General features: G+C 27.4%; 63 protein-coding genes and 2 riboswitches (1 of these 65 cut by a window edge). Of the genes, 56 read left to right on the forward strand and 7 right to left on the reverse strand.

Annotated elements, in window-relative coordinates:
• From BN7997_RS07895 to BN7997_RS08030, 28 genes are all read left to right on the forward strand, one after another.
• Nucleotides 1-527: sensor histidine kinase (locus BN7997_RS07895; RefSeq protein WP_143023231.1), on the forward strand; the 527-nt coding region annotated here is incomplete at its 5' end.
• A gap of 296 nt (nucleotides 528-823) precedes the next feature.
• Nucleotides 824-1,279 (forward strand): thioredoxin-dependent thiol peroxidase, encoded by a 456-nt coding sequence (bcp, locus tag BN7997_RS07900; RefSeq protein WP_071120278.1) that lies wholly within the window; start codon nucleotides 824-826, stop codon nucleotides 1,277-1,279.
• 186 nt (nucleotides 1,280-1,465) lie between these two features.
• Nucleotides 1,466-1,858: a GntR family transcriptional regulator gene (locus BN7997_RS07905; RefSeq protein ID WP_071120279.1), complete on the forward strand. Its 393-nt coding sequence runs from the start codon at nucleotides 1,466-1,468 to the stop codon at nucleotides 1,856-1,858.
• Nucleotides 1,859-1,872: 14 nt separating this feature from the next.
• Complete coding sequence (locus BN7997_RS07910) at nucleotides 1,873-3,264, forward strand: PH domain-containing protein (protein WP_071120280.1); 1,392 nt, start codon at nucleotides 1,873-1,875, stop codon at nucleotides 3,262-3,264.
• A gap of 30 nt (nucleotides 3,265-3,294) precedes the next feature.
• On the forward strand, nucleotides 3,295-3,732 hold the full coding sequence (locus BN7997_RS07915; RefSeq protein ID WP_074010965.1) for an MATE family efflux transporter: 438 nt from the start codon (nucleotides 3,295-3,297) through the stop codon (nucleotides 3,730-3,732).
• Nucleotides 3,733-3,955: 223 nt separating this feature from the next.
• Entirely contained in the window at nucleotides 3,956-4,924 is a 969-nt protein-coding gene (locus BN7997_RS07920) for a TIM barrel protein (RefSeq protein ID WP_071120282.1), read from the forward strand.
• 266 nt (nucleotides 4,925-5,190) lie between these two features.
• The gene (locus tag BN7997_RS07925; RefSeq protein WP_083335046.1) at nucleotides 5,191-6,618 is read left to right on the forward strand and encodes an MATE family efflux transporter; all 1,428 of its coding nucleotides are present in this window, start codon (nucleotides 5,191-5,193) and stop codon (nucleotides 6,616-6,618) included.
• A 71-nt stretch (nucleotides 6,619-6,689) separates the two neighbouring features.
• Nucleotides 6,690-8,108 carry a potassium/proton antiporter gene (locus BN7997_RS07930; RefSeq protein ID WP_071120283.1) on the forward strand — a complete coding sequence of 473 codons (1,419 nt, stop codon included), beginning with the start codon at nucleotides 6,690-6,692 and terminating at the stop codon, nucleotides 8,106-8,108.
• Nucleotides 8,109-8,244: 136 nt separating this feature from the next.
• A complete protein-coding gene (locus tag BN7997_RS07935; RefSeq protein ID WP_071120284.1) occupies nucleotides 8,245-9,153 on the forward strand; it encodes an SDR family oxidoreductase in 909 nt (302 codons plus the stop codon).
• Nucleotides 9,154-9,360: 207 nt separating this feature from the next.
• On the forward strand, nucleotides 9,361-9,801 hold the full coding sequence (locus BN7997_RS07940) for a MarR family winged helix-turn-helix transcriptional regulator (protein ID WP_242873401.1): 441 nt from the start codon (nucleotides 9,361-9,363) through the stop codon (nucleotides 9,799-9,801).
• 11 nt (nucleotides 9,802-9,812) lie between these two features.
• On the forward strand, nucleotides 9,813-10,895 hold the full coding sequence (locus BN7997_RS07945; protein ID WP_071120285.1) for an FUSC family protein: 1,083 nt from the start codon (nucleotides 9,813-9,815) through the stop codon (nucleotides 10,893-10,895).
• A 214-nt stretch (nucleotides 10,896-11,109) separates the two neighbouring features.
• Entirely contained in the window at nucleotides 11,110-12,084 is a 975-nt protein-coding gene (locus BN7997_RS07950; RefSeq protein ID WP_071119190.1) for an IS30 family transposase, read from the forward strand.
• 166 nt (nucleotides 12,085-12,250) lie between these two features.
• Entirely contained in the window at nucleotides 12,251-13,186 is a 936-nt protein-coding gene (locus tag BN7997_RS07955; RefSeq protein WP_071120286.1) for a M14 family zinc carboxypeptidase, read from the forward strand.
• Nucleotides 13,187-13,612: 426 nt separating this feature from the next.
• A complete protein-coding gene (locus tag BN7997_RS07960; protein WP_242873402.1) occupies nucleotides 13,613-15,247 on the forward strand; it encodes an ABC transporter substrate-binding protein in 1,635 nt (544 codons plus the stop codon).
• 79 nt (nucleotides 15,248-15,326) lie between these two features.
• Nucleotides 15,327-16,319: an ABC transporter permease gene (locus tag BN7997_RS07965; RefSeq protein WP_071120287.1), complete on the forward strand. Its 993-nt coding sequence runs from the start codon at nucleotides 15,327-15,329 to the stop codon at nucleotides 16,317-16,319.
• Entirely contained in the window at nucleotides 16,319-17,188 is an 870-nt protein-coding gene (locus BN7997_RS07970) for an ABC transporter permease (protein ID WP_071120288.1), read from the forward strand. Before BN7997_RS07965 ends, BN7997_RS07970 begins: the two co-directional genes overlap by 1 nt.
• Nucleotides 17,189-17,197: 9 nt before the next feature.
• On the forward strand, nucleotides 17,198-18,133 hold the full coding sequence (locus BN7997_RS07975) for an ABC transporter ATP-binding protein (protein WP_071120289.1): 936 nt from the start codon (nucleotides 17,198-17,200) through the stop codon (nucleotides 18,131-18,133).
• A complete protein-coding gene (locus BN7997_RS07980; protein ID WP_071120290.1) occupies nucleotides 18,123-18,695 on the forward strand; it encodes an ABC transporter ATP-binding protein in 573 nt (190 codons plus the stop codon). Before BN7997_RS07975 ends, BN7997_RS07980 begins: the two co-directional genes overlap by 11 nt.
• 64 nt (nucleotides 18,696-18,759) lie before the next feature.
• On the forward strand, nucleotides 18,760-19,695 hold the full coding sequence (locus BN7997_RS07985) for an ABC transporter ATP-binding protein (RefSeq protein ID WP_071120289.1): 936 nt from the start codon (nucleotides 18,760-18,762) through the stop codon (nucleotides 19,693-19,695).
• Nucleotides 19,685-20,311, forward strand: coding sequence for an ABC transporter ATP-binding protein (locus BN7997_RS07990; RefSeq protein ID WP_071120291.1), 627 nt, complete (start codon nucleotides 19,685-19,687; stop codon nucleotides 20,309-20,311). The genes BN7997_RS07985 and BN7997_RS07990 overlap by 11 nt, the downstream gene beginning before the upstream one ends.
• Nucleotides 20,312-20,527: 216 nt before the next feature.
• Nucleotides 20,528-21,238 carry an oligopeptide/dipeptide ABC transporter ATP-binding protein gene (locus tag BN7997_RS07995; protein ID WP_278335265.1) on the forward strand — a complete coding sequence of 237 codons (711 nt, stop codon included), beginning with the start codon at nucleotides 20,528-20,530 and terminating at the stop codon, nucleotides 21,236-21,238.
• Nucleotides 21,228-21,854, forward strand: coding sequence for an ABC transporter ATP-binding protein (locus tag BN7997_RS08000; RefSeq protein ID WP_071120291.1), 627 nt, complete (start codon nucleotides 21,228-21,230; stop codon nucleotides 21,852-21,854). Before BN7997_RS07995 ends, BN7997_RS08000 begins: the two co-directional genes overlap by 11 nt.
• 288 nt (nucleotides 21,855-22,142) lie before the next feature.
• Nucleotides 22,143-22,385, forward strand: coding sequence for a hypothetical protein (locus BN7997_RS08005; protein ID WP_071120292.1), 243 nt, complete (start codon nucleotides 22,143-22,145; stop codon nucleotides 22,383-22,385).
• Nucleotides 22,386-22,434: 49 nt separating this feature from the next.
• Entirely contained in the window at nucleotides 22,435-22,878 is a 444-nt protein-coding gene (locus tag BN7997_RS08010) for a hypothetical protein (protein ID WP_071120293.1), read from the forward strand.
• A 163-nt stretch (nucleotides 22,879-23,041) separates the two neighbouring features.
• Nucleotides 23,042-23,338, forward strand: coding sequence for a cupin domain-containing protein (locus tag BN7997_RS08015; protein WP_071120294.1), 297 nt, complete (start codon nucleotides 23,042-23,044; stop codon nucleotides 23,336-23,338).
• Between the two features lie 204 nt (nucleotides 23,339-23,542).
• Nucleotides 23,543-25,216, forward strand: a complete 1,674-nt coding sequence (gene hcp, locus BN7997_RS08020) for a hydroxylamine reductase (protein ID WP_195906807.1) — start codon at nucleotides 23,543-23,545, stop codon at nucleotides 25,214-25,216.
• Between the two features lie 367 nt (nucleotides 25,217-25,583).
• Nucleotides 25,584-27,101, forward strand: a complete 1,518-nt coding sequence (locus BN7997_RS08025) for a hypothetical protein (RefSeq protein WP_071120295.1) — start codon at nucleotides 25,584-25,586, stop codon at nucleotides 27,099-27,101.
• A 3-nt stretch (nucleotides 27,102-27,104) separates the two neighbouring features.
• Nucleotides 27,105-27,836 carry an OmpA/MotB family protein gene (locus BN7997_RS08030; RefSeq protein ID WP_071120296.1) on the forward strand — a complete coding sequence of 244 codons (732 nt, stop codon included), beginning with the start codon at nucleotides 27,105-27,107 and terminating at the stop codon, nucleotides 27,834-27,836.
• Nucleotides 27,837-27,965: 129 nt separating this feature from the next.
• Here BN7997_RS08030 and BN7997_RS08035 read toward each other — a convergent pair whose 3' ends face one another.
• Nucleotides 27,966-28,649: an MBL fold metallo-hydrolase gene (locus tag BN7997_RS08035; RefSeq protein ID WP_071120297.1), complete on the reverse strand. Its 684-nt coding sequence runs from the start codon at nucleotides 28,647-28,649 to the stop codon at nucleotides 27,966-27,968.
• 209 nt (nucleotides 28,650-28,858) lie between these two features.
• On the opposite strand from BN7997_RS08035, the gene BN7997_RS08040 reads away from it, so the two are divergent.
• Nucleotides 28,859-29,998, forward strand: a complete 1,140-nt coding sequence (locus tag BN7997_RS08040) for an AI-2E family transporter (protein WP_071120298.1) — start codon at nucleotides 28,859-28,861, stop codon at nucleotides 29,996-29,998.
• A gap of 82 nt (nucleotides 29,999-30,080) precedes the next feature.
• The gene (locus BN7997_RS08045; protein WP_071120299.1) at nucleotides 30,081-30,446 is read left to right on the forward strand and encodes a hypothetical protein; all 366 of its coding nucleotides are present in this window, start codon (nucleotides 30,081-30,083) and stop codon (nucleotides 30,444-30,446) included.
• Between the two features lie 143 nt (nucleotides 30,447-30,589).
• On the opposite strand, the gene BN7997_RS08050 is transcribed toward BN7997_RS08045, so the two are convergent.
• Nucleotides 30,590-31,594, reverse strand: coding sequence for a permease (locus BN7997_RS08050; protein WP_320632049.1), 1,005 nt, complete (start codon nucleotides 31,592-31,594; stop codon nucleotides 30,590-30,592).
• Nucleotides 31,595-31,740: 146 nt separating this feature from the next.
• The gene (locus BN7997_RS08055) at nucleotides 31,741-32,013 is read right to left on the reverse strand and encodes an ArsR/SmtB family transcription factor (RefSeq protein ID WP_083335048.1); all 273 of its coding nucleotides are present in this window, start codon (nucleotides 32,011-32,013) and stop codon (nucleotides 31,741-31,743) included.
• A 240-nt stretch (nucleotides 32,014-32,253) separates the two neighbouring features.
• Here BN7997_RS08055 and BN7997_RS08060 point away from each other — a divergent pair, with 240 nt between their 5' ends.
• The 11 genes from BN7997_RS08060 to BN7997_RS08105 all read left to right on the forward strand — a co-directional run bounded on the left by BN7997_RS08060 (nucleotide 32,254) and on the right by BN7997_RS08105 (nucleotide 42,335).
• Nucleotides 32,254-32,649 (forward strand): ArsR/SmtB family transcription factor, encoded by a 396-nt coding sequence (locus tag BN7997_RS08060; protein WP_071120302.1) that lies wholly within the window; start codon nucleotides 32,254-32,256, stop codon nucleotides 32,647-32,649.
• 12 nt (nucleotides 32,650-32,661) lie between these two features.
• Nucleotides 32,662-33,369, forward strand: a complete 708-nt coding sequence (locus BN7997_RS08065) for a metallophosphoesterase family protein (RefSeq protein WP_071120303.1) — start codon at nucleotides 32,662-32,664, stop codon at nucleotides 33,367-33,369.
• A 46-nt stretch (nucleotides 33,370-33,415) separates the two neighbouring features.
• The gene (locus tag BN7997_RS16435) at nucleotides 33,416-34,081 is read left to right on the forward strand and encodes an arsenic resistance protein (RefSeq protein ID WP_330385872.1); all 666 of its coding nucleotides are present in this window, start codon (nucleotides 33,416-33,418) and stop codon (nucleotides 34,079-34,081) included.
• A 206-nt stretch (nucleotides 34,082-34,287) separates the two neighbouring features.
• Nucleotides 34,288-34,458: a hypothetical protein gene (locus tag BN7997_RS16440; protein ID WP_330385873.1), complete on the forward strand. Its 171-nt coding sequence runs from the start codon at nucleotides 34,288-34,290 to the stop codon at nucleotides 34,456-34,458.
• A gap of 119 nt (nucleotides 34,459-34,577) precedes the next feature.
• Nucleotides 34,578-34,673, forward strand: a riboswitch (TPP riboswitch).
• Between the two features lie 86 nt (nucleotides 34,674-34,759).
• The gene (thiD, locus tag BN7997_RS08075; RefSeq protein WP_071120304.1) at nucleotides 34,760-35,557 is read left to right on the forward strand and encodes a bifunctional hydroxymethylpyrimidine kinase/phosphomethylpyrimidine kinase; all 798 of its coding nucleotides are present in this window, start codon (nucleotides 34,760-34,762) and stop codon (nucleotides 35,555-35,557) included.
• Between the two features lie 12 nt (nucleotides 35,558-35,569).
• Nucleotides 35,570-36,364, forward strand: coding sequence for a hydroxyethylthiazole kinase (thiM, locus tag BN7997_RS08080; RefSeq protein ID WP_071120305.1), 795 nt, complete (start codon nucleotides 35,570-35,572; stop codon nucleotides 36,362-36,364).
• A 19-nt stretch (nucleotides 36,365-36,383) separates the two neighbouring features.
• Nucleotides 36,384-37,016, forward strand: coding sequence for a thiamine phosphate synthase (gene thiE / locus BN7997_RS08085; protein WP_071120306.1), 633 nt, complete (start codon nucleotides 36,384-36,386; stop codon nucleotides 37,014-37,016).
• Between the two features lie 111 nt (nucleotides 37,017-37,127).
• Nucleotides 37,128-37,994: a methionyl aminopeptidase gene (locus BN7997_RS08090; protein ID WP_071120307.1), complete on the forward strand. Its 867-nt coding sequence runs from the start codon at nucleotides 37,128-37,130 to the stop codon at nucleotides 37,992-37,994.
• 191 nt (nucleotides 37,995-38,185) lie between these two features.
• Nucleotides 38,186-38,632, forward strand: a complete 447-nt coding sequence (locus BN7997_RS08095) for a MarR family winged helix-turn-helix transcriptional regulator (protein WP_195906808.1) — start codon at nucleotides 38,186-38,188, stop codon at nucleotides 38,630-38,632.
• An 87-nt stretch (nucleotides 38,633-38,719) separates the two neighbouring features.
• The gene (locus BN7997_RS08100; protein WP_071120308.1) at nucleotides 38,720-40,465 is read left to right on the forward strand and encodes an ABC transporter ATP-binding protein; all 1,746 of its coding nucleotides are present in this window, start codon (nucleotides 38,720-38,722) and stop codon (nucleotides 40,463-40,465) included.
• Nucleotides 40,449-42,335 carry an ABC transporter ATP-binding protein gene (locus BN7997_RS08105; protein WP_074010966.1) on the forward strand — a complete coding sequence of 629 codons (1,887 nt, stop codon included), beginning with the start codon at nucleotides 40,449-40,451 and terminating at the stop codon, nucleotides 42,333-42,335. The genes BN7997_RS08100 and BN7997_RS08105 overlap by 17 nt, the downstream gene beginning before the upstream one ends.
• A 213-nt stretch (nucleotides 42,336-42,548) precedes the next feature.
• Here BN7997_RS08105 and BN7997_RS15565 read toward each other — a convergent pair whose 3' ends face one another.
• The 4 genes from BN7997_RS15565 to BN7997_RS08120 form a co-directional block, all read right to left on the reverse strand.
• Nucleotides 42,549-42,719 (reverse strand): hypothetical protein, encoded by a 171-nt coding sequence (locus BN7997_RS15565; RefSeq protein WP_154665239.1) that lies wholly within the window; start codon nucleotides 42,717-42,719, stop codon nucleotides 42,549-42,551.
• A 51-nt stretch (nucleotides 42,720-42,770) separates the two neighbouring features.
• On the reverse strand, nucleotides 42,771-43,199 hold the full coding sequence (locus BN7997_RS08110) for a hypothetical protein (protein ID WP_071120310.1): 429 nt from the start codon (nucleotides 43,197-43,199) through the stop codon (nucleotides 42,771-42,773).
• 346 nt (nucleotides 43,200-43,545) lie between these two features.
• Nucleotides 43,546-44,049, reverse strand: a complete 504-nt coding sequence (locus BN7997_RS08115) for an ImmA/IrrE family metallo-endopeptidase (RefSeq protein WP_071120311.1) — start codon at nucleotides 44,047-44,049, stop codon at nucleotides 43,546-43,548.
• A 12-nt stretch (nucleotides 44,050-44,061) separates the two neighbouring features.
• Nucleotides 44,062-44,484 carry a helix-turn-helix domain-containing protein gene (locus BN7997_RS08120; RefSeq protein WP_071120312.1) on the reverse strand — a complete coding sequence of 141 codons (423 nt, stop codon included), beginning with the start codon at nucleotides 44,482-44,484 and terminating at the stop codon, nucleotides 44,062-44,064.
• Nucleotides 44,485-45,066: 582 nt separating this feature from the next.
• Between BN7997_RS08120 and BN7997_RS08125 the strand changes: the two genes are divergently transcribed.
• The 15 genes from BN7997_RS08125 to BN7997_RS08195 all read left to right on the forward strand — a co-directional run.
• Nucleotides 45,067-45,279, forward strand: coding sequence for a helix-turn-helix transcriptional regulator (locus BN7997_RS08125; protein WP_071120313.1), 213 nt, complete (start codon nucleotides 45,067-45,069; stop codon nucleotides 45,277-45,279).
• Nucleotides 45,280-45,340: 61 nt separating this feature from the next.
• A complete protein-coding gene (locus BN7997_RS08130; protein ID WP_071120314.1) occupies nucleotides 45,341-46,147 on the forward strand; it encodes a phage antirepressor KilAC domain-containing protein in 807 nt (268 codons plus the stop codon).
• A 42-nt stretch (nucleotides 46,148-46,189) separates the two neighbouring features.
• Nucleotides 46,190-46,612 (forward strand): hypothetical protein, encoded by a 423-nt coding sequence (locus BN7997_RS08135; protein WP_071120315.1) that lies wholly within the window; start codon nucleotides 46,190-46,192, stop codon nucleotides 46,610-46,612.
• Between the two features lie 9 nt (nucleotides 46,613-46,621).
• Entirely contained in the window at nucleotides 46,622-47,155 is a 534-nt protein-coding gene (locus BN7997_RS08140) for a hypothetical protein (RefSeq protein WP_071120316.1), read from the forward strand.
• Complete coding sequence (locus BN7997_RS08145; RefSeq protein WP_242873439.1) at nucleotides 47,121-47,831, forward strand: ATP-binding protein; 711 nt, start codon at nucleotides 47,121-47,123, stop codon at nucleotides 47,829-47,831. Before BN7997_RS08140 ends, BN7997_RS08145 begins: the two co-directional genes overlap by 35 nt.
• A gap of 330 nt (nucleotides 47,832-48,161) precedes the next feature.
• Nucleotides 48,162-48,336: riboswitch (cobalamin riboswitch) on the forward strand.
• A gap of 148 nt (nucleotides 48,337-48,484) precedes the next feature.
• A complete protein-coding gene (locus tag BN7997_RS08150; protein ID WP_071120317.1) occupies nucleotides 48,485-49,438 on the forward strand; it encodes a M14 family metallopeptidase in 954 nt (317 codons plus the stop codon).
• Between the two features lie 18 nt (nucleotides 49,439-49,456).
• Complete coding sequence (gene nikB, locus BN7997_RS08155) at nucleotides 49,457-50,395, forward strand: nickel ABC transporter permease (protein ID WP_071120318.1); 939 nt, start codon at nucleotides 49,457-49,459, stop codon at nucleotides 50,393-50,395.
• Nucleotides 50,396-50,397: 2 nt separating this feature from the next.
• On the forward strand, nucleotides 50,398-51,255 hold the full coding sequence (nikC, locus tag BN7997_RS08160; RefSeq protein ID WP_071120319.1) for a nickel transporter permease: 858 nt from the start codon (nucleotides 50,398-50,400) through the stop codon (nucleotides 51,253-51,255).
• 21 nt (nucleotides 51,256-51,276) lie between these two features.
• Entirely contained in the window at nucleotides 51,277-52,848 is a 1,572-nt protein-coding gene (locus BN7997_RS08165; protein WP_071120320.1) for an ABC transporter substrate-binding protein, read from the forward strand.
• 22 nt (nucleotides 52,849-52,870) lie between these two features.
• On the forward strand, nucleotides 52,871-53,656 hold the full coding sequence (locus BN7997_RS08170) for an ABC transporter ATP-binding protein (protein WP_071120321.1): 786 nt from the start codon (nucleotides 52,871-52,873) through the stop codon (nucleotides 53,654-53,656).
• Nucleotides 53,649-54,614 carry an ABC transporter ATP-binding protein gene (locus BN7997_RS08175; RefSeq protein WP_083335050.1) on the forward strand — a complete coding sequence of 322 codons (966 nt, stop codon included), beginning with the start codon at nucleotides 53,649-53,651 and terminating at the stop codon, nucleotides 54,612-54,614. Before BN7997_RS08170 ends, BN7997_RS08175 begins: the two co-directional genes overlap by 8 nt.
• Nucleotides 54,614-54,769, forward strand: coding sequence for a hypothetical protein (locus BN7997_RS15570; protein WP_154665240.1), 156 nt, complete (start codon nucleotides 54,614-54,616; stop codon nucleotides 54,767-54,769). The genes BN7997_RS08175 and BN7997_RS15570 overlap by 1 nt, the downstream gene beginning before the upstream one ends.
• Nucleotides 54,770-54,784: 15 nt before the next feature.
• On the forward strand, nucleotides 54,785-55,954 hold the full coding sequence (locus BN7997_RS08180) for an MATE family efflux transporter (protein WP_278335266.1): 1,170 nt from the start codon (nucleotides 54,785-54,787) through the stop codon (nucleotides 55,952-55,954).
• Nucleotides 55,955-56,729: 775 nt separating this feature from the next.
• Nucleotides 56,730-57,290 (forward strand): MATE family efflux transporter, encoded by a 561-nt coding sequence (locus BN7997_RS08190; protein ID WP_242873440.1) that lies wholly within the window; start codon nucleotides 56,730-56,732, stop codon nucleotides 57,288-57,290.
• A 305-nt stretch (nucleotides 57,291-57,595) separates the two neighbouring features.
• Nucleotides 57,596-57,671 carry the 5' end (the start) of a hypothetical protein gene (locus BN7997_RS08195; RefSeq protein WP_071120325.1) on the forward strand. Its footprint extends 524 nt past the window's final position, so 76 of the gene's 600 nt are visible here — the first part of the coding sequence; it begins with the start codon at nucleotides 57,596-57,598; its stop codon lies off the right edge, out of view.

Raw genomic sequence — 57,671 nt, forward strand, 5'->3', positions numbered from 1 at the left:
TAAATCTTGTTAACAATATATTAGATAATACTAAGTTACAAAGCAAAATGTATACCTTAAATTTAAAGGAAGTAGACATAATATACTTAGTTGAAGAAACATCTTTAACTTTAATTGACTATATAAAATCTAAATCTATAGAACTTATAATAGATCCTGAGGTTGAAGAAAAGATTATATTATGTGATGATTATGAAATAGAAAGATGTATAGTAAATCTAGTAAGTAACGCAGCTAAGTTTACACCAGAAGGTGGAAATATAACTATAACTATAAAGGATTTAGATGATAAAGTTATGATTAGTGTATTAGATACTGGAGTTGGAATTGAAGAAAAATATCATAAAACGATATTTGATAGATTTAATCAAGTAGATAATGATGAATCAAAAGGTGGAAGTGGATTAGGTCTTAGTATAACTAGCAAAATAGTAGAGCTGCATAAAGGTGAAATATACGTAGAAAGTAAGGTAGGAGAAGGTAGTGATTTTGTTATAATATTACCTGTAGATCCAAATAAAGAATAAAAATAATTATAAAAATAACCTAGTTTTAACCTAGGTTATTTTTTACGTATAATAAAACTATATCATAAATATATTTGTGGATAACCTATGAATATAAGTAATATCAATAAACTTATAAACGTAAAAAATGACATTTTTGAGCAACGGATGTATCCGTAGCGGTAGCAAGGATATATCGTTGGCGAAATGAGAGAAGCGAATTTTTATATTAAGATAATATAAACTATATATACTAATGTTTAAATATAAGTATATTTGGTATAATATGTAATATAAAACAAACAAAGGAGTAAAATATGTTAGAAGCAGGAGTAAAAGCACCAGAATTTAAATTACAAGATAAAGATGGAAATTTAGTAAGTTTATCAGATTTTAAAAATAAAAAAATAGTATTATATTTTTATCCAAGAGATAATACACCAGGATGTACTAAACAAGCATGTTCATTTAGAGATAATTACGAAGAATTTAAATCTAAAGATGTAGTAGTTATAGGAATAAGCAAGGATAGTATAAAATCTCATACAAACTTTGCCAAAAAGCATGACTTACCATTTATATTATTATCAGATCCAGAGCTTGAAGCTATAAAAGCTTATGATGTATGGCAAGAAAAAAAGCTATATGGAAAGGTAAGTATGGGAGTAGTTAGAACTACTTATATAATAGATGAAAATGGAATGATAGAAAAAGTATATGATAAAGTTAAAACTGATAAAAATGTAGGTGAAGTATTAGAGTACTTAGGATAGTATAAAGAGAATCAAACAAATGATTCTCTTTTTTTATTACAAGAAAATTATAGTACTTTAAAATCTGTAGTTAATATCTTTCTTATTTGAAAAATATTGAAATAAGGTATTATTTGTATTACTATATATAATACAAATAATACTTTATTTTTAATTGAAAATTACTTTAAAATCGAGGTGGTTTTGATGATTATTAATTTAAATTTTGAAAGTGAAGTTCCTATATATTTACAGCTTAGAAATGAGATTGTAATAGGAATTGGTAAGGGGGAATTTATTCAAGGAGAAAGTATTCCTACTGTTAGACAAATGGCTGAAGATTTAGGGATTAATCCTATGACAGTTAATAAGGCATACGGTCTTTTAAAAAGAGAGGGTTTTATCACCATTGATAGAAGGCATGGGGCTAAGGTTAATTTACTTTCTGGTGGGAAGTTGGAGTTTAAGGAAAAATTAGAGGAAGACTTGAATTTGGTTATATCTGAGGCGAGTATAAAAGGTGTAAAAAAAGAAGAGTTTATGGATATGTGTGAGAATATATTTAGCATGATGAAATGCATATCATTAGATAACAAGTAGGGGGAAGAAAATATATGAATAATCTTATCTTAATGCCTTCATTTATCATGATTACAATTGTGGTTTATTTTACAATGAAGAGTGCAATCAAGCAAAGAAAAAATATTTTATTTGGAGTTACTCTTCCAGAGCAAGCTTTAAGTGATGATGCTGTTTTAAAGATGATTGATGATTATAAGAGGATAGTAAATATATTTACTTTAGTAATTATATTAACTGGATTACCAATAGCTTTTATAAATAAGGAAGGTTTATCAGTTTTATATTTGCTTATTTGGAGTTTAGTTGTAACAGAATGGTTAGTTAGGCAACCTTATGTATATATGAATAGAAAGCTTAAAAAGTTAAAGAAAGATAATGAATGGTTTATTGGTGAAAAAAGAGTTGTAAGTATGGATACTAAAATTAGTAAGTTAAAAGATAAGATGCCTATACCTAATAAGTATATGATTATACCTTTTGGTATATCTTTGATTCCACTTATTATATCTATAGTTAGGTATGATGAAGATTTAAAGTATACAACTTTTATAGCATTTATATTAATGACTGTATTAGTACTATTATATTTTATAGGATTTAGAGGTAGTAATAAGCTTAAATTAAAAGTATATAGTAAAAATAGTGATATTAATTATATCCTGAATAAAGAAGAAAAATACTTAAATTCAATTGTTTGGTTTATTACATCTCTAACTGCGAGCATCGTTTTCTTATTTACATATTTGGTAATATTTGAAGTTATTAATGTAAGTTATTACTTTATAACTATTATAGCTATCTTAGGCGGCATAATTACTTTTTTAGGATTTATTTATAGTAATAATAGAATAAAATCCTTAGAAGAAGAGTTACTTAAAATGGATAAGGAAGTTATTTATACAGATGATGATGAGTATTGGATAGATGGATATAAATATTATAATGAAAATGATTATAACTCAAAAGTAAAACCTAGATTTGGGTTTAATGCATATACTTATAATTTAGCAACTAAAAAAGGTAAGATATCATATTATTCAGGATTTGTAATATATGCAGTGATTTTTATACCATTGTTTTTTAATTTATTAAGTATGGAATTTACTAATCCTAAAATTACTATATCTAGTGAAAGTATAAGTGTTGATTATCATTTATATGATTATGAATTTAGTGTTAATGATATAGAAGATATTAAATTAGTCGATGAAGTTAGTTTTAAATTGAGAACTAATGGTATTAGTACTGATGAATATTGTAGAGGTAATTTTAAATCTAAAGAATATGGAAAATGCAGAGTATATATTTATAATAAGAGTAAACCATACATCATTGTAAAATTAAAAAATAACTATTTTATATATAATGAAGAAACTAAAGATGAGACTATGAATGTATATAATCAGTTAATAGAAAAATTATAATTCAAAAAGAAGAACCTTTAGATTGATTCTGTGCAACCTATTATTAGTTATAATTATTGTGTTAAAAATAATAAACGTATAATGACTTTTTTCAAAATAACTTGTACTGTAGCACTTTCTATTTCTATAATAACAATGACTATAATATTTGTATTTCATGATTTTTTAGTGAGGATGTTTTCTTCTAAGTCTGATATAGCTGTTATAAATATGGCTAAGAAGGCATTGCTTTTATATGCACCTTCATATTTATTTACTTGGTTTATTATGACTGTAAGTAGATTTTTAACAGGACTTGAAAAAGCAACTTCATCTATTGTGATCATGTTAGTAGAATCTACAATACTGCCATTATTTATGACATTAGTTTTAACTCAATTTATTGGTGTTTATGGAGTATTTGTAACTACAACAATTAGTGGCAATTTATGTATTTGTTGCTTTTATTCTTTGGAGAAAATGTTATAGGAATAACTATATTAAAGAAATAGAACAACTTATTTACCCCCTTAGGTAGCATTTTGCTACCTAAGGGGGTATTTACTGTAGTGATTTATTAATATTTATAATAAGAGAAGAGTTACAATTGTTATAAAGTGTGAATTAATATGTTTATAGTTATATATCAATAGTATATAATTAAAGTCTATTCCCATTTTTATATATAAGAAAATTATAGGAGGGATTTCAAATGATAAAAGCTATAAATTTATCTACATATCAATATGATATGGACAGATACAATAATAACTATAAAAATGTAAACAAATTCTTAGAAGATAATAATATAAATGCAATAGAGTTATTTGGTTTACAATTATACAACGAAGAATTAATACCAAAGGATAAAATAATAGGAGCACATTTAATGCATTATCCTGTATGGTTAGATTTTTGGAATGAAGATGAAGAGGGGTTATTTGAGGAATTTAGCAGTAAAGAAGATATAATAAATTACTACGGAAATCTTGATAAAAAAGTAATAATAGATAAATACAGAGAAGAAATAAAAATAGCAGAAAAATTAAATGCTGAATATGCAGTATTTCATGTATCAAATGTAAGAATAAAAGACTGTTTTAGCTATGAATTTACATATACAGATAAAGAAGTAATAGATGCAACTATCGAGATAGTAAATGAAATATTTAAAGGTTTAGATACTAATATAACTATACTATTTGAAAACTTATGGTGGCCAGGTTTAAAAATGACAGATCCAGAGTTAGTGAGATACTTTATTGAAAATATAGAATATAAGAATAAAGGTATTATGTTAGATACAGGACATTTGCTTAATACAAACTTAGATATAAATAATGAAGAAGAGGGAATAGACTATTTAGTAGAAACTATAAGTAATCTAGGTGATATGAGAGATTATATAAAAGGAATACATCTAAGTAAGTCACTTTCTGGAAAATATGTTAAAGAACAAATAAAAAAGTATAAAAATAAAGATATTGATTATAGTGAAGTAAACAATGAGATAATTTATCATATATTAAATATAGATGAGCATAAACCATTTACAAATAATAAAATAAATAATTTAATAGAAATGATAAATCCAAAATTTTTAGTTTATGAATTTATAACTACATCACTAGAGGAGCTTAGTAATTTTATAAAGATACAAGATAAAGTTTTAAGTTTATAAAAAATTAAATACTTATGATTTTATATAATACTCCCTTATGTAGCGTTTCGCTACCTAAGGGGGGATTTATAGGATGACTATTTAAATTAAAAGAAACTATAAGGAATCATCAAAGTATATCGTTATGCATATATTAATAATATCAAGTTTATACACTTTAATTATAATAGGTATTATAATCTATAACTAGTTTATGATACCTATTATTTATGAACATATAGTTGCAAATGCAACAAAGAAATTAGAAAAAGAAAGGAGCATTTACTATGGAAACGTCTAATTATAATGAAAATAAAATGGGGGTAATGCCCATAAATAAATTACTTATAACAATGTCATTACCTATGATTATATCTATGTTAGTTCAAGCACTTTACAATGTAGTAGATAGTATATTTGTATCGCAAATAAGTGAAAATGCTTTAACAGCAGTATCATTAGCCTTTCCACTACAAAATTTTATGATAGCAGTTGGCTCTGGAACTGGTGTAGGTATAAATGCATTACTTTCAAAGTCTTTAGGTGAAAAGAATTTTGATGAAGCAAACAAAGTAGCAAATAATGGTATATTTTTAGCTATAATAAGTTATTTACTATTTCTCTTAATAGGTATATTTGGTGTTAGATTCTTTTTTGAATGTCAAACTAATGTAGTAGAAATAATAGATGGAGGATATTATTATTTACTAATATGCACAGTTTGTTCATTTGGATTATTTGGCCAATTTGTATTTGAACGATTAATGCAGTCAACAGGAAAAACCTTATATATAATGCTAACACAAGGACTAGGTGCAATAACAAATATAATATTAGATCCTATATTAATCTTTGGATTATTTGGATTTCCTAAAATGGGTATAATAGGAGCAGCTTTAGCAACAGTAATTGGTCAAATACTAGCTATGATACTAGCAATTTATTTAAATTTTACAAAAAACCATGAAATAAAAATTAAAATAAAAGGATTTAAACCTGATTTAAAAACAATAAAAAAGATTTATTCAGTAGGTATACCTTCTATAATAATGGGTTCAATAAGTTCTGTTATGACTTTTGGAATGAATAAAATCATAATAGTGTTTACATCTACGGCAACAGCAGTTTTTGGTATATACTTTAAGCTTCAAAGTTTTGTATTTATGCCTGTATTTGGATTAAATAATGGTATGGTTCCTATTGTTTCTTATAATTATGGTGCAAGAAACAAAGATAGAATAATAAAGACTATAAAAATAAGTATAGTATATGCAGTAGGTATGATGCTAATAGGACTATGCGTACTACAAATATTTCCAAAACAAATATTAAATCTATTTAATGCTTCTAATGAATTAATAATTATAGGTGTACCAGCACTTAAAACAATAAGCTTAAGTTTTATATTTGCAGGATTTTGTGTAATACTAGGATCTGTATTTCAATCGTTAGGAAATGGAGTGTTAAGCTTAACAGTATCAGCTTTTAGACAATTAGTAGTATTGTTGCCAAGTGCATATTTACTATCAAAGACTGGTAATTTAAATCTTGTATGGTTTGCATTTCCTATATCTGAGATGGCATCAGTATTTTTAAGTTATATAGGGTTTAGATATGTATATAAAAAAGAAATAAAGCCATTAGATGATGAATATGAAATTAAATCATTAAATAATAAAAAAGAAGTAAGTATAAATAATGAAGCTAATATATAAAGTTTCTGTTAAAAATATTGTATCAATATAACTTCTTAATTTATATAAATAACTAAGGAGGATTATATTTGATGATTAAATTAATGATTATATCTAGTTTAGTACTTTTAATTTCAATAACCTCAAGCAAAGTACTTTATAAATTTGGAGTTCCAATACTACTTATTTTTATTGGATTAGGAATGATATTTGGATCTGATGGTATTGTGGGGATATATTTTTCAGATTACGAATTAACCAAAGAGATAAGTTCAATTGCATTAGTTATTATAATGTTTTATGGTGGATTTGGAACCAATTGGTCAATGGCAAAGCCATCAGCCCTCCAATCTATACTTATGTCAACTTTAGGGGTAATAATAACTGCAACTCTTACCGGATTATTTTCACATATTGTACTAAAAATTACATTATTAGAAGGATTACTTATAGGTGCAGTGGTAGCATCTACAGATGCAGCATCAGTATTTGCAATACTACGTTCACAGAAGTTAAATTTAAAAGGCTCACTTGCGCCTTTATTAGAAGTTGAAAGTGGTAGTAATGACCCAGTTGCTTATATGGCTACATTATCAATATTATTACTTATGGATAATAAAGGGATATCTACGTTATTTCCTATGGTAATAAAACAAATTGTATTTGGATTATTAGTTGGGATATTACTAGCAAAGTGTACTATATTTTTTATAAAAAATTTAAAGTTTGAAATAAAAGGATTTTATCCAATATTTATATTAGCGATAGCCATATTATCATATTCATTAAGTGAATCCTTAGGTGGTAATGGGTACTTAAGTGTTTATATGTCAGGGATAATCATTGGAAATAGTAGCCATCTACCTTATAAAAAAAGCTTGTTTCAATTCTTTGATTGTATTTCTTGGATTATGCAAATAGTTTTATTCTTTATGTTGGGTCTGTTATCATTTCCATCAAAGTTCATTAACATAATAGGTATATCAGTATCTATTTCTATATTTATGATTCTTGTTGCTAGACCAGTAGCTACATTTATAACATTATATCCGTTTAAATACTCAATAAAAGAAAAGTTATTCATTTCTTGGGTTGGGTTAAGAGGAGCTGCATCTATAGTTTTTGCCATATATGCAACGACTTATGGTGTTAATATGACCTATGATATTTTTCATATTGTTTTTTTCGTAGCACTATTTTCAGTATCAATTCAAGGAACATTACTTCCTAAATTTGCTAAAAAACTTGATTTAGTTGATAATAATACTTTAGTATTAAAAACATTTAATGACTATGCAAGTGATATAGACAGACAATTAATAGAAGTAAATATTACTTCTGATAGTAAGTTGGTAAATAAAAGTATTGCAGATGCAGATATATCAGAGGATATTCTAATACTTATGATAAAGCGAAGAGGAAAAACTATAGTACCTAAAGGAGTCACAATTATAGAAGATGGAGATGTATTAGTTGTTACTGGAGATAATCTAGAACAAATTTCATTGTAAAAATACAAAGATAAAAAGTTCTCTTATTTATTAAGTAAGAGTACTTTTTTATAAAAATTATTATAAATACTACTCATTATTAATATAAATTATATTAAAGTAAATATTTAAATTAATAATTTAAAGGTGGTGTTATATGTATCCAGTTTATAAAAGTTTAGGAGTTAAAGAAGAGTGTAAAGATGTAAAAGTGCAATTTCCACCCCAACACCAAGAGTGTCAACCAGGACTTGAGTATATAATGATGCCTAGACCAATATCAAACAATCCATACTCTAGGGGGAGTGGGAAATTACAAGGAAAGGTAGCTATTATTACTGGTGGTGATAGTGGTATTGGAAGAGCTATAGCATATGCATTTGCTAAAGAAGGTGCAGATATTACTATTTCATATTTAAATGAGGAAGAAGATGCATGTGAAACAAAAGCTTTTGTAGAACAAATAGGAAGAAGATGTTTATTAGTACCAGGAGATTTAAAAAATGAAGAAATGTCTAAGATAGTTGTTGAGAAAACAATAGAATGTTTTGGTAAAATAGATATATTAGTAAATAATCATGCAGTACAATTTGTACAAAATAGTATATTAGATATTACATCTGAACAATTAGATTTAACTTTTAGAACTAATGTTTATCCTTTCTTTTATATGACTAAAGCAGCACTTAAATACTTAAAAAGGGGAGCAGCAATAATCAACACAACATCTATTACTGCATATCAGGGAGAGCCTTTACTTATTGATTATAGCGCTACTAAAGGTGCAATATTAACATTTACTAGATCTCTTTCTCAGTCGTTAATAAAGGAAGGAATAAGAGTAAATGCAGTAGCACCAGGACCTATTTGGACTCCTCTTATTCCAGCATCATATTCTGCTGAACAAGTTGAAACTTTTGGAAGTGGAACTAGTTCAGTTCCTATGGATAGAGCAGGTCAACCATTTGAAGTTGCAACTAGTTATGTATTTTTGGCAAGTGATGATTCAAGATATATGTCTGGTCAAGTTCTTCATCCTAATGGAGGAACTATAGTAGGATCTTAAAATTTAGAATTTATAAGGTATTGGACTTTTTAGTTCAGTACCTTTTTTAATTAATATAATAATAGAAAATACAATATAAACACTGAAAAAACAATTATATGATTACAAATAAGTTGACATAATGAAAAAAAACAGATAAAATATAGTTAACAAAGTTAACTATAATGAATATTATATAAAGTCAGTCGATTTAGAAAGTGGTGAATAATGGTGGATGACTTAAATTGGATATATATGATAGAAAAAATGCAAGAAATAAGCTTATTTTCAAGAATGATTATACATCGAGCTACTAAAGAGTATGAAATACCAGCACAACATTTAGATTTGTTATCACAGCTTATAACTCACGAAGAAGGCTTAACCCCAATGTGCCTTAGTAAAATTATGGGTGTGAATAAAACAATTATAAGTAGAGTAATAGATAGCTTAAATCAAGGAGGATATGTAGTTAAAACCAAAGATCCAAGAGATAAAAGAAGCTATTTTGTTTCTATTACAGAGCTAGGTAGAGAAAAAGTAGATAAAATATACGAATATTATTTAAGTCCAATTTATGAGCTACGTAGAAAATTGGGTGACGAAGATTTTTTTGAATTAATGTCTTGTATAGAAAAGGCAAATCAAAAAATGAGTCAAAATGAATAGGAGAGTGTATAATGAGCTTTTATCAAGCAATGCAGTTAGGAGCAATTAACTTAAAACCTTTAATTAAAGAAACGGAAGATAAAAAATTAAAACAAAAGTATATAACAGCCTTTGTTCTTAAGAATATATTATGTCTTTTATTTTGTACTTTTGTAGTATCTTCTTTTAGTAATATTTTTGGTAATGAAAATAGTGTAGTAGGAGTTGTAACAGTTCTTTCATTACTAACTTTTAGATTTTCAAATTTAGATTTTGATGCTAAACAATCAGCATTTACGCTATTTGGGATATTCTGTATATTTATGGTTGGACCGCATTTAGCAAGTATATCAACACCAATAGTAAAATTTGTTATAAACTTTATTTCAATAATGGCTATAGTTATATTATCATGCCATAATGTGGTATTATCTAATCAATCAATATTAGTATTATCATATTTACTTTTGTATGGATACCAAGTTGATAATATAAATATATATATAAGTCGTGTATGTGGATTAGCATTAGGTGGTATTATAGTAGCTGGAGTATTTTATATAAAGCAAAGAAAAACAAAGTTTGAAAACAAAGTTTCTGATGTTATAAAAGATGTTAATTTTAATAACGATAGAACTAAGTGGCAACTAAAATTAACACTTGCAATATGTTCAGCGTTATTAATAGGTGATTTATTAAATCTACCAAGAACAATGTGGATAGGTTTTGCATGTATGTCAATAGTTCAACCATATAAAGATAGAATGGATACTCGTTGTAAAGAAAGAGTTCCATTTGCTGTTGTGGGATGTATAATGTATTGTATTCTATACTTTATATTACCAAAAAACTTTACATCATTAATAGGAATGTTAGGTGGAATTATGGTTGGATTCTCTGCAACATATAAATGGCAAACTGTATTTAACACGTTTGGTGGTTTAAATTCAGCAGTATCAATTTTAGGATTAGAAGTAGCTATAATATTCCGTATAGTAAATAATGTATTTGGGGCTATATACGGAAGATTATTTAGTAAGATATTTGATAAAGTAGAAGAAAAAATTACAAATAGAAGTATAATTGAAGAAATGACAACAAGTGACGAATTATAAAATGAAGGTTTATCTGCATAGTATGTAGGTAAACCTTTATTTTTGAGCAATGGATGTATCCGTAGGGGCAGCAAGGATATATCGTTGGTGAAATGAGAGAAGCGAATTTTTTATACCTGAATTGTATAATTAAATCAGACAAATATATAAACAAAAAAAGACACTTATGATATACTTAGTTAACCTACTAAAATCAACAAAAGGAGTACCAAAAATGTCTTTTAATCATATTAACATAAATCAGCTAACAAATCTAGAAGCAAATTACTATTTAGGCGTGAAAGCAAGAGCTTGCGCTCAAAGAATGAAAATTGGAAAAGATAAAGTTTACAGATATTACAAGCTATTTATGCAAGGACTTACTGTTCAAGAAATATATAATCAATACCTAATAAATAAATCTAGATGTGGAAGAAAGCCCATTGTATTAAGCAAAGAAAAATTAGATGATATCAATAATAAGCTAGAAAATGATTGGTCTTTAGATGCTATCGCAGGAAGAGATAAAATAGATGGAAAAGATGAAAAAATATCAACAAAAACATTATACAAATTAGCAAAACAAGGTGTAATAGATATAAATAAGTTGAGACGTAAGGGTAAAAATAACCCGAAGGGTCATAACGAAACAAGAGGTAAAATTAATACATGTAAAACAATTCATGAAAGAGATGAAAAGTATCCTAATGCTAAAACTAGTATAGAATATGGCCATTTTGAGGGAGATACTATTGTAGGAAAAGCTAGAAAATCAGCTATAGTTACTTTAGTAGAAAAGTATTCAAAATATATTGTATTACTTAAAGCAAGTAGAAAGAGTGAGGATGTTAAAGAAGCAATTTGCAAATGGCTATCATCTTTACATAAGTCGTGTATATCTACTATTACATTTGATAGAGGTAAAGAGTTTTCAAAATGGTCAGACATAGAAAAAGATAGTTCAGTTAATATTGAAATCTACTTTGGAGACCCTGGATCACCAGGTCAAAGAGGGCTAAATGAGAATTCAAATGGAATAGTTAGAAAAGATTTACCTAAGTCTACAGATTTATCTGCATATTCTCAAGAAGAATTAAATATGATTGCGTATAAATGGAATTCTATACCTAGAAAATCACTAGACTATAAAACACCAAATGAGGTTATAAAAGAAGCAACTGGATTTGAAAGCTTACTTACATTTGCTTAGTGATTCATAAGTAATTTGTCTGATTTAAATTGACAATTCAGGATATAATTAAACCTTATTAAATACCCTAAAATGATTTTTAATCATCTTAGGGTATTTTTGCATATTTTACTATATACAAAAAAACAAATTATAAAGTAATAGTAATGAAAAAAAGGAGGATACTGTGGTAAACAGATGTTATAAAAGTTATATAAATTTATATCAATCTAGTTACTTTTCAAAATATGTTAATAAAGCCATATATAAACTAGGTAAATACAATAAGGGATTATTATATGTAAATAAAATAGGGGAATCGGTACAAGGAGTACCTATATTATCTATTAAAATAGGTAGAGGTAGTACAAAAATATTAATTCAAGCAACTCATCATGCTAGAGAAGCAATTACTACTATATTGTTACTTGATCAAATTAATTATCTATTAAATTTATATGAGATAGATTATAGTATAAACAATATGAGTATACGTAATCTTTTAAAATATGTAACATTTGTTTTTGTACCGTTAGTTAACCCAGATGGTGCAAATTTAGTAATTAACGGAGGACAGTTTATATCTAAAGAATATAAAGATAAACCATATTTAAAAGAAAGTTTATTTCCACGTTGGAAGGCAAATATTAATGGAGTAGATTTAAATAGAAATTATCCAACAATGTATCCATCATCAGATTCTGAAACATCTCCAGCATATAAATCATATAAAGGTCTATATTATTTTTCAGAACCAGAGACATATGCATTAAAATGTTTAACAGAAAAATACAACTTTGATGGTACAATTTCATATCATTCATCAGGAGAGGTGATTTTTTGGCAGTATAATCAATTAGATATAGAAAGAGATTTATCTATTGCTAAGAAAATATCTAAGGAAACAGGATATGATTTAGAATCAGAAGAAGGTCCTGTAACAGGGAGCGGATATAAGGATTGGTTTATTGAAAATTATCAAAAGCCAGGACTTACAATAGAAGTATCTCCTTATGTAGGAGAAAGAAAGGTACCCATAGAAAATTATAAAGATATTTTTGAAAGAAATAAAAATGTACCTATTCTATTTGCCCAAGAAGTTTTTTATAAAATAATAGATTAATATAAATAAGCTAAAAAATATGTATAATCACTAAAAAAGATTAATTTTTATAAAATAGAAAAAATTGTTTACATTATAAGTAAACTGTGATAATATTATAACAAAGTGAAAAATAAAAAAATTATGAATAATATGAAATTTAAGCCATGAAGGTTTATCGCTATAAGTGTATCTTCATGGCTTTTTTACGTATAAGGAAATTATAGTATAAATATATTTATAGATAACCTATAAATATAAGTAATATCAATAACTTTATAAACGTAAAAAATAACATTTTGAAATGCTTCGTCCACGAAGTGGCTCAATCAACATATGTATCTATAGCGGTAGAAGGGATATATCGTTGGCGAAATGAAGTGTTTCGCCGACACGTCGCTCAAGCGAAGCGAATTTTTACTTTATTATTAATGGGGGGATTGAAATATGGGATTTATGAAACTCAAGAAAAATATATCAATTATGTTGGTTATAGGACTTATGTCAAGTACATTAATAGGGTGTTCAAATACAAGTTCAGATGCAGGAAAATCGCTAGATAAAGAAAATGCTAGAAAGGCAAACAATGAATTAATAGCAGCAGTTACAAGTGAACCAGAAACTGGCTTTGATGCAACAGATACTGGACATGGTGATATGACTAGTGTATTTTTTAGTACACTATTTAAAAGAAATAAAAATTTAGGTATGGAAAATGATTTAGCAAAAAGTTATGAAATATCTGAGGATAGGTTAATTTGGACGGTAAAAATAAGAGAAGATGTAAAGTTTACTGATGGAGAAAATCTTACAGCAGAAGATGTTGTATATACATATGAAATAGCAAAAAATAGTGGCTCATCTATAGATTTAACTATGTTAGATAGTGTATCGAAAGTAGATGATTATACAGTAGAATTTAAGCTTAAAAATCCTCAATCTACATTTATTGAAAAATTAGCAACAGTAGGTATAGTACCTAAACATGCACATAATGAAGGTTTTTCAGATAATCCAATTGGTTCTGGTCCATATAAATTAGTACAATGGGATAAAGGTCAACAAGTTATAGCAGAGGCTAATGAAAATTACTACGGAGAAAAGCCATCAATAAAAAAATTAACAATGGTGTTTATGGATGATGATACAGCATATGCAGCAGTTAAAGCAGGAGAAGTTGATATAACATCAATACCAGGCTCTTTTGCGAAAGAAGAAGTAGAAGGTAAAAAACTAATTGAATTAGATAGTATTGAAACCTATGGAGTAGCTTATCCTATGGAGAAACCAGGAAAAACTACAGCTGATGGATATCCAATAGGGAATGCAGTAACAAGTGATGAAACTATAAGAAAAGCACTTACATATGCTATAGATAGAGAAGAATTAGTTGAAGGTATATTAGAAGGGTATGGAGCACCATCAAGTACAGGGCTTGAAAAAATGCCTTGGTTAAATGAAGAAACTATAATAAAACCAGAAGAAGACGGTAAAATAGATGAAGCAAAAAAAATGCTAGAAGAAGCTGGATGGAAAGATACTAATAATAATGGAACAATAGATAAAAATGGAGTAGAAGCAGAGTTTGATTTACTATATACAGATGGAAAGTATAGACAAGAATTAGGTTTAGCTTATGTTGAAGTTGCAAAAAAACTAGGTATAAAAGTAAACTTAGAAAATAGAAATTGGGATACAATAGTTCCAGAAATAAATTCTCAAGCAGTGCTTTATGGTTTTGGATCAGGAGACCCTTCTGAAATATATAATTTATATAGTAGTAAAACATTAGGAGTTGGAGTACCTTGGAACAATTCTGGATATTACAAAAATGATAAGGTTGATGAGTATATAGATAAGGCATTACAAAGTGAAGATGAAGATTCGGCTTTAGAGTATTGGAAAAAAGCTCAATGGGATGGAGAAACAGGATTTTCACATATGGGAGATTGTGCATATACTTGGTTTGTAAATGCAGGACATCTTTACTTAGCAGATGAAGATTTAGATATAGGTACACCTGTTGTTCAACCTCATGGAGGAAAAGTATTATATAACATAACAGAGTGGAGTTGGAAATAGACTAAATATAAATAGGGCATTCTTTATAGAATGTCCTATTATTATAAAATGATATTAGATATAAAGGTGGAGTATTATTGTGAAAAATAAAAAAGAAATTTTAGGATTTATATTAAAGAAGTTTTTTAAACTTATAACTCTTTTAATTGCTCTTTGTATAGTAACATTTATATTGCTAGAAAAATCACCTTTAGACCCAGTTCAAGCATATGTAGGAGCGGATTTAACAGTTACACAAGAACAAAGAGAAAATATAGCTGAGTATTGGGGGTTAAATAAGCCACCATTAGAAAGATTTTCTTCATGGTTTAAGGCAATTGCAAAGGGTGACTTAGGTAGGTCAATGATTTACAGAAGAGATGTAGTTGATGTAATATCAGAAAGATTTATGGCATCATTAGCACTAATGTTAGTTGCATGGGTTGTATCAGGAGTACTTGGATTTATTTTAGGAATTGTATCGGGAATTAATGAAGGAAAGTTTATAGATAAGTTTATTAGAGGATATTGTTATGTACTAATATCAACCCCTACATTTTGGATAGGAATTTTATTAATAATTATATTTTCAGTAAAATTAAAATTATTTCCAACAGGACTTGGTGTACCAATAGGTGTTTTATCAGATGAAGTAACTATATCAAGTTTAATTAAACATTTAACACTACCAGCTTTAACACTTAGCATATTAGGTGTTGCTAATATATGCTTACATACTAGAGAAAAAGTAATTGAAATTTTATCTAGTGATTATATTTTATTTGCTAAGGCTCGTGGAGAAAGTAAAAAAAGCATAGTATTTAATCATGTTATAAAAAATGTAGCTTTACCAGCAATAACATTACAATTTTTATCATTTAGTGAATTATTTGCAGGTACAGTTTTTGCAGAACAAGTATTTTCATATCCAGGGCTTGGTCAAGCAACAGTTTCTGCAGGTCTTAAAGGTGATTTACCACTTTTAATGGGAATAGTTATAATAAGTTTAATTTTTGTATATACAGGAAATTTAATTGCAGATTTAATATATATGCTTATAGATCCAAGAGTGAAAGGAGGAAGTAAAGCATAATGAGTGAATTACAAGGGATATATTTAAATACAAATAAACCATTAAGAAATAAATTTGGAGTAAGAGAAAAAACACTTCTATCTATTGCTTTATTTGTTTTTTTATTAGGTTCAATTATGATAATGGGAAGTCTAATAAGTGCAGATGATATTTCTATAAATTTAACTAACAAAAATCTAGAACCTAGTTTAAATCATTTATTTGGAACTGATTGGGTTGGGCGAGATATGTTTTATAGAACTATTAAAGGACTAAGCTTAAGTATGAAAGTTGGATTTTTAGCATCTTTTATAAGTGGTACAATTGCATTAACATTAGGTGTTATAGGAGCAACTTTAGGTAAGACAGTAGATAATATTATTACATGGATAATAGATTTAATATTGTCAGTGCCACATGCCTTAATAGTTATACTTATTTCTATTTCAGTAGGTGGAGGATTTAAAGGAATAGTTTTAGGAGTATCATTAACTCATTGGCCATCTCTTACTAGGGTAATAAGAGCTGAAATAATGCAAATTAGGGAATCTGATTATGTAAAAATATCAAAAAAATTTGGTAAATCAAATTTATACATAGCAATTGAACATATAATACCTCATATAATACCACAACTTTTAATAGGTATAGTTTTAATATTTCCCCATGCTGTGCTTCATGAAGCTTCAATAACATTTTTAGGATTTGGTTTACCACCACATGAACCAGCAATAGGAATTATATTATCTGAATCTATGAAGTATTTAAATAGTGGAAGATGGTGGCTTGTATTTTTCCCAGGGTTAAGTTTAGTTATGGTTTCATTAATGGTTGATAATATTGGAAAGCAAGTTAATAAATTAATAAATCCAAAAACAGCTTATAAATAGGAGGTATTTATGAAAAAAGAGCCTATATTGTCGGTAAAAGACTTAGGAATATCTTTTTCTCAGTACACAAAGGGATTGAGAAGAAGAGAGTTAGAAGTAATAACTAATTTAGATATAGATTTATATGAAGGTGAAATACTAGCAGTGGTTGGATCTAGTGGTTCAGGTAAAAGTTTATTAGCTCATGCTATACTTGGTATACTTCCTGATAATGCAACTACTGAAGGAAATATAATATATAAAGGTAAAAGTTTAAGTTTAAAGGATAAAGAAAAATTAAGAGGAAGAGAAATAGTGTTTATACCTCAATCCGTAAATTTTTTAGACCCATTAATGAAGGTATCAAAACAAGTAAAAATATCAATAGAGAATAAAGAAAAAGCAAACAAACGTCAAAGGTATATATTTAATAAATATGGGCTTGATAAAAAAGTTGATAATTTTTATCCATTTGAATTATCAGGAGGTATGGCTAGAAAAGTTCTTTTATCAACTGCATTAGTATCTGACTGTAAAGTTATTATTGCAGATGAACCAACACCAGGATTAGATGAAAAATCTCTTAATGAAGCACTTAAAGATTTTAGAAATATAGCGGATAGTGGATGTGCAATATTAATGATAACTCATGATATAGAAGCTGCACTTAAAATAGCTGATAAAATAGCTGTATTTTATGCTGGAACAACTTTAGAGATTGCTAATGTAAATGACTTTAAAGGTGATGGTAAAAATTTAAGACATCCATACTCAAAAGCACTTTTTAATGCACTTCCTCAAAATGGATTTAAGCCAATAAAAGGATCACAACCTATGCCAAATGAATTACCAAAAGGATGTTTATTTCAAGATAGATGTGAATGTATTAGTGATAAATGTAGGTTAATAAGACCAAATGCAAGGATGGTTAGAGATGGGATGGTGAGATGTTTAAATGCAACTTAAAGCAAAGGGAATAAATTTTAAATATAAAGATGATAAGTATATATTAAAAGATATTGATTTTACGATAGACAGTGGAGAAGTTGTAGGATTAATTGCACCAAGTGGATTTGGTAAAACTACTTTAGCTAAGATTTTAGCAGGATATGAAAAACTACAAAGTGGAACTGTTACAATAGATGGAAAAAAGTTATCTAAAAAAGGGTATAGCCCAGTCCAATTAATATTTCAACATCCAGAAAAATCTGTAAATCCAAAGTGGAAAATGGATAAAATTTTAAAAGAAGCTTTCGAACCTTCAAAAGAGTTATTAGATGATATGGGAATAAAGAAAGAGTGGCTAAAAAGATGGCCAAGTGAATTATCAGGAGGAGAATTACAAAGATTTTGTGTTGTTAGAGCATTATCACCAGAAACTAAGTTTTTAATAGCAGATGAAATGACAACTATGCTAGATGCTATTACTCAAGCTCAGATATGGAATGTTGTTTTAGAACATGTTAAAAAATATAATATTGGATTAATTGTANGGGTTAAGTTTAGTTATGGTTTCATTAATGGTTGATAATATTGGAAAGCAAGTTAATAAATTAATAAATCCAAAAACAGCTTATAAATAGGAGGTATTTATGAAAAAAGAGCCTATATTGTCGGTAAAAGACTTAGGAATATCTTTTTCTCAGTACACAAAGGGATTGAGAAGAAGAGAGTTAGAAGTAATAACTAATTTAGATATAGATTTATATGAAGGTGAAATACTAGCAGTGGTTGGATCTAGTGGTTCAGGTAAAAGTTTATTAGCTCATGCTATACTTGGTATACTTCCTGATAATGCAACTACTGAAGGAAATATAATATATAAAGGTAAAAGTTTAAGTTTAAAGGATAAAGAAAAATTAAGAGGAAGAGAAATAGTGTTTATACCTCAATCCGTAAATTTTTTAGACCCATTAATGAAGGTATCAAAACAAGTAAAAATATCAATAGAGAATAAAGAAAAAGCAAACAAACGTCAAAGGTATATATTTAATAAATATGGGCTTGATAAAAAAGTTGATAATTTTTATCCATTTGAATTATCAGGAGGTATGGCTAGAAAAGTTCTTTTATCAACTGCATTAGTATCTGACTGTAAAGTTATTATTGCAGATGAACCAACACCAGGATTAGATGAAAAATCTCTTAATGAAGCACTTAAAGATTTTAGAAATATAGCGGATAGTGGATGTGCAATATTAATGATAACTCATGATATAGAAGCTGCACTTAAAATAGCTGATAAAATAGCTGTATTTTATGCTGGAACAACTTTAGAGATTGCTAATGTAAATGACTTTAAAGGTGATGGTAAAAATTTAAGACATCCATACTCAAAAGCACTTTTTAATGCACTTCCTCAAAATGGATTTAAGCCAATAAAAGGATCACAACCTATGCCAAATGAATTACCAAAAGGATGTTTATTTCAAGATAGATGTGAATGTATTAGTGATAAATGTAGGTTAATAAGACCAAATGCAAGGATGGTTAGAGATGGGATGGTGAGATGTTTAAATGCAACTTAAAGCAAAGGGAATAAATTTTAAATATAAAGATGATAAGTATATATTAAAAGATATTGATTTTACGATAGACAGTGGAGAAGTTGTAGGATTAATTGCACCAAGTGGATTTGGTAAAACTACTTTAGCTAAGATTTTAGCAGGATATGAAAAACTACAAAGTGGAACTGTTACAATAGATGGAAAAAAGTTATCTAAAAAAGGGTATAGCCCAGTCCAATTAATATTTCAACATCCAGAAAAATCTGTAAATCCAAAGTGGAAAATGGATAAAATTTTAAAAGAAGCTTTCGAACCTTCAAAAGAGTTATTAGATGATATGGGAATAAAGAAAGAGTGGCTAAAAAGATGGCCAAGTGAATTATCAGGAGGAGAATTACAAAGATTTTGTGTTGTTAGAGCATTATCACCAGAAACTAAGTTTTTAATAGCAGATGAAATGACAACTATGCTAGATGCTATTACTCAAGCTCAGATATGGAATGTTGTTTTAGAACATGTTAAAAAATATAATATTGGATTAATTGTAATTAGTCATGAAAAAGCATTAGTAAATAGAATATGTGATAGGATTGTAGATTTAACTGAATTTAAAGAGTTATCTAACAATATAGAATAAAATGTTTTATATTTTACCTATCTTTATATTATAGAAAAATAGTCATTTTAATTTATATAAAATGGCTATTTTATTTTGCTGAAATTTTTTCTTTAATATTAAATTAACCATTGATTTAACATGTTTTTTGCTTGAAATATAATGTAACCTTTTCGTAATTGGAAAATAATGTAATATTTTATATAATAAAAAATAAATGTTATATTTTAANATATAATATATAAAGGTAAAAGTTTAAGTTTAAAGGATAAAGAAAAATTAAGAGGAAGAGAAATAGTGTTTATACCTCAATCCGTAAATTTTTTAGACCCATTAATGAAGGTATCAAAACAAGTAAAAATATCAATAGAGAATAAAGAAAAAGCAAACAAACGTCAAAGGTATATATTTAATAAATATGGGCTTGATAAAAAAGTTGATAATTTTTATCCATTTGAATTATCAGGAGGTATGGCTAGAAAAGTTCTTTTATCAACTGCATTAGTATCTGACTGTAAAGTTATTATTGCAGATGAACCAACACCAGGATTAGATGAAAAATCTCTTAATGAAGCACTTAAAGATTTTAGAAATATAGCGGATAGTGGATGTGCAATATTAATGATAACTCATGATATAGAAGCTGCACTTAAAATAGCTGATAAAATAGCTGTATTTTATGCTGGAACAACTTTAGAGATTGCTAATGTAAATGACTTTAAAGGTGATGGTAAAAATTTAAGACATCCATACTCAAAAGCACTTTTTAATGCACTTCCTCAAAATGGATTTAAGCCAATAAAAGGATCACAACCTATGCCAAATGAATTACCAAAAGGATGTTTATTTCAAGATAGATGTGAATGTATTAGTGATAAATGTAGGTTAATAAGACCAAATGCAAGGATGGTTAGAGATGGGATGGTGAGATGTTTAAATGCAACTTAAAGCAAAGGGAATAAATTTTAAATATAAAGATGATAAGTATATATTAAAAGATATTGATTTTACGATAGACAGTGGAGAAGTTGTAGGATTAATTGCACCAAGTGGATTTGGTAAAACTACTTTAGCTAAGATTTTAGCAGGATATGAAAAACTACAAAGTGGAACTGTTACAATAGATGGAAAAAAGTTATCTAAAAAAGGGTATAGCCCAGTCCAATTAATATTTCAACATCCAGAAAAATCTGTAAATCCAAAGTGGAAAATGGATAAAATTTTAAAAGAAGCTTTCGAACCTTCAAAAGAGTTATTAGATGATATGGGAATAAAGAAAGAGTGGCTAAAAAGATGGCCAAGTGAATTATCAGGAGGAGAATTACAAAGATTTTGTGTTGTTAGAGCATTATCACCAGAAACTAAGTTTTTAATAGCAGATGAAATGACAACTATGCTAGATGCTATTACTCAAGCTCAGATATGGAATGTTGTTTTAGAACATGTTAAAAAATATAATATTGGATTAATTGTAATTAGTCATGAAAAAGCATTAGTAAATAGAATATGTGATAGGATTGTAGATTTAACTGAATTTAAAGAGTTATCTAACAATATAGAATAAAATGTTTTATATTTTACCTATCTTTATATTATAGAAAAATAGTCATTTTAATTTATATAAAATGGCTATTTTATTTTGCTGAAATTTTTTCTTTAATATTAAATTAACCATTGATTTAACATGTTTTTTGCTTGAAATATAATGTAACCTTTTCGTAATTGGAAAATAATGTAATATTTTATATAATAAAAAATAAATGTTATATTTTAAAGAATGAGATAAAAAAGAATACGGTAAAATTAAATTTTGTTATAATTTGAGTAATAGTTAATTAAGGGGGACATAATTGTGAGAAATAGCAAGTTTATAAACATAAGTATATTTATACTTAGTATTATTTGTTTAATAATAACATGTAAATTATTTTGGAATATAGCTATTTACGCTGATGAATTTAACACATCTCCAGATATAGTATTGGGTGGTGAACTCTGGTTATATATGAATTGGTTTAAAATAGGAGCATCTGCTTTGATCTGTATTTTATCAGGGATAAGTTTACTTAACTGTAATAATAAATCGAAATTGTAAAAGTATTTTAGTTTAATGAATAATATTAATCAAATATAGGGGGATTTGTATGAAAAAGATTATAATGATACTACTTTCTTTTATAACTACTACTTTATTAGTAGTTGGATGTAGTAGTAGCAAAGATATTCAAGATTTTAATATTGATAAAATAGCCTTAGATGAGGCTAAAAAAATTACATCCAAACAAGGATATACTTTGAAATCAGAAACTCTAACTGAATCAGATATCTTGATAGGAGATTCTGAGGTCTTTACTCTTATAAAAGAAGCAAGTATAAAAGGTGGGTATTTAAAAGATGATTTAGACTCTATGACAGAGGATAGAAAAGTTGTAGGATATGAATTAGCAGAAAAATCAAAAGAAGATGAACCAATTATGCTTTGTATGGTAATAGATAAAGGAAAAGTGATTGGTGCTTATTTAGATTACTCTGGATATTCTCCAGGTATTACATCTATAGATTTTAAATATAATTTTAAACAGTTATAAAAATATACAAATATTATTGTTAGTAATATTAATATAATACAAAAAAGATAGGAGCATAAGCTCCTTTTTTTTTGCAAAAGTAAATTATAATACCTTATAAATTGTGAATAAGTAAGTTAATAAAATACACAATAATAAATATATAAATTAAGGAGGTATAGTAATGAATCCTATAAACATAAATAACATAGTAACTAATAGAGAATTTTTAGTGGAAAATGAGAAGTTTAAAACATTATTTTTTAAGTTTGAAGATGGTAAAGGTCTACCAAATCACTCACACAATGGATATGCAACAATTCAAGTTGTAAGTGGTACTGTGGATATAGAATTTAAAGATGGAGAAAAATTTGAGCTAAAAGAAGGAGATTTTCTTCCTTTTGATGCAAGAATAGAACATAATGTAATATCAAAAGGAACTAGTAAGGTATTAGTTACTATATCGCAATCATTATCATAAATACTTAATATTAACCTAAATAAAGAGCCTATATTAAAATTAATATAGGCTTTATTTACGTATACATTTATAACTTTATAAAGTACATAGGAAAAGAAATCCTATATAGTTAACTATTTATAAAAAATAAAATAAATAGTTATATTTTAGATAAATATGAGAAAAATATATATTGTTAATATAAATATAAATGGAGGTAATATTGTGGAAAATAATATGGCAATAGAATATCCGATGTTTTGTTATCAATGTGAGCAAACAGCAGGAGGGAAGGGCTGTACTAAGATGGGGGTATGTGGAAAAACTCCTGAAGTAGCTGCACTTCAAGACCTACTTATATACCAAATAAAAGGAATAAGCTGTTATGCAAAAGAATTAGTTGAAAAAGGTGAAAATGTAGATAAAGACATAGTTAGCTTTATAGAAGATACTTTATTTACAACATTAACAAATGTAAACTTTGATGCAGATGTTCATGTTGAAATGTTAAAGAAATCTCAAAAAATAAAAGAAGCTTTAAGAAGCAAGGTTGGAAGTATAAAAAATAACACAGACCACGCTACATATAATTTAAGTGATACAAAAGCAGAAATGCTTAAAGATGCTAAAAAAGCAGGTATAATGTATGATCAAAATTTAGACCCAGATATTCGTTCATTAAGACAAACTATAATATATGGATTAAAAGGTATTAGTGCTTATGGACATCAAGCAAGAGCACTTGGATACTATGATGATCAAGTAGATAATTTTTATGTAAGAGCTTTAGAAGCAACAACTGATGATAATCTAGATGTAGAAGAACTAATAAGATGGACTATGAGAACTGGAGATATGAGTGTAGCAGTTATGAAAAAATTAGATGAAGCTAACACTACAGTTTATAAAAATCCATCTCCACAAAAAGTAAATGTTCATGTTAAAAAGGGTCCATTTATAATTGTATCAGGACATGACTTAAAAGATTTAGATATGTTACTTAAACAAACAGAAGGAAAAGGTATAAATATATATACACATGGAGAGATGATACCTTCTCATGGTTACCCAGAGTTAAAAAAATATCCTCATCTTGTAGGAAACTTTGGTGGTGCTTGGCAAGATCAACAAAAAGAATTTGACGACATACCAGGATGTATACTTATGACAACTAACTGTTTAATGAGACCTAGAGAAACTTATAAAGACAGAATATTTACTACTAGCGTTGTAGGATGGGATGGAGTTAAATATATAGGTAAAAAGGAAGATGGAACAAAAGACTTTAGTGAAATAATTGATAAGGCATTAGAACTTGGAGGATATAAAGAAGATCAAGAGCCACATGAAATATTAGTTGGATTTGGACATCATGCTACATTAAGCCATGCAGAGACAATAGTCAATGCTGTTAAAGAAGGAAAAATAAGACACTTCTTTTTAATAGGAGGTTGTGATGGAGCTAGACCAGGTAGAAATTACTATACAGAGTTTGCTAAAAAAGTTCCAAAAGACTGTGTAATACTTACACTAGCATGTGGAAAATATAGATTTAATAAATTAGAATTTGGAGAAGTTGCAGGACTTCCAAGACTATTAGATGTAGGTCAATGTAATGATGCATACTCAGCAGTTAGAATAGCAACAGCACTTGCAGATGCTTTTGATACTGATGTTAATGGATTACCATTATCTTTAATAATATCTTGGTATGAACAAAAAGCAGTTGCAGACTTATTAGCATTATTATCATTAGGAATAAAAGGAATATACTTAGGACCAACATTACCAGCATTCTTAAGTCCTAATGTACTTCAATATTTAGTTGATACATTTGATTTAAGACTTATAAGTACTCCAGATGATGATTTAAAATCTTGTTTAGAACAAGGTATATAATATACTAATTAAACTTAAGAACATTGTATAACAATGTTCTTTTGGTATTTTTATGCAAAACAATGAAATAAAATGTTGAATTTTGTAGAAAAATGTATTAGTATATATTTAAGTTATTAGTAATTAGAATTTTTATAATTTATTCCTAAAAAAATTTATTATTTTATTGTGCTTACACACAATAGAAAAATGGGTGTTGCAACAAATGCAACACCATTTTTTTATTTTTATATATTAAAGTGATTTAAACATACTATTAAAAAATAAAATGATATTTTAAATTTTTAAACTTTTAAAAAAGATATAAATATAAAAAGCTAATCATATAAATATTATTGACAAGCAAAAATAATAAGGGGGGATAGATTTGGAATTAGTAGTAACGATAATATTTGGGATTTTAGTTGCTTACATATTATATTTTTTCTTAAAAGAAAAACAATACTCAAAGGAATCAGTACTTGGAAATATAGCATCAACTATAGGTGTACTTGGGACATTTGTAGGTATATCAATAGGACTATGGAAGTTTAACCCAAATGATATAACATCTAGTGTACCGCTTTTATTAAGTGGTATGAAAATAGCTTTTGCAACATCTATAATAGGAATGGCAGCATCAATATTTATGAAGTACATAGCTTTAAAAAATGAAGATGAAGAAAATATAGATGATATTATGGAATTATTTAATACAATGATAGCTGAAAGTAGAAATGTAAATAACACACTTATAGAAAATCAAAAACAAACTGAAAATGTATTAAATAAAGTAAGTGAAATATGGGCTAGTCATCAAGAAAATTTAACAGTAGTATTAAAAAATGAAATAGCAAGCTTAAACAATAATATTATATCAAAACAAGAAGAGCTTATAGGTGAATTTAAAAAGCTTGGAGAATGTTTTACACTTTTAAATAGTGGAGTAAATAACTTACTGACATGGCAAGAAAACTATAAAGAAACTATAGAAAATACAACTAAAGAATTAGAAACAGTAATACAAACTATACATAATGCAGATGAATCAATAGAAAGTATTTCTAAAAACTCATCACTTATAAAAGAAAATAATGAAAAGTTAAGTGAAGTACTTAAAGAAATAAATAAAACACAAAACGTAATAATAGAATCAAATAAATCTATAATTGAAATATCAAATACTGCAAAAGAATCTATACCACAAATAAATGAACATTTCACAAATATAGATAACCGTACAAAAGAAAGTACAGCTTATCTACAAACTTTAATTTCTGAAAACTTAAATAATATAAAATCATATCTAGAAAAAATAACAGAAGATGTATTATCAAAAACTACACAATCAATATATGAAAATAATAGACAATTTAAATATGAAATATCAGAACATATAAGCCAATGTAAAATGTTAATATATAGCCTAAAAGATTTAATACCAGATATAAATGAACATTTATTAAGTACACAAAAAAGATTTAATAAAACATTAATACACTTTAATGAAGAAGTACAAAATTCATTTAAAGAAAATAGTTTAGAAATTAATAAACAAATACAATTATTAAAGGAAAGTACAGTAAATATAAATAATACATTAGATGATACCATATCAGAGTCTACAAAGAGATTAGAAAATATAACTGTAGCAACTTCAAATCAAATAAAAACTATGGCAGAAGAAATGGAAAAATTATGTGTTAGAAAAATAGAAAAATTAGATAATACATTAATAGAAGAATTTACAGATGCCCTAAGTTGTTTAGCTGGTCAATTAGTAACTATATCAGAAGGATTTTCAGAGGATTATTATAGATTATTAGAAGAATTAAAAGAAGCATTTGCACAAAATGATGTAGTAAGTACTATAGATAATGAAGCTATCTCAGAAGGAGATAAATAGAGTATGAGCAAACTAGATAAATTTAAAAGAAAAGATAAAAATAGTGATAATGTATGGTCATCAATATCTGATTTAATGTCAGGGCTTATGATAGTTTTTCTATTTACATCAGTTATATTTATGAGTAAAGTAATAGATGAAAATACAAATATAAAAAAGCAGCAACAAACTGTAGAAAATATAGTTACAACCTATGAAGAGAGTAAAGAAAACATATATGAAGATTTATACAATGAATTTGAAGGGGATATGGATAACTGGCATATGGAAATAGATAAAGATGGAACAATAAGATTTAAAGAGCCAGAAGTATTTTTTTCAAAGGGAGAATCAGAACTTAAAACTCAATTTAAAGATATACTTGATTCATTTTTTCCTAGATATATAAATGTAATTTACACAAACTATAAAGATAAGGTAACAGAAATTAGAATAGAAGGTCATACCTCTAGTGAATGGGAAGAAGGTGTTGATACTAAGACTGCTTACTTTAAAAATATGGAACTATCTCAAGATAGAACTAGAAATGTATTAGAGTATGTTATGAATATGGAAAGCCTTAGTGAATATGAAAATTGGCTAATAGATAATATTACTGCTAATGGTATGAGTTATAGTCATAGAATATATAAAGATAACGTAGAAGATAAAGATGCATCTAGAAGAGTTGAGTTTAGAGTTATAACTAATTCTGAGGAAACTATTAATGAGATTATAGATAATTACAAAAAGTAGATATATAAATTACCCTATGTCAAAATTAACGACATAGGGTGATTTTTTACCTATAAAGAATTTCTAATACATTAAAATATATTGATAATTTATGAATAAAAGCAATATTAATTTGAGCAAAGTGAAATTTTATAACTCAAAAGTTTGACCGTCTTTATTTATATCAATTATCTTGTCTTTGTAAGTAGATGCATACTCTGAGTCTTTAAAGATTTTAGAAAGAGAGTACGCTCTAAAAAAATGCATTGGAAATGCAACTTTAGTATTAGTATTTCTCATAAAATAATCAAATCCTAAATAGTACTGATTTCCTTGCCTAGAATCTAGAGGAAGAAAAGCAACATCAATATTTTCTCCCTTTATTTTATCTATTGCACTTTTAAATTTATTTTCAGCAAACTTATTTTCTTCAGGAGTGTTTTCACTTTCCCAGTGCCACCAATTTAAATCACCAGCATGGTATATTATTTTATCATCAACCTTTACAATAAATGCAACTCCTAAATCACTAGATTCAAGTGTTCTAATTTCTAAATTATCTACTAATAATCTTTCATCTGCTCCTATAAATTTAGTATTTTGAGATTTTGTAGTTTTAATATCATTTGATAATATATACTCAACATTTGGATGAGTTTTTTCTATATTAAAAATAGATTCATCAAAATGATCATGATGAGAGTGGCTAGAAAATACGTATAGCTTTTTATTTTTATCAAAGCTTGGAAGATTTCCTTTGAAATAATCAAAAAGTAATATAGTGTTATCAAGTTCAACACTAAAACTACTATGGTGAATATATGTTATTTTCATATTTAATCCTTTCTTAGTTATATAATTATTATAGTTTAAATTAAATTTATTAATATACTGTATAAAATATATTATATCAAAAAATAGTTATATAGATAAAATATTAAACACTAAAAAAAACATATAAGTATTTTTGCATAATATATATAATTTATTACCAAATTGGAAAATATTAATAGTATATAATAGCAACTTTATTGGAGGCAATTATGAATAAATTAAAAGATTTAAAGTTAAAGAATCAACTTATAATTTCAACATATATAATGCTTTTTATATTATTAATATTTAAGCCAGCACTAATACCTAGTATATATAATAGGTTAATAATAGCTTTTAAGCCATTTATAATTGGTGGATTAATTGCATTTTTAATAAATATACCAATGAAGCTTATAGAAGAAAAAATAATAAAACCATTAACTAAAAATCATGAAAAACTAAATAAACTATCAAGAATAATAGCGTTAGTATCTACTATTATAATAGTTGTAATAATAGTAGCTGCATTTATAAATTTTATAGTGCCACAACTTATTGAAAGTATAAAAAGCTTAACTGAAACTATTCCAAATTATATAATATCCTTACAAAACTATGTAACAAAAAATTTAAGTAATTTAGATATACTTAAAAATGTAGAGTTTGATATTTCTTCTATGCTTCAAAAATCTATATCATATATTGGAAATCTTATAAATATGTTTATATCTAATTTACTTAATTTTACCTTTGGGATTACAAACTTTTTTGTAAATCTATTTTTAGGAATAATAATAGCAATGTATATACTACTTGGAAAAGAAAAATTAATACATCAATTTAAAAAAGTATTATATGCATTTTTTAGTGAGAGAGCATGTAAGAAAATATTATATATTTTAAGACTTACTAATTATAAATTTTCTAGGTTTATATTAGGTCAATCAACAGATGGAATTATACTTGGAACTACATTTTTTATAGTATTTTCAATGGTTAAAATTCCATATGCATTGCTTATAAGTATAATGATACCAATACTTAACTTCATACCTATATTTGGAACATATGTGGGAATTGTTATATCTATGTTTATAATACTTATGGCAAAGCCTTCATCTGTAATATTATTTTTAGTTTTAATTATTACAATTCAACAGTTAGATGGTAAGTTTGTATATCCAGTGGTAGTTGGAAATTCCTTAGGTCTTTCTTCTTTATGGATATTATTAGCTATTATAGTTGGAGGTAATTTGTTTGGAGTTCTAGGTATGGTTTTAGGGATGCCTTTAGTAAGTGTTATATATGATTTATTCTCAGAATATGTTAATAAGAGAATAGAGATAAAAAGAAAGATTGAAAAATAGAGTATATAAGAAAATAAAGTGTAGTTTAAGTAAATTTAGGGTATTAATAAATTACTTAAATTTAAAACAGGAGAAATACTTAATGAATATAAATTATAAAAATTTGATAAATGAGTACAGAAATTATTTGATAATGTTAAAAGTTAACACTACTAAAGTTAATATGAGTATTAAAAGTATTGATGATATAAAGATATATGAAGAAGAATGTAAACTTAATTTAAATAAGTTAGAAACTTTGAGCAAAGACCATAAACTATATGAAAAAGATTATGATGATTTTAGAGTATCTATGGGAAAGTTTGCAATTGGGCTTAGCAAGTTTCATAAGTTAAAAATAAGTGATAAGGAAAAGTTAAGACTAACTAAAGTATTTTTAGATTTTAATGAAAGCTTTGAAGATTTGATGCAAAGAAATATTATTAAAGATGCGTATATATGGAAGTAAGGTAAGTAATATTCTATACTAATATAAAAAATCCAATAGTTGACCTATTGGATTTTTTATATTATCAAAATTCATTTTTAGTAATTACAATAGTTATGAATTTATAACTATATATATTATAGAAGATTCTTCTATTATACAGACTACATTAAAAATGGTCCGATTGCATTAAACAAGTATCCTGTTATAATTATACCAATAGTTACAATTCCTATAAATATAGCTAATAACTTAGGTTTTACAACCTTGCTTAGCATTATCATAGAAGGAAGAGATAAAGCTGTAACACTCATCATAAATGCAAGTACAGTTCCTATAGGTACTCCAGCCATAAACAATGCTTCTGCTATTGGTATAGTTCCGAATATATCAGCATACATTGGGATACCAACAACTGAAGCTATAATAACTGAAAATGGATTATTATCACCAAGTATTTTAAGTATTAAATCCTGTGGGATATAGTTGTGTATTAAAGCTCCTATACCAACGCCTATTATTACATACTTATAAACATTTTTTATAATAGCTAAAGTATCTTCTTTTGCATAATTTAATCTTTGTTTTTGATTAAAGTTTTCAGATTCGGCATAAAGTTCTCTAGTATGTTCTGTATATGTTTGTATTTCATTTTCTAAGTTAAGTTTACTTATTATAGTTCCACCAACTACTGCAATTATAAGCCCTAAAACTACATATAAAACAGATATATTCATACCAAAGAAACTTGCTAATAAAAGTAGTGATGCTAAATCTACCATTGGTGAAGATATTAAAAATGAGAAAGTTACACCTAATGGTAAACCTGCATTAGTAAATCCTATAAATATAGGTATACTAGAACAAGAACAAAATGGAGTTACTGTTCCTAATAAAGCGGAAACTGTTGCACCAGATATTCCTTTAAATTTTGTAAGTATTTTTTTAGTTTTTTCAGGAGGGAAGTAGCTTTGAATATATGATATTAAAAATATTAAAACACCTAATAGTATAAATATTTTTATTGTATCATATATAAAAAATTGAATACTTCCTCCAAGTTTTGAAGTTATATCAAGATTAAATACATTTTCAACTAATGATGTTGTTAAATCAGATAACCATTTCATACCTAATACTTGATCTGTAAAAAAATTAAATATACTCATAAAATACATCCATACATCAAAAAAAATTGATATTAAAAATAAAAAAATATATCTTTAAGTTAACTAAAAATCGATATAATGAATTTAATTAACTTTTAAATATTATATTATTCATTATATCAATTTTTTTTGATTTGGCAACTCTTTTAAAAAAATAATTTTTGAATAACTTCATAAGTTAATACTCTTGAAATAGCATCTTTATTAACAGAGTAGAAATTCCATTTTCCTTTTGATGTTTTACTTATAAGATTTGCAGATAGTAATAGTTTTAAGTGATACGAAAGCTTTGATTGGGATATATCAAATATATCTGTTAGTTCACAGACACACACACTTTCAGCAGAATATAGCTTTTTTAATATATCTAGCCTTATAGGGTCAGATAATGCTTTAAAAATTAAATCTATGTTGTCCATCTTAATACCTCCAATATTATACATATATTATAACAAATATTTTATTATTAATTACAATAAATAAATATTTATTTATAGATATTTTGTAAGAATATATGTTTTTATGAAAATAATATATTATTAAATGATAAAATAGTTGATAATAAAATCAAAAAAATTTGATTTTATAGTTTACAAAAAAGATTTTTTAACATATCATATGATTAAAAGTGAATATGTTAATATGAGAAAGGAGAAGTTATGAATACTGTACAAATGTTAAAGGCATTAGGAGATGAGACTAGAATAAGAATAGTCAATATTTTAAGAGATGGGCCTTTATGTGTTTGTGAAATAGAGTCAATACTTGAGATTACACAATCTAATGCATCAAGACATTTAAGTAAGTTAATGAATGCAAATATAGTGACTTACTATAAAGAAGCAAAATATGTTTATTATAAGCTAGATGAAGAAACTTTAAATAAATATAGTTTTATAAAAGTTCTTTTAGAAAATGAATTAGATGAAGATGAAAAATTAAAAAATGACTATGATATTTTAATTGGATATAAGCAATCTGGATTAAATTGTGAAAATGTATCAAAGGTTAAAGAAGTAATAAGCAAAATAAGCGAAAGAAAATCATCTAAGTAGGAGAAAATATAAATGAAAATAGCAGTAATATCAGATATACACAGTAATATATATGCACTAGATAAGGTAATAGATGATATAAAATCAAAAAATGTAGATATGATAATTTGTACAGGAGATTTAGTTGGGTATGGAACGCGTCCAAATGAAGTTATACATAAGATGAAGGAAGAAAAAATACTTACTATAATGGGAAATTATGATGATGCAATAGGTAACTTAAAAATAGTATGTGGATGTGATTACCCAGATCCAAAAGATGCAGAAAAGGCAGGTCTTTCAATGCATTTTACATCTCAAGAGACAACTGATGAAAATAAAAAATATTTAAGAAATCTTCCTAAAGAAGCTATATTCACTTTTAACAATAAGACTATAAGATTTGTTCATGGAAGTACAAGAGTTATAAATGAGTATTTAAAAGAAAACTCTAAAGAAGCAGAGGAAGTTATGAATGAATTAGTTGAAGATATATTAGTTTGTGGTCATACTCATATACCATATGCTAAATATTATGGTGAAAAACTATTAGTTAATGCAGGAAGCGTTGGAAAGCCTAAGACTAATAAGCCAGATGCAAACTATGTAATTATAGAGATATGTGATACAAATGTTGAAGTTGAAATAATAGAAGTATGTTATGATTTTGAAAAAATGGCAAAAGAAATTGAAGAAAATGAGATATTACCAAATGATTTTGCTAGGCTTATAAGACAATGAAGTGCAAAATAAATTAAACAATATAAAATTAGGAATGATAGGAGATATGAGTAAAGAGAATAAAGGACTAGGAGTATTTGAAAAATATTTGACACTATGGGTAGCTCTTTGTATAGTAGCGGGGGTTTTAATAGGAGTGTATTTACCACAAATACCTCAAACATTAGATAAATTTACCTATGCACAAGTTTCTATACCAGTGGCAATATTAATATGGTTAATGATATACCCAATGATGTTAAAAATAGATTTTACAGCTATAAAGAATGCTACAAAGCAAAAGAAAGGTTTAGTTGTTACATGTAGCACTAACTGGTTAATAAAGCCATTTACAATGTATATAATATCATATTTATTTTTAATTATAGTATTTAAAAACTTTATACCAGCTGATTTAGCTAAAGAATACTTAGCAGGAGCAGTGCTTTTAGGAGCAGCACCATGTACTGCAATGGTATTTGTTTGGAGTCACTTAACAAAAGGAAATGCAGCTTATACATTAGTTCAAGTTGCAGTTAATGACATTATACTTTTAGTTGGATTTGTTCCAATAGTTGCCCTTTTACTAGGTGTTACAGATGTTACTGTTCCTTGGGATACATTATTATTATCAGTAGTTTTATTTGTTATAATACCTTTTGTTGCAGGATATTTCTCAAGAACTATGATAATAAAGAAAAAAGGATTAAATTATTTTGAGAATGTATTTTAGCTAAATTCAATGGAATAACTGTAGTTGGTTTATTATTAACATTAGTAATATTATTTGCTTTCCAAGGTCAAAAAATAATAGATAATCCAGCTCATATAGCATTAATAGCAATACCACTTACAATACAAACATTCTTTATATTCTTCTTAGCATATTTATGGGCTAAGGCATGGAAGTTACCTCATGATATAGCAGCACCAGGAGCTATGATAGGTGCTAGTAATTTCTTTGAATTAGCAGTTGCAGTTGCCATTGCTTTATTTGGACTTAACTCAGGAGCAGCACTTGCTACTGTTGTTGGAGTATTAGTTGAAGTTCCAGTAATGCTTGCACTTGTTGCAATAGCTAATAAAACTAAACATTGGTTTACAAAGTAAAATATAAAATAGGTATTAGCTATACCTTTATTAGTATCCATATAGGAAATGAATACATCTAATTATAATAAAAAACAATTGACAATTGAAAATTAACAACTATAATAAACTTATAAATGAATAATTGCTAGGGGTGCCATTGGCTGAGAGGTTTTTACCGACCCTTATTACCTGATCTGGTTAGTACCAGCGTAGGAAAGCAACATTAATTAGTAATCAAATAAGGGATTATAAAATTGTAATTTAATGCTATGCCTACATCAGGTATAGCATTTTTTACGTATAAAAAAGGGGGAAATAAATGAAAAACTACAGAGTACCAACATTAACAATAGCTGGTTCTGACTCTTCAGGGGGAGCAGGTATACAAGCTGATTTAAAAACATTTTCTGCTATAGGAACATATGGAATGAGTGTAATAACTGCAATAACAGCACAAAATACAGAAGGGGTATTTGATGTTGAGGAGTTAAGTTCTGAAATTATAAAATCACAAATAAAGGCAGTTTGTGAAGATATACCACCAAAAGCAATAAAAATTGGTATGGTATCTTCTCCTAAAATTATTAAGGATATTGTAGAATCTTTAGAAATATATCCTTGTGAATATGTTGTAGTTGACCCTGTGATGATTTCAAAAAGTGGGTATTCACTTCTAAGACCAGAATCTAAAGAAAATCTAATAAAATATCTTATACCAAAAGCATACATAGTAACACCTAATGTACCTGAAGCAGAAGAAATAAGCAGTATAAAAATAGAAACTGTTGAAGATATGAAAAAAGCAGGAAATATAATATTAAATATGGGACCTAAATATGTACTTATGAAAGGTGGACATTTAGAAGGGGACTGTGTAGATGTACTTATAGGCAAAGATATGTTTGAAGTATTTAAAGGTGAAAGAATAAATAGGAAAAATACTCATGGTACGGGATGTACTATATCTTCAGCTATAACATCTCATTTAGCTTTAGGACACGATATAAAAGAATCTGTAAGACTTAGTAAAGAATATATTACAGAAGCAATAAGATATAGCTTTGACATAGGTCATGGTGTTGGACCAGTTCATCATTTTTATAAAGAGGATAAATAAGGGGGAATAAATATGTTTAATTTAATTGATAAAGTAAAAGAAGTTAATCCTTTAGTATTACATTATACAAATAATGTAACTATAACAGATTGTGCAAATACAACACTTGCCATAGGAGCTAGTCCTTTGATGAGTTTTTCATATGAGGAAGTAGAGGATATAGTTAAGGTTTCAAATTCTGTAGTAATTAATATTGGAACTATGAATAGTGAACTACTTGATTTATATGTTTTAGCAGGTAAAGCAGCAAATAAATATAATAAGCCAGTTATATTAGACCCTGTTGGTGTATTTGCAACAAATGCAAGAACTGAAATTACAAATAGATTATTAAATGAAGTTAAGTTTGATGTGGTTAGAGGGAATATATCTGAAATTCAATTTTTAGGTGGTTTAAATGTAAAAGGAAAAGGTGTAGATTCATTTGATGATGGAGCTGACTCTAGTGAGATAGTAATAGAAGTTGCAAAAAAGCTAGAATGTGTAGTAGTTGCATCTGGTAAAACTGACTTAATAAGTGATGGAAACATTCTTTATAAAATTCAAAACGGAAGTGCAAAGCTTAAATACATAACAGGTACAGGATGTATGAGTACAAGTTTAATAGCTAGTCTTTTACCATGTACTGATAAAGCAATTGAAGGAGCAGTAATTGGAACTCTTGCCATGTCTTTAAGTGGGGAGTTAGCAGATAAAGAAAATCCACCAATAGGTACATATAAAACTTTACTTTATGACAACTTATTCTCATTAAGTAAAGATATTCTTGAGAAATATGCAAGGATAGAAATAGAGCAAATTAATTAGCAATTAAGGGAGATTTTATATGATAAATAAAGATGAATTAAAAAATGCTCTTAAATTATACTTAGTTACAGACTCAGAGATATTAAAAGGAAGAGATTTTTATAAGTGTATAGAAGATGCCATAAAAGCTGGTGTTACAATGGTGCAATTAAGAGAAAAGAATGCTGATGGAAAAGAGTTTTTAGAAAAAGCAATAAAGCTTAGACAAATTACTAAAAAATATAATGTGACTTTTGTAATTAATGACAGAGTTGATATTGCAATGATTGCTGATGCTGATGGAGTTCATGTGGGACAAAGTGATATAGATGCAATGTCTATTAGAAAGCTTATTGGAGAAGATAAAATAATAGGTGTTTCTGCTAGAAATGTTGAAGAAGCCAAAATAGCAAAAGAAAATGGTGCAGACTACTTGGGGATAGGAGCAATGTTTTCTACTCCAACAAAAAATGATGCAAAAGAAGTTTCCTTTGAAACACTAAGACAAATCACAGAAAAAGTAAATTTACCATTTGTACTAATTGGAGGAATAACACTTGATAATGTGGATAAATTAAAACAATTTAATCCAGATGGATATGCATTGGTATCTGGAATTCTAGCGGTTGATGATATAGGAAAAAGGGTAGGGGACTGGTTAAATAAAATATAAAGATTTTAATTAAATAAAATAAATTTATAGTTTACAAATTAAAACATATGGTAGATAATAATACAATATCATAAAATAATTATAAGTAAAAATATAATAGGAGAATAGTTTATGAAAATAAATAGAAATGATGAATGTTGGTGTAATAGTGGACTTAAATATAAAAAATGCCATATGGAATTTGATGAAAAATTAAAATCTTTAAAAGAAAGAGGATTTGAAGTTCCTTCTCATAATATAATAAAAACAAAAGAGCAAATAGAAAAAATAAAAGAAAGTGCAAAAATAAACAATGCAGTACTAGACTTAGTAGCTGAAAATATAAAAGCAGGAATGACTACTGAAGAAATAGATAAATTAGTACATGACTTTACAATATCTCAAGGTGCTATACCTGCACCACTTGGATATCACGATTTCCCTAAAAGTGTATGTACATCTATAAATGATGAAATATGCCACGGTATACCAAGTCCTGATAGAGTATTAAAAGATGGTGACATAATAAATGTAGACGTATCTACTATATATAACGGATACTACTCAGATGCGTCAAGAATGTTTATGATAGGAAATGTTAGTGAAGAAGCTAAGAGATTAGTTGAAGTAACTAAAGAATGTTTATATAAAGGTATAGAAGCAGTTAAACCATGGGGACACTTAGGAGATATAGGTGCGGCAATAGAAGCTCATGCTAAAGCTAATGGTTACTCTGTTGTTGAAGAATTTGGAGGGCATGGAATAGGACTTGAATTCCATGAGGATCCTTTTGTTTATCACTATAAAGGGGCAAAGGGAATGGTATTAGTTCCAGGTATGATATTTACAATAGAGCCTATGATAAACCAAGGTGATGCTGATTTATATATAGATGCAGATAATGGATGGACATCATATACCGATGATGGAAAGTTATCAGCTCAATGGGAGCATATGATTTTAGTTACTGAAGATGGAGTTGAAATTTTATCTAAGTAATGTATAAAGTTTATATTAAATAATAGTTTTCAAAGGTGTTAATTAAATTTAGCACCTTTTTTAATTATAAAGAATATTATATAATATTTGAATCTGTTTTGAAGTGAAATTAATATTATACAAAGAATACGATGAAAACTTAACATTAGAAAAAATAAGAAATATAATGTTAGTGTCCTAACATAAATGAGGTGTTAAAAATAGAAAAAGAAAATTTAATTGGATTTGAAATAAAAACTGTTCATAATCTTTTAAAAAGAGATTTTGACAAATTACCTATTCATGATAAATTTAATAACTTAACAGGAGTTCAAAAATGGGTAGTAGCTTATTTGAGTGAACATGAAGGTCAGGATGTATTTCAAAGGGATTTAGAAGAAGAATTCTCGATTAGACGTTCAACAGCTACTGGTATTTTACAATTGATGGAAAAAAACGATCTAATTATTAGACAGCCGGTATCTTATGATGCAAGGTTAAAAAAGTTAGTTTTAACTAAAAAAGCGTCTGAAATTCAGCATGAGATTCATAAAGAAATTGAAAAACATGACAAGAAAGTTAGGGAAGGAATTACAGAAGAAGAGTTAGAAGTTTTTTTTAATGTTATGAAAAAAATAAAGAAAAATTTATCTGAATAATATGCCACCTAAAATGGTGGCTTTAATAAAAGATAGATTGTTAGGACACGTACAAAATTAAATATATACTTATAAGGAGGAGTCATTATGCTTAAAACTTTAGCTAGCCAAGTTAAAGAGTACAAAAAAGCATCAATAATAACACCAATATTTGTTACATTTGAAGTAATAATGGAGTTATTAATACCGCTATTAATGTCAACTTTAATTGATAATGGTATTTCAACAGGTAATATGAAACATGTATTTATAGTAGGGGGAGTAATGGTTGTTATAGCAGGACTTTCGTTACTATTTGGTGTATTAAGTGGTAAATCTGCAGCATTAGCTAGTACAGGATTTGCAAAAAACTTAAGAAAATCAATGTATGAAAACATACAAAGTTTCTCATTCTCAAATATAGATAAATACTCTACAGCAGGACTTGTAACGCGTATGACAACAGATGTTACAAATGTTCAAAACTCATATCAAATGATTTTACGTATGTGCTTTAGAGCACCTATGATGCTTATATTTGCATTAATAATGTCATTTACTATAAGCAAAAAACTTAGTTCATTATTCTTAGTGGCAATAGTATTCTTAGGAATATGTTTAGCACTAATAATATCAAATGCTCATCCAGTATTTATGAAGGTATTCAAAAAATATGATGATTTAAATGCAAGTGTACAAGAAAATGTAAATGCTATTCGTGTTGTAAAAGCTTATGTAAGAGAAGATCATGAAATTAAAAAGTTTGAAAAAGCAGCAGATAATGTTTATAAATTATTTGTAAAAGCTGAAAGTATTTTAGCATGTAATATGCCAGCTATGATGTTATCAGTTTATGGATGTATATTAGGTTTATCATGGTTTGGTGCAAATATGATAGTTAGAGGCAGTTTAACTACAGGACAATTAGTAAGTTTATTTAGTTATATTATGAATATAATGATAAGTTTAATGATGTTATCTATGGTATTTGTTATGGTTACAATGTCAAAAGCATCAGCAGAGCGTATTGATGAAGTTTTAGAAGAAAAAAGTGATTTAACTAATCCAGAAAATCCTGATTTTGAAATAGAAAATGGAGATATAGACTTTAACAATGTTAACTTTGCTTACAAAAAAGGAAGTAAAAAATATGTCCTTCAAAATATTGATTTACATATAAAATCAGGTGAGACTATTGGAATAATCGGTGGAACAGGTTCTTCAAAATCAAGTTTAGTAAACTTAATATCTCGTTTATACGATGTTAGTGAAGGTTCTGTATTTGTAGGTGGAAAAGATGTAAGAAGCTATGATATCGAAACTTTAAGAAATGAAGTTTCAGTAGTTTTACAAAAGAATGTATTATTTAGTGGAACTATAAAAGAAAATCTTCGTTGGGGAGATAAAAATGCCAATGATGAAGAAATAATAAGAGCTTGTGAGCTTGCTTGTGCTAATGAATTTATAGATACATTACCAAATGGATATGACACTTATATTGAACAAGGTGGTACAAATGTATCTGGAGGTCAAAAACAACGTTTATGTATAGCAAGAGCTTTACTTAAAAAGCCAAAAATATTAATATTAGACGATTCTACAAGTGCAGTAGATACAGCAACAGATGCTAAGATAAGAACTGCTTTTTCTAAGGAAATACCAAACACAACAAAAATTATAATTGCACAACGTATATCAAGTGTTCAAGATGCAGATAAAATAATAGTTTTAGATGATGGAAAAATAAGTGGAATAGGAACACATGAAGAACTACTTGAAAATAATGAAATTTATGCTGATGTTTATAATTCTCAAGTGAAGGGAGATGATGACGAATATGAAGTCGCAAAATAAAAGACCTAAGGGTCAAAATCCTGCAAAAACTCTAAAAAGGCTTATGGGAATAATATTAAAAAATTACACACCTCACTGTATAGTGGTTTTACTTTGTATATTTGGTTCAGCCTTTGTAAGTGTTAAGGGAACTTTATTTATGCAAACTTTAATCGATGACTATATTCTTCCTCTAACGAGTCAATCAAATCCTGATTTTAGACCTTTGGGAATGGCTATAATTAAGCTAGCATTATTTTTCATAGCAGGTGCATTAATGACTTACACTTACAATAGAATTATGGTTAATGTATCTCAAGGTACTATGAAAAAAATACGTATAGATGTTTTTACTCATATGGAAAGTCTACCTATAAAATATTTTGACACTCATGCTCATGGTGATATAATGAGTATTTATACAAATGACATAGATACTCTTCGTCAAATGATAAGTCAAAGTATTCCTCAGCTTGTAAACTCAGCTGCTACTATTGTAAGTGTGTTAATAAGTATGATTATTTTAAATATCCCACTTACAATACTTACTCTTATAATGGTAGCTATAATGGTACTTACAACTGGTAAAGTTGCAGGAAAAGCAGGTTCTTACTTTATGAAACAACAAAAATCCATAGGTGAACTTAATGGATTTATAGAAGAAATGATGGAAGGTCAAAAAGTTGTTAAAGTATTCTGTCATGAAGAAGAAAGTATAAAAGATTTCAATAAACTTAATGAACAATTATTTGATAGTGCTAATAATGCCAATGCTTTTGCAAATATACTTATGCCAATAAACGTAAATTTAGGTAACTTAAGTTATGTTGCTTGTGCAATACTTGGTTCAATTTTAGCTATATCAGGAGTTACTTCATTAACTTTAGGTGCTCTTGCATCATTCTTACAACTTAACAAAAGTTTCTCTCAACCAATAAGTCAGGTAAGTCAACAGCTTAATAGTATTATAATGGCTTTAGCAGGTGCAGAGAGAGTATTTAGTTTACTAGATGAAAAGCCAGAAGTAGATAATGGATATGTTACTTTAGTAAATGCCATAGAAGATGAAGAAGGTAATATCAAAGAGTGTAAAGAACATACTGGAACTTGGGCATGGAAACATCCTCATGGTGATGGGACAGTTACACTTACTAAACTACTTGGAGATGTTACATTCAATGATGTTGACTTTGGTTACAATGAAGATAAAACAATACTTCATAATATAAAACTATACGCTGAACCTGGTCAAAAAGTAGCCTTCGTAGGTTCTACAGGTGCTGGAAAAACTACAATAACAAATTTAATTAATCGTTTCTATGATATACAAGACGGTAAGATTAAATATGATGGTATAAATATAAATAAAATTAAAAAAGCAGATCTTAGACGTAGTTTAGGCATAGTACTTCAAGATACACATTTATTTACAGGTACTGTGGCGGACAATATAAGATATGGAAATTTAGATGCTAGTGATGAAGAAGTAGCTAAAGCTGCAAAATTAGCTAATGCTGATGGCTTTATCGAAAGATTACCTCAAGGATATGATACTGTTCTTACTGGAGATGGATCAAATTTAAGTCAAGGACAAAGACAGTTACTAGCTATAGCTCGTGCAGCCATAGCAGACCCACCAGTTCTTATACTTGACGAAGCAACAAGTAGTATAGATACTCGTACAGAGCATCTAGTTCAAGATGGTATGGATAGCTTAATGCATGGTCGTACTACTTTTGTAATAGCTCATAGATTATCTACAGTTAGAAATTCAGATGCAATAATGGTCCTTGAACAAGGTAGAATAATTGAAAGAGGAAGCCATGAATCGCTAATAGCTAAAGCTGGTAAGTATTATCAACTTTATACTGGTGCTTTTGAATTAGAATAAAAGTCTCGTCCATTGGGTGGGACTTTTTTGTTTTGGCATAAATACTGATATGTGGTTATTTTTATTTTGTAATTATTATGGAGTAAGCTAACAGGGGAAAAATAGGCTATGTTTTAAATTAATGTTGATTTTAGAACGTGTTTTAAAAACAAAAAATAGGAGATATTAAGCTCCTATTTTTTGTTCGCAATATATTAATATTGTTTATTTTTTTTAAAATACAAAATTAGTTATAGTTCCTAAAATTAAAGTAGGTATTGTAGCTCCTATTAATATACCTATTACAGACATTAACGCTAACTCCGTTAATTGAGTTATAAACATAACCGAAGTAATTATATAGAATACTATATAATCTAATTTTCTAAATGGTGAAAAATTCATCTTATCCCCCCTTTTTATTTAATTCGTACTATATTAAGATTGTATATTAACTTAAAATGATTTTAATTTGATAGCTGAAAACCATATTACATAAAATACTGTTACTATCATAGCTAAAGCGTTCCATACAATTGAATAGTAATTACTGTTAACTATTCCAATTGACATATCAAACATATAAAATAACATAAATAAATATCCTACTATCTTTATTATTTTTACGGCTATCTTATCCGATTTTTTATAAAATACATCTTTGCATGATAATTCATTATTTTTACTAAATACACCTAATAAACCTGCAATGATATGAACAACAATATTACCTATACAAATTATTGCAAATATTGGTATAAATAAAACTAATCCTGTACCCTCCATCCCCGTTATCTCTGGAACATACATAACACTCTCCAATAAAAAATATAGTGCTATTATACAAATTGGAATCATAAGAATCCATGCTATTTTTTTATTCATAATACCCCCTCCTACTTTTATAACATTTAATTCACATTATATAACAATTGCGAAAAATTACATATATTATATATAACATTATAACATTAAATTATTTTACCTAAAAAGAATTTATATCCATATTATAACTTACTTTTACTAAATAATATTATAAGTATAGATACTGTATAAATAGAGTATAGGGAAAAAGAAAAATAAAAAGAAAAACAAAAATAAAAATAAAAAATTCGCTACGCTTGAGCGACGTGTCGGCGAAACACTTCATGTCGCCAACGATATATCCTTGCTACCGCTACGGATACATCCGTTGCTCAAAAAGAAAAAGGTTAGGAAAACCCAACCTTAATCAAAAAGCTATTTTAATATTAGTATATACTAAATTTTTACGCTTTAAATCTACATACTTTACAGGAACACATTGCTCTTTAGCTTGATTAATATTTGTAACTCCCAAATTAATATATTCTAAAGTAGAATCATCATCTAATAAAAACTCAGAAGCAAAAATTTCAGCCTGCATTTCAATCTTACAATCTGCTATTACTGGCTTATAGTTTTGATCTATAGTATTTATATCAGGATGAAGTATGGCATGACCTAATTCATGAGCTAAAACACAACTCCTTTTATAATAGTCTAACTTTGAATTTATAAAAATAAACTGTTTACTAATAGATACACCATTTCCAAAGAGTATATCAAACTTTCCATAAGCACCATCAACTTCTAAATCGTCAATATAAAGTAGTATTATTTTTCTATCCCTTATAATGTCTTCTAAACTACAACCCTCATACTCAAGTTTTAAATTTCTAACTATATGTCTTATGCTAGATGCTGAACGTGGCATAATAATCCCCTTTTATTTATCTTTTGATTTATTTTGTAACTCTCTTTCTTTTTCCTCTTGTATTGATAATAAAATAGCCCCTTTCATAGCAGATACTATGTTTTCTATAGTCTTATCAGATACAGGTTTTCCATAAAGTAAACAAGATGAATTATGCAAAGTTATATTCATATCATCAAACATATCCTCTATAGCAACTAAATTATTTTCATCTTTATTAATAACCTCAATAGTATCTGTAATACCTAATATATAATCAGCAGATATACCTAGAGCCTCAGCTATTTGACTAATAGTACCAGCCTTTGGTTCTCTATATCCGTTTTCATATCTAGATAAAGTAGGTTCTGCAATATTAGCTTTTTTAGCTAGTTCTCTTTGGTTTAAATTCATATACATTCTAGCTTTTGCTATTCTTTCACCCATAGTTTCCATAAAAATATTCCTCCAATTTATATAACTTTATAACTAAAAGTCTATTAATATAAGTAAATGTAAATCTATATTGTTAATAGCTTATAGTTAATAAAATTTATAAAATCCATAAAAATTATTTTTCTAATGTGATAAATTAAATATCTTTTTAGAAAGATGAATAAATAAATCTAAAATTCGCTTCGCTTGAGCGACGTGTCGGCGAAACATTTCATTTCGCCAACGGTATATCCTTGCTCCCGCTACGGATAAATCCGTTGCTCAAAAATATCACTTTTTACTTTTGCAAATTTGTTAATATTATTTATTTTCATAGGTCATCCAAATTTTTTATGACATAATTTCCGTATATCTAAAAAAAATTTTTTATAAAAATATTATAACATAAAAGTGGTAAAATATTACAAAATACTAAATAAAATTTACATTTTGGTAAAAAAATAAATAGATATTAAATCATGTCTTGTAAAAATTTGCCAAATGATTATTGACAATAAATATTTTTAGGAATATTATGTAATTACAGATAGGGAAAAGAAAATTATAAAAATATAATATATATTGTTTAGGAGGTAAATTTAAATGGGGCTTAGAGGACTTAAGGCAAAAAGGATGTTAATGGGAGTTACTCAACAAGAGATTTCTAAAGAAATAGGGATTGCTTGCAAAACGTATAATTTAAAAGAAAATGGTGTAAATGATTTCAAATTAAGTGAAGTTTCAAAAATTAGTAAGTATTTAGACTTAAGTGCACAAGAAATAAAAGATATATTTATAAATTGTAATGAATTTTAAGATAAAAATTTTTATAATCTTACTTACCAAATGGTACATATAAACAAAGGAGGATAATCAAATGGAAATAAATAAGGTGTTTAGAAATAAGGAATTTGGGGAGCTTAGCGTAATAGTTAAAGATAAAAAAGAGTATTTTGAAGCAATACCAGTGGCAACTATACTAGGATATCAAAATCCAAGAGGTGCAATACTTAGACATTGTAAAAAAGAAGGGGTACTGTTTCAAGACGTAAGGGTAGTAACTGGAGTAAAAAAAGATGGAAGTAATGCAGAAAAAGTAGTATCTAAAAAATACATAAGTGAAGGAAACCTATACAGATTAATCATGAAGTCAAAATTGCCAAGTGCAATAAACTTTGAAAACTGGATAATGGATGAGGTAATTCCAGAGATAAGAAAACATGGGGCATACTTAAATGATGATGTAATAGAAAAAACACTTAAAGATCCAGACTTTATAATACATTTAGCAACAGAGCTTAAAAAAGAAAGACAAGAAAAACTAATGGCACAAAGAAAAGTTGAAAACTTAGAAGCAATAATTACAATAGATACACCTTACACAAACTTTGGAAAAAAGGTTGCAGTAAGTTCTGATGCAATAACTATAGGTCAATTTGCAAAACTACTTAGAAATAACGATATAGTAATTGGTAGAAACAGATTGTTTACATTACTAAGGGATAGGGGCTATCTTATAAAAAAGGGAAAAGACAAAAACATGCCAAAGCAAACATACCTAGAACAAGGACTATTTAAAATAGCCGAAAATGTAGTTAAAACTGTTGAAGGAGAAATACTATCAACTACAACTTTAGTGACAGGAAAGGGACAAATGTATTTTTTAGATTTACTAAGCAATTAGATTATTAAAAATTATAAATTTAATATAAAAGGGGATAAGATTATGATATTTTTAAACAAAAACAATTCTAAAAAAGAATCAATGACAAACGAAGAATTTGTAGAAGCTGTAAAATATATATTAAACCATGAATTACTTTCTTTAAATGATAAAAACAATTCAAAAGAAAACCCACTAATATTAGTTGATAAAGAAGCCAGATTAAATCGATATGATGTAATATGTAGCTATATAAAAGAATTAGAAGCAGAAAAAAAGTCCATAGAAAACTTTTTTAAAAGTGAAATGGATGGATATGAAATAGCTTATATAGGTGATAGAAAGCTTACATTTAAAAATCAAAGTAGAAGTACAATAGATACACAAAAATTAAGAACAGAATTACCAGATATAGCTAATATATACACAAAAACAACAACATCAAAAGTGTTTAAAATAAGCCAAAGAGTATTAAAGAATGTGTAGGTGAAATTTATGGCAGCGTATCGTCACATACACATAGATTATTGGCAAGATAGCTTTGTACTAGACTTAACTCCAGAAGAAAAGTATTTTTATATATACTTAATGACAAACAGCAAAACAACTCAATGTGGAGTATATAGTTTACATAATAGAATTATAGAAACGGAAACGGGATACAACAGAGAAACTGTAGAAAAGCTTATACAAAGATTTATAGAATATAAAAAGATATATTATTGTGAAGAAACTAAAGAAATATACTTGGTAAATTGGATAAAACACAATATGTCAAACAGTCCTAAAGTACAAAAGTGTATAAAAAAAGAAATAGAGAATATTAAAAATAAAGAATTTGTAAAACTTTTATATAAGTCCTTTGAAGACTTAGGATATAACATAGAAAATGGGGAAAATAATCATGGAAAATATAACAAAGAGTATAGAGAATCTAAACATGCCAAATCACTTAAAAATGAGAATGAGAAAACTTATAAAAGCACAACAAATGATGAACTTGAACAACTTAGAAAAAGATTGGGATAATAGTAGTTATAAATGCAATAAATGTAGAGACCTTACCTTTATAATAAATGATGGTGTAGCAACACCATGTGAATGTAGAGCAGTTAAAGAAGCTAAAGATATTTTAAGAAAAAGTGGAATAAGTGAAGAATTTAGAAATAAAAACTTTGAAAACTTTAAAACTATAAATGATAGCCAATCTATAAATGCCTATAACAAAGCTAGGGAATATTCTAATAACTTTCATATTATAAAAGATAGTACTCAAAACTCAATAATGTTTATGGGACAACCTGGGTCGGGAAAAACTCATTTATCACTTAGCATTGCAAATGTATTAATGGATAATGGTGTAGGAGTTGTTTATATGGGATATAGGGATGTAATAACACAAATAAAGCAAAATATTATGGATGAGGTTTACTATAATAAAGTTATGAATAGGTATAAAAATGCAAAAGTACTTTTAATAGATGATTTATTCAAGGGAAGCATAAGTAAAAGTGATATAAATATAATGTTTGAGCTTATTAATTACAGGTATTTTAACAAGTTGCCAGTGATAGTTAGTACCGAACTTAGTATAGAAAACTTGGTTAATATAGATGAGGCTTTAGGTAGCAGGTTAATTGAGATGTCAAAAGATTTCCTAGTAGGAATAAGGAATAAAAAATTAAATTATAGGATTTACGGATAGTAAAGATAAATTATTTACAATCATTATACATTTATTTTTGAATTATGAATATATCACTGATTTTATATCTATTATTGGTGTTATTTTAGTTATTGTAGGTTAGTACTCAAAAGATTGACAAATTTCAATTTAGCGAATAGATTTAATGAATAATATTAATATATCATGAAGTAGGCTAACAAGGCCTAAAATAAAAGTCCTTATATTTAGGACTTTTATTTTTTTACCCTTAAAATAGATTATAGTATACTAATTTTAATACAAAAAGCATTAGGAAAATTTATAGAATATATGCTATACTTAATATATAAATTAAACATGTAGATTAATGTGAAATATAATTATAAAAGTTTCGTAAGAATTAATAGGGAAATTGGTGCAAATCCAATGCGATCCCGTCACTGTGATAAAGGGTTAGTTTTTATACCACTGAGTAAATATACTTGGGAAGGAAAATCTAACAATGCTTTTTAGCCAGGAGACCTGCTTTTATAAGTTAAAACATAACTTACGGTGTATAAGTGTGTTAAAAATACCTAATTAATAGGTTTATTTAGTGCGCACTTTTTTAAAGAAGTGTGCTTTTTTACGTTTAAGGATATTATAATTTATATTTTACTTAAAAGAATAACTATAAAAGAGGAAGTGATTTAATGAAAGATATAAATTTAGCTAACTTTAGTAAGTTTAGAAATCAAAAACAACAAGGATACATAAATGTAAGTGGTACTAATATCAAACTACCAATAACCATAATTTGTGGTAAAAAAGAAGGAAAAACTGCTTTGATAACAGGAGGAGTTCATTGTGCAGAGTATGTAGGAATAGAAACTGCCATAGAATTATCAAAGGAAATAAATCCAGAGGATATAAGTGGAAATATTATAATTGTGCCATTAATAAATCGTAGTGGATTTGAAAATCGTACAATGAGTGTTGTTTATGAAGATGGAAAAAATTTAAATAGAGTATTTCCAGGTAATGAACAAGGTAGTGTAAGTGAAAAAATAGCATACTTTATGGAAAAAGAATTATTTAAAATAAGTGATTATTACATAGATTTACATTGTGGAGATGGATATGAAGAATTAACTCCATATGTATATTATCAAGGTGTAGCAAGTGAAGATGTAACATCTAAATCAAAGCAAATGGCTATGGCTATTAATCCAAAGTATGTCGTAGAATCTCAATCTAATAGTGGTGGAGCATATAACTATGCTGGTTCAATAGGACTACCAGGGATTTTAATAGAAAGAGGATGTATGGGTAAATGGAGCAAAGAAGAAGTAGAGGAATATAAAATAGATGTAAAAAATGTTTTAAAAGAACTTAACGTTTTATCAGGAGAAAAGGTAGATAGAAATAATGATACAAAAGTTATAACAAATACTATCTATGAAAACTCTATGTATACAGGGTGTTGGTATTCAAACTACAAAGTAGGCGATATTGTTTCAAAAGGCGATGAACTTGGAACAGTTAAAGACTATTTTGGAAATATACTACATACATGTATAGCAAAAGTAGATGGAATTATTCTATATCAAGTTGGAAGTTTATCAATATTAAAAGATGGACCTATGATAACTTATGGAGAAATATAAATATTAGGGGGAAACAGATTGAGTAAAAAGCAGTTGATAAACAGAATAATACAAATAATAATAGTTCTATTTGGCATTAGTTTGATTACTTTTACATTGATATATTTAGCACCTGGTGACCCAGTAAGAACCATGTATGCAGCATCTGGAATGATACCAAGTGAAGATGTTATTCAACAGATAAGAGAGTCAATGGGACTAAATGATCCATTTTTTGTTCAATATTGGAATTGGTTAAGTTCTTGTTTAAGAGGTGATTTTGGAATTTCATATTCTACAAAAAAACCTGTTATAGATATCATATTATTAAAATTAGTTCCAACTTTAAAATTAGCTTTTATGTCATTAATAGTTATGTTAATAATAGCAGTTCCTTTTGGGATATTGGCTGCAGTTAAAAAAAATAAAGTAATTGATTTTCTTATTAGCGGTACAACTTTTTTAGGATTATCTATACCTAACTTTTGGGTAGGATTAATGCTTTTATATTTTATAGCATTAAAGTTTAAGTTATTGCCAGTAGTATCTACAGGTGATGGAATTGAAAAAATGATTTTACCTGTATTAACACTTGCATTTTCAATGGCAGCAAAGTACACAAGACAAGTTCGTACAGTTGTACTTGAAGAATTAAATCAAGATTATGTAATTGGTGCAAGAGCAAGAGGAATAAAAGAAAATATTATTCTTTTAAGACATGTACTTCCAAATTCTCTTTTACCTCTTATAACTTTGCTAGGATTATCACTTGGTTCTTTATTAGGAGGAACTGCAGTAGTAGAAGTTATATTTTCTTATCCAGGTCTTGGGAATATGGCAGTTTCAGCAATAACATCTTATGATTATCCTTTAATTCAAGCCTATGTAATGTGGATAGCATTAATCTACATGATAATAAATCTACTTATAGACATTTCATATAAATATTTAGATCCAAGGGTTAAAGAAAGAGGATAGACATGAGTAAAATTAAGGAATTTATAAAAAAAAATAAAATATTTTCATTGCTTATAGTAGTTGCCATTGCAATTATTTCAGTTGGTATATTTGCACCGATAATAGCACCATACAGTCCTTTTGAAGGAAATTTATCTGATGCACTTCAACCACCTAGCAGCGAGCACATATTTGGTACAGACAAGCTTGGAAGAGATGTATTTTCTCGTGTTGTTTATGGTACAAGAATATCTCTTACAGCATCATTGGTACTTGTTATTTCAATTTTTACAATTGGTACAACTTTAGGAATACTTTCTGGATACTTTGGAGGAATTGTAGATGAAATTATTATGAGAATTTCAGATATAATGATATCTTTTCCTGGAATGGTACTTGCAATTTCACTGGCAGGAATCATGGGCTCAAGTGTAGACAATGCAGTAATAGCAATAATGGTAGTAAGCTGGACTAAATATGCAAGATTATCAAGAAGCTTAGTATTAAAAATAAAAGAAACTGATTATATTTATGCAGCAAAGATAAGCGGATGTAAGACAATACATATTATTACAAGGCATATAATACCTAATATTATACCAACATTAATAACTACAGCAACTACAGATATAGGAACGATGATATTAGAGTTGTCATCACTTTCATTTCTTGGATTTGGGGCACAATCACCACAGGCAGAATGGGGATTAATGTTAAATGAAGGACGCGCATATATGCTTGATTGTCCTTGGCTAATGATATATCCAGGATTAGCAATATGTATAGTTGTAGTAGTATACAATCTTTTAGGTGATAACTTGAGAGATATTTTAGATTCAAAAAAAGCTATAGAAGAAGTAGAAATAGAAAAAGTAATATAAAAATGACAAAGGGAGAGTCTTATGAAAATTAAAAGAAAAATAATAAAACTATTAAGTACAGCATTTATAATATCCATGATGGGGTCGATGCTAACTGGATGTTCAAGTAGTACAGCTGATACATCAAATATATTAAATTTTGGATGTACAAATTTTTCAGACTCATTAGATCCAGCAGCAATGCCTAATGCAGCTTGGTGTGTTTCTCGTTATGGTATAGGAGAAGCTTTATTTAGATTTGATGATCAAATGGAAGCAGACTACTATTTATGTGATGACTACTCAGTAAATGATGATAATACAGAATGGACATTCCATATACGTGATGGAGTTAAATTTTCAAATGGTAAAGAGCTAACAGCTTCAGCAGTAGTGGAGTCTATTGAATATATGTATAAACAAGAAAATAGTGGAAAAGGAAGCTCCGCACCTTCAGTATATATGAAATATGATTCTATAAAAGCAGATGATGAATCTAGAACGGTTACTATTAAAACCAGTAAACCACATACAGATTTAACTAAAACTTTAGCACATCCATATTTCTCAATATTAGATATGGAATCAGATTTAGTTAATAAACCAGTTGGAACAGGACCATATGCAATAGATAAATATGATACAGGTATTTCTATATCTATGGTAGCCAATGAAAACTACTGGAAAGAAGAAGTACCATATGAAAAATTAAATGTTATATTTATAGATGATAATACTACAAAATCTATGGCTCTTCAAAATGGAGATGTTGATGTTGTAGAAAACATAACAACAGCTAACGATTTAAAAACATTAAAAGAATCATCAGAATATAATGTATCACAAACAGTAGGAGTTAGAACAGGATTTGCATATATAAACCATAATGGTGTTTTAGCTAATGATGATTTAAGAAAAGCAATTCTTACAGCAATTGATGATGACACTTTATGCAATATAACTGTTGGAGGATTATATACTCCAGGAGCTTCAGTTTTACCATCCACTTTAGATTATGGATATGATAAATTAAATGATACTATTTCTTTTGATGAAGAGAAAGCAAAGAAAATCTTAGATGATGCAAAAATAGTTGATAGTAATAAAGATGGATATCGAGAACTAGATGGAAAAAACATTGAATTAAACTTTCTTACATATGACAGTAGAAATCTAACTGATTTTGCAGAAGGTGTAGCACTTCAACTTGAAAAGATAGGTATAAAAGTTAATGTCAAAAAAACTGATGCAGATACAGAGTGGAATATGCTTGTATCTGGAGAATATGATTTACTTAATACTAACTGGATGACAGTTCAAGATGGAAATCCATATGGATACTTAGATAACTGGTATGGAAAATCAAATGCTAACTACTGTGGATATCAAAATGATGAATACGATAAGATATATGAAGAATTATCAACAGAAATGAATGAAGAAAAACGTAAAGAAATGATACAAAAATTACAGCAAATATTAATAGATGATGCAGCAGTTATGGTACATGGATACTATAATAGTAATATGTGTAGTGACAAGTCTGTAGATGGTGCACAGATAAGTGTTGCAGACTACTACTGGATAAGTACAGATATAAAACCAGCTAAGTAAGATAAAAATAGGAGATTATATTATGATAAATATCAACAATATTACAGTACAATATGGAAATAAGAATCCTTCTATAGTAAATCTTAGTATGGATATGAAACCAGGGGAAATAGTTAGTATAGTAGGAGAAAGTGGTAGTGGAAAAACTACATTAATACGTTCTATAATGGGGCTACTTCCAGCAGGAGGTAAGATAACAAATGGAGATATTGTATTTAATGGGAAGTCCCTTTTATCTTACTCAAGGGATGATTGGAATAAAATTAGAGGAACTGAATTATCTATGATTTTCCAAGATTGTGGAGCAATGATTAATCCAATTAGAAAAATTGGAAATCAGTTTATAGAATACATAAGAACACATGAAAAAATGTCTAAAGAAGAAGCTAGCAAAAAAGCTATAAATATGTTAGGACAAATGATGCTTTCAAACCCTGATAATATAATGAAAAGCTATCCATTTCAATTAAGTGGAGGTATGCGTCAAAGAGTAGGAATTGCCATGGCAATGACATTTAATCCAAAGCTTTTAATTGCAGATGAACCAACAAGTGCACTTGATGTAACTACTCAATCTCAAATTATACGAAATATGTTAGAACTTAGAGAAAAGTTTAATACAGGTATTATTATGGTTACTCATAACTTAGCAATAGCAGCTTATATATCTGACAAAATAATAGTTATGAAAGATGGAAAAATAGTAGAACAAGGAAGTAGAGATAATATAATAAATAATCCCAAAGATGAATATACTAAGGAGTTACTTAATTCTGTGTCAAATTGGGAGGAGAAATTATATGTCTAAAAGTAAAAATATATTAGAAATAAGAAACGTTACTAAAAAATTTAATACTCCTAATAATAAAGTTTTAACTGCTTGTGATAATATTTCTCTTGAATTTGAAGAAGGAAAAATTCTTGCGATAGTAGGAGAGAGTGGATGTGGGAAAAGTACTTTAATGAAAATGATAGTTCAATTGGAGAATGTCACATCTGGTGAAATTTTATATGAAGGTGAAGATATTACTAAATTAAAAGGTGAAAAACTTCGCCAAAATAGAAGACATATTCAAATGGTATTTCAAGACCCTAATACATCATTTAATCCAAGAATGAAAGTAAGAGATATAATTTGTGAACCTCTTTTCAACTTTGGGTTAATAAAGAAAAATCAAAGGGACGATATTGCAAAAGAATTTCTAGAAATGGTTGATTTACCGAAGGATTTTTCTAATAGATATATTCACAATATGAGTGGAGGACAACGACAACGTATAGGAATAGCAAGAGCTTTAACTCTTAACCCTAAGGTTGTTATTTTTGATGAATCTACATCAGCTCTTGATGTATTAACACAAAAGAAGATAATAGATTTAATTATAAAACTACAAAAAGAAAAAAATATTACTATAGGACTTGTTTGCCATGATATACATTTAGTGTCTCAAATAAGTGATAAAGTTGCTGTTATGTATTTGGGAAATTTAGTTGAAGTTATTCCAGGAAGAAAGCTTCAAGGAGAATGTAAGCATCCTTATACACAAACTTTAATATCTTCAACTTTTCATTTAAACATGAATTACTCTAAGAAAATTGAAAATATTAAGGAAGCAGAAAATCCTATAGATATTTCAAAAGGATGTCCTTTTAAAAATCGTTGTAAATATTCAATTGAAATCTGTAAAGATAAAAAGCCTGAATTAAAGTTAGTTTCAAAAAATCATTATGTAGCTTGTCATCTTAATAATGGGGAGGAAGAATGATGCAAAATGACCTTACAAAAGGACCTATAGGAAAGGGAATTTTAGTATTTTTATTACCTTTATTAGCAAGCACTTTAATACAGCAGTTATACAATACTGTAGACTTAATTTTTGTTGGTAAATTCTGTGGAACAAAAGCAACAGCAGCCATATGAGCAAGTAGTTTAATTATAACTTGCCTTATTGGCTTTTTTAATGGAATGGCAGTTGGAACAAATGTAGTAACTGCACATATTTATGGAAAACAAGATGAAAAAGGATTAAAAAATATAATTCAGACAGTTTTTATGGTCGGATTATTTGGTGGTTTAATATTAACAATAATCGGGATATATTTTGCACCAATATTTTTAAGATATATGAATACGCCAGATAGTATTCTAGATATAGCCATCAAATACCTAAGAATATATACATTAAGTATGATATCTGTAGTTATATATAATCTTTTATGTGGTATTTTAAGAGCAATAGGAGACTCTAAATCGCCAATGAAGTTCCAAATTTTTGGTTGTCTAGTCAATGTTGGGGCAGATTTTATTTTCATAGTAATATTAAAAATGGGTGTAGAAGGAGCTGCCGTAGCAACTTTCTTATCTCAAGCTCTTACAGCAATATTAACAATTGTTTATTTTTACAGACGTATAGAAGAGCCAAAATTACAGTTTACCCTGAGTATATTTAACAAGGAAATATTTAGAAGGATACTGATGATTGGAATTCCAGCTGGAGTTCAATCAATTGTAATTACTTTATCAAATATAATTATTCAGTCTCAGATAAATTCATTTGGAGTAGATGCCATAGCTGCATTTACCGCATATTTTAAAATAGAATTGATTCTATATTTACCTATTATAACATTAGGTCAAGGATTAGTATCATTTGTTGGTCAAAACTATGGAGCTGGTCAGTACGATAGAATAAATAGAGGTATCAAATCTGCAATGATTGTAAGTGTAATAATTACTATGGGAGTAAGTACATTAATGATAATAAATTCAAAATATATTTTTGGTATATTTACATCTAATAGTGAGGTTATTAGGTATGGGTGGAATATTGTATCAATAACTTTCCCATTTTACTTCTTATACGCTATTTTAGAATGTTTAAGCAGTCAAATTAGAGGGAGGGGGATATCAATACCACCAATGGTTATCACCTTGCTTAGTTTTTGTGGTATCAGAATAATGTTTTTAATAGTTCTATTAAGAAAATATAATAGTATATCAAGTATAGCTATCACATTTCCAATATCATGGTTATTTGCAGTTATATTAACAAGTATGTATAGTTATTATACTTTTTCTAAAGAATCAAAAGAAACTGTTTGCTAAATTTTAGCAAATAGTTTTTTACTTTTAGAGAAACTTATAAATTATTATTTCTACGATTCGTCTCAACCATTGAAATCCACTAACTAGGTACCTTATAATAAAGTACCTAATTTTTTTAAAAAAAGTTCTTGATTTAAAGTTAACTCCAACTATTATTTTATAACTAAAAAGAAAAATACAAATTTAAGGAGGGATATTATGAAAGTATTATTAGTAAATGTTATCTCAAATAAATAAGAACCATTTCCTAATATTTACATATGATATATAGGACAATATTTATATCATAAAAAGGGGAGTCAACAATGAAAAAAAATTATTGGCAAGAATATTGGGAAAGTTATTTCAACTTTATGGCTTTATATCTTAGTGAGTTAAGAAATAGATATCCTAATGCAGATATTAAACATGAATACACAGAAGTTGCTAAATTATTTGAACCTTCTATGCCACCTGAATATTACGAGATTTATGATGAATATGACGAAGGTGGAGAAAATAACAACTTACCAGAAGATAATGATCCACCAGCTACACAACCTGGAGGTGGACAAACTCCTAATCCTTTTATATTACCAGGAGGTGTGCAATTTCCTAATCCTTTTGCACCGCCGGGTGGAGGGCAACCCTCTAATCCTAATACACAACCTGGAGGAGGACAAACTCCGACACCTTTTATATCACCAGGAGGAGGGCAATTTACTATAAATAACTGTAGAAGGATGGCAATANATCAATTGTAATTACTTTATCAAATATAATTATTCAGTCTCAGATAAATTCATTTGGAGTAGATGCCATAGCTGCATTTACCGCATATTTTAAAATAGAATTGATTCTATATTTACCTATTATAACATTAGGTCAAGGATTAGTATCATTTGTTGGTCAAAACTATGGAGCTGGTCAGTACGATAGAATAAATAGAGGTATCAAATCTGCAATGATTGTAAGTGTAATAATTACTATGGGAGTAAGTACATTAATGATAATAAATTCAAAATATATTTTTGGTATATTTACATCTAATAGTGAGGTTATTAGGTATGGGTGGAATATTGTATCAATAACTTTCCCATTTTACTTCTTATACGCTATTTTAGAATGTTTAAGCAGTCAAATTAGAGGGAGGGGGATATCAATACCACCAATGGTTATCACCTTGCTTAGTTTTTGTGGTATCAGAATAATGTTTTTAATAGTTCTATTAAGAAAATATAATAGTATATCAAGTATAGCTATCACATTTCCAATATCATGGTTATTTGCAGTTATATTAACAAGTATGTATAGTTATTATACTTTTTCTAAAGAATCAAAAGAAACTGTTTGCTAAATTTTAGCAAATAGTTTTTTACTTTTAGAGAAACTTATAAATTATTATTTCTACGATTCGTCTCAACCATTGAAATCCACTAACTAGGTACCTTATAATAAAGTACCTAATTTTTTTAAAAAAAGTTCTTGATTTAAAGTTAACTCCAACTATTATTTTATAACTAAAAAGAAAAATACAAATTTAAGGAGGGATATTATGAAAGTATTATTAGTAAATGTTATCTCAAATAAATAAGAACCATTTCCTAATATTTACATATGATATATAGGACAATATTTATATCATAAAAAGGGGAGTCAACAATGAAAAAAAATTATTGGCAAGAATATTGGGAAAGTTATTTCAACTTTATGGCTTTATATCTTAGTGAGTTAAGAA

Origin of the sequence: Romboutsia timonensis (genome assembly GCF_900106845.1) — a bacterium.
In the GTDB taxonomy this organism is placed as follows: Bacteria; Bacillota; Clostridia; order Peptostreptococcales; family Peptostreptococcaceae; genus Romboutsia; species Romboutsia timonensis.

What these genes read in the sequence shown, in the direction of transcription:
- bcp (WP_071120278.1), top strand. Translation starts at nt 824, where the DNA reads ATGTTAGAAGCAGGAGTAAAAGCACCAGAATTTAAATTACAAGATAAA.
- BN7997_RS07905 (WP_071120279.1), top strand. Translation starts at nt 1,466, where the DNA reads ATGATTATTAATTTAAATTTTGAAAGTGAAGTTCCTATATATTTACAG.
- BN7997_RS07910 (WP_071120280.1), top strand. Translation starts at nt 1,873, where the DNA reads ATGAATAATCTTATCTTAATGCCTTCATTTATCATGATTACAATTGTG.
- BN7997_RS07920 (WP_071120282.1), top strand. Translation starts at nt 3,956, where the DNA reads ATGATAAAAGCTATAAATTTATCTACATATCAATATGATATGGACAGA.
- BN7997_RS07925 (WP_083335046.1), top strand. Translation starts at nt 5,191, where the DNA reads ATGGAAACGTCTAATTATAATGAAAATAAAATGGGGGTAATGCCCATA.
- BN7997_RS07930 (WP_071120283.1), top strand. Translation starts at nt 6,690, where the DNA reads ATGATTAAATTAATGATTATATCTAGTTTAGTACTTTTAATTTCAATA.
- BN7997_RS07935 (WP_071120284.1), top strand. Translation starts at nt 8,245, where the DNA reads ATGTATCCAGTTTATAAAAGTTTAGGAGTTAAAGAAGAGTGTAAAGAT.
- BN7997_RS07940 (WP_242873401.1), top strand. Translation starts at nt 9,361, where the DNA reads ATGGTGGATGACTTAAATTGGATATATATGATAGAAAAAATGCAAGAA.
- BN7997_RS07945 (WP_071120285.1), top strand. Translation starts at nt 9,813, where the DNA reads ATGAGCTTTTATCAAGCAATGCAGTTAGGAGCAATTAACTTAAAACCT.
- BN7997_RS07950 (WP_071119190.1), top strand. Translation starts at nt 11,110, where the DNA reads ATGTCTTTTAATCATATTAACATAAATCAGCTAACAAATCTAGAAGCA.
- BN7997_RS07960 (WP_242873402.1), top strand. Translation starts at nt 13,613, where the DNA reads ATGGGATTTATGAAACTCAAGAAAAATATATCAATTATGTTGGTTATA.
- BN7997_RS07970 (WP_071120288.1), top strand. Translation starts at nt 16,319, where the DNA reads ATGAGTGAATTACAAGGGATATATTTAAATACAAATAAACCATTAAGA.
- BN7997_RS07975 (WP_071120289.1), top strand. Translation starts at nt 17,198, where the DNA reads ATGAAAAAAGAGCCTATATTGTCGGTAAAAGACTTAGGAATATCTTTT.
- BN7997_RS07985 (WP_071120289.1), top strand. Translation starts at nt 18,760, where the DNA reads ATGAAAAAAGAGCCTATATTGTCGGTAAAAGACTTAGGAATATCTTTT.
- BN7997_RS07990 (WP_071120291.1), top strand. Translation starts at nt 19,685, where the DNA reads ATGCAACTTAAAGCAAAGGGAATAAATTTTAAATATAAAGATGATAAG.
- BN7997_RS08000 (WP_071120291.1), top strand. Translation starts at nt 21,228, where the DNA reads ATGCAACTTAAAGCAAAGGGAATAAATTTTAAATATAAAGATGATAAG.
- BN7997_RS08010 (WP_071120293.1), top strand. Translation starts at nt 22,435, where the DNA reads ATGAAAAAGATTATAATGATACTACTTTCTTTTATAACTACTACTTTA.
- BN7997_RS08015 (WP_071120294.1), top strand. Translation starts at nt 23,042, where the DNA reads ATGAATCCTATAAACATAAATAACATAGTAACTAATAGAGAATTTTTA.
- BN7997_RS08030 (WP_071120296.1), top strand. Translation starts at nt 27,105, where the DNA reads ATGAGCAAACTAGATAAATTTAAAAGAAAAGATAAAAATAGTGATAAT.
- BN7997_RS08035 (WP_071120297.1), bottom strand. Translation starts at nt 28,649, where the DNA reads ATGAAAATAACATATATTCACCATAGTAGTTTTAGTGTTGAACTTGAT.
- BN7997_RS08040 (WP_071120298.1), top strand. Translation starts at nt 28,859, where the DNA reads ATGAATAAATTAAAAGATTTAAAGTTAAAGAATCAACTTATAATTTCA.
- BN7997_RS08045 (WP_071120299.1), top strand. Translation starts at nt 30,081, where the DNA reads ATGAATATAAATTATAAAAATTTGATAAATGAGTACAGAAATTATTTG.
- BN7997_RS08050 (WP_320632049.1), bottom strand. Translation starts at nt 31,594, where the DNA reads ATGAGTATATTTAATTTTTTTACAGATCAAGTATTAGGTATGAAATGG.
- BN7997_RS08055 (WP_083335048.1), bottom strand. Translation starts at nt 32,013, where the DNA reads ATGGACAACATAGATTTAATTTTTAAAGCATTATCTGACCCTATAAGG.
- BN7997_RS08060 (WP_071120302.1), top strand. Translation starts at nt 32,254, where the DNA reads ATGAATACTGTACAAATGTTAAAGGCATTAGGAGATGAGACTAGAATA.
- BN7997_RS08065 (WP_071120303.1), top strand. Translation starts at nt 32,662, where the DNA reads ATGAAAATAGCAGTAATATCAGATATACACAGTAATATATATGCACTA.
- BN7997_RS16435 (WP_330385872.1), top strand. Translation starts at nt 33,416, where the DNA reads ATGAGTAAAGAGAATAAAGGACTAGGAGTATTTGAAAAATATTTGACA.
- BN7997_RS16440 (WP_330385873.1), top strand. Translation starts at nt 34,288, where the DNA reads ATGATAGGTGCTAGTAATTTCTTTGAATTAGCAGTTGCAGTTGCCATT.
- thiD (WP_071120304.1), top strand. Translation starts at nt 34,760, where the DNA reads ATGAAAAACTACAGAGTACCAACATTAACAATAGCTGGTTCTGACTCT.
- thiM (WP_071120305.1), top strand. Translation starts at nt 35,570, where the DNA reads ATGTTTAATTTAATTGATAAAGTAAAAGAAGTTAATCCTTTAGTATTA.
- thiE (WP_071120306.1), top strand. Translation starts at nt 36,384, where the DNA reads ATGATAAATAAAGATGAATTAAAAAATGCTCTTAAATTATACTTAGTT.
- BN7997_RS08090 (WP_071120307.1), top strand. Translation starts at nt 37,128, where the DNA reads ATGAAAATAAATAGAAATGATGAATGTTGGTGTAATAGTGGACTTAAA.
- BN7997_RS08100 (WP_071120308.1), top strand. Translation starts at nt 38,720, where the DNA reads ATGCTTAAAACTTTAGCTAGCCAAGTTAAAGAGTACAAAAAAGCATCA.
- BN7997_RS08105 (WP_074010966.1), top strand. Translation starts at nt 40,449, where the DNA reads ATGAAGTCGCAAAATAAAAGACCTAAGGGTCAAAATCCTGCAAAAACT.
- BN7997_RS15565 (WP_154665239.1), bottom strand. Translation starts at nt 42,719, where the DNA reads ATGAATTTTTCACCATTTAGAAAATTAGATTATATAGTATTCTATATA.
- BN7997_RS08110 (WP_071120310.1), bottom strand. Translation starts at nt 43,199, where the DNA reads ATGAATAAAAAAATAGCATGGATTCTTATGATTCCAATTTGTATAATA.
- BN7997_RS08115 (WP_071120311.1), bottom strand. Translation starts at nt 44,049, where the DNA reads ATGCCACGTTCAGCATCTAGCATAAGACATATAGTTAGAAATTTAAAA.
- BN7997_RS08120 (WP_071120312.1), bottom strand. Translation starts at nt 44,484, where the DNA reads ATGGAAACTATGGGTGAAAGAATAGCAAAAGCTAGAATGTATATGAAT.
- BN7997_RS08125 (WP_071120313.1), top strand. Translation starts at nt 45,067, where the DNA reads ATGGGGCTTAGAGGACTTAAGGCAAAAAGGATGTTAATGGGAGTTACT.
- BN7997_RS08130 (WP_071120314.1), top strand. Translation starts at nt 45,341, where the DNA reads ATGGAAATAAATAAGGTGTTTAGAAATAAGGAATTTGGGGAGCTTAGC.
- BN7997_RS08135 (WP_071120315.1), top strand. Translation starts at nt 46,190, where the DNA reads ATGATATTTTTAAACAAAAACAATTCTAAAAAAGAATCAATGACAAAC.
- BN7997_RS08140 (WP_071120316.1), top strand. Translation starts at nt 46,622, where the DNA reads ATGGCAGCGTATCGTCACATACACATAGATTATTGGCAAGATAGCTTT.
- BN7997_RS08145 (WP_242873439.1), top strand. Translation starts at nt 47,121, where the DNA reads ATGAACTTGAACAACTTAGAAAAAGATTGGGATAATAGTAGTTATAAA.
- BN7997_RS08150 (WP_071120317.1), top strand. Translation starts at nt 48,485, where the DNA reads ATGAAAGATATAAATTTAGCTAACTTTAGTAAGTTTAGAAATCAAAAA.
- nikC (WP_071120319.1), top strand. Translation starts at nt 50,398, where the DNA reads ATGAGTAAAATTAAGGAATTTATAAAAAAAAATAAAATATTTTCATTG.
- BN7997_RS08165 (WP_071120320.1), top strand. Translation starts at nt 51,277, where the DNA reads ATGAAAATTAAAAGAAAAATAATAAAACTATTAAGTACAGCATTTATA.
- BN7997_RS08170 (WP_071120321.1), top strand. Translation starts at nt 52,871, where the DNA reads ATGATAAATATCAACAATATTACAGTACAATATGGAAATAAGAATCCT.
- BN7997_RS08175 (WP_083335050.1), top strand. Translation starts at nt 53,649, where the DNA reads ATGTCTAAAAGTAAAAATATATTAGAAATAAGAAACGTTACTAAAAAA.
- BN7997_RS15570 (WP_154665240.1), top strand. Translation starts at nt 54,614, where the DNA reads ATGCAAAATGACCTTACAAAAGGACCTATAGGAAAGGGAATTTTAGTA.